Genomic DNA, 57,671 nt, shown 5'->3' with positions numbered 1-57,671 from the left:
GGGAACACCGTCCTGCGCGATGCCGCGCACGAATTGCGGCCCGACGCCGTAGCCGATGGCAAACAGGAACATCAGGAAGAAAAACGGCTTGAGCGGGCCTGTAATCGTGATCCCGATCTGGCCGATGATGACAGCGGCAATCAGCGTCGCGGTGACAGCTCCAAGTCCCAGACCCTTGTAGGTGAAGGAGCCAAAATAGTAGCCCAGCGCCAGGGACAGGAAGATCGCGATTTCCGGATAGGTCTTGAGCGTCTGAAAGAACCAGTCGATCATGATGTCACCCCGTTCATGCCGTCGGCGTGCGCCCGCTTCGCTCCCGCTCCGCTTCGAGAATCGAAGACCCGACGACGAGAGCTGAAGCAATATCGACCAACATGAGGCGACGGTCCGGACAGGACATGTTGATTTATGTCAAGCGCAACGGCCGAGCTGCGGGGCATCCGAGGCATCACCGACGACATCGTCTTGGTGCGTTGCGGCATGGCGGAGATTCGGAGCGTCATTGCCGCCTATGCCTTGAGGTAGATCAAGAGACGCCAGCGGGCGCCGATCATCCTCGGCGCGATCTTCGCGGGCGCCAGAGCCTGGTCCACCTCGTGCTCGTTCCAACAGATCGCACAGTCCGGGAGTGTCACATGGCCGACATCTTGACCCTGAAAAAATTCGAGGCGCTGAGCCCGTTCGAGATCAAGGACGAGCTGATCAATCTCGCCAAGGCGACGTCGAAACGGACGCAATCCGCGTTCCTGAACGCCGGCCGCGGCAACCCGAACTGGGTGGCCACCACGCCGCGCGAAGGTTTCTTCCTGCTGGGACAGTTCGCGATCACCGAAAGCAAGCGGGTCATGGAGCACCCGGCGGGGATTGGCGGCATGCCCCAGGCGAAGGGCATTGCCGCGCGGTTTGAGGCTTGGCTCGCCAAGCACTCCGAGATGCCGGGTGCGAGCTTCCTTTCGGAGATGCTGCCCTTTGCGGTCAAGAAATTCGGCTTCGACGCGGATGCCTTCGTCCACGAACTCGTCGATTCCATCATCGGGGACAATTATCCGGTGCCGGACCGCATGCTGGTGCACAACGAAAAGGTCGTGCACGAATATCTGATGTGGGCCGTTTGCGGTGATCCGCGGCCGGCCGGCAAGTTCGACATCTATGCGGTCGAGGGCGGCACGGCGGCGATGTGCTACCTCTTCAAGTCGCTGAAGGCCAACCGCCTATTGCTTCCCGGCGACACCATCGCGCTGGGAACGCCGATCTTCACACCCTACATCGAGATGACGCATCTGGAAGATTACGACCTCAAGGTCGTCCAGATCAGGGCACCGCAGGAGAACAAATTCCAGTTTACCGACGAGGAAATCAAGAAGCTGGAGGATCCGAAGATCAAGGCGTTCTTCATCGTCAATCCCGCCAATCCCTCCGGGATGGGCGTGAGCCCGGAGACGATCGCCAAGCTGGGCAAGCTGGTCAAGACCAAGCGCCCCGACCTCATGCTGCTCACCGACGACGTCTACGGTACCTTCGTCCACGGCTTCCGCTCGCTGCTGGGTGAGCTCCCGCACAACACCATCGGCGTCTATTCCTATTCCAAATATTTCGGCTGCACGGGATGGCGGCTCGGTGCCATCGCCATTCATGAAGACAACATCTTCGACAAGATGATCGCGAAGCTGCCCGACGACGCTGTGAAGGCGCTCGACAAGCGTTACGGACCGCTGACGCTGGAGCCGCGCAAGCTGAAGTTCATCGATCGGATCGTTGCCGACAGTCGCGACGTCGCGCTCAATCACACCGCGGGCCTGTCGCTGCCGCAGCAGGTGATGATGAGCCTTTTCTCGCTCGCGGAGATGATGGATGCGAAGAAGGCCTATCAGGCCGCCTGCATGGAAATCGTCAACAAGCGGCTGTGGGCACTGCTCGATGGCCTGGGACTTGCCGACAAGCTGTCGCCCAATCCCAACTACGACGCCTATTACGCCCTGATCGATTTCGAGTTCTGGGCCCGGAAGAACATCGGGGACGAAGCCGTCGACTATCTGAAGAAGCACATTCATCCGCTCGATCTTGCATTCCGCTTGGCGGAAGCCCACGGGATCGTGCTGCTGAATGGTGGCGGCTTCGATGCCCCCGAATGGTCGCTGCGTGTCTCCCTGGCGAACCTGCCGGACGATGTCTACGACGATATCGGACGGGGCGTTCGAACGATTGCCAGAGGATACCGGGACACGTACGAGGCGGCTAAGCGAGGCTAAAGGAGCGCGGCTACGGCAACGCCCGGACTGGGCGTTGCCCAAGCGATACTTTTGGATCGAGGATCTCCGACCACAGCGATCATAGGAGGGCAATCATGCCAATCCAGCTCGTGATGGACCGCAGCGGCGATAGCCGTTATTCCTTCAACTCCGACGACGCAGAGGAGCTGGCCCGAGCGGAACGGCGGTTCTACGAACTGACCGGGGTTGGCTTCACCGCAGCGGTCAGGACCAGTCATGGTCAGGTATCGAAAATCCGATCGTTCGACCCCACGGCGGAAGAAACACTCTTTTTTCCCAGACTGATCGGCGGGTAGTCGCCTTCCTGTCATGTTTCGATTTCGACCATTGCCGTTGGGTACCCGCTCCCGCATGAGAGCGACGAGAGCCCTTTTCCTAAGGCGCGGCGCGGAGGCCACGCCTGAGGGGCGGTCGCTGCGGATGCTGCGAGATTGGCTGTCGCAGGCGCAGCGCGAGCAGTTCGCAAGCAACGGCTACTTCGATGTGGTCGGAGGCAACACCGGAAATCATTACAGGATCTTTACCGGCACCTCGGTCAACGTATGCGAGATTGACAAAAGAGGCCGCCTCCGCGATGGGCTGTGTTTCACGACGATTGGTGATCTGCCAATCGGCGACGTGATGCTCGCCCAGAAGATCGCACTGGAAACATGCGAAGACGAGGTGCGCGCCCTGGCCAGGTGGTTCACTCCCCAAAGCCATCATTTTCGGCAAACCCAACTTCTCGGCTGACGGGAGAGATCGTCGTTGTCTCCCGCCGGTGTCGACGTCCATTGATGTCATCTCAGATCGCGCGTGGTGTCGTCACAGGGCAGCAGCACCAACAATATGGCTGCCGACGCGGCAGTGCTTTGGAGTCATCCACACCAGCCGCAAGGCCGCGTCGCGGAGCGCTACGCCGGCTTGTACGCCGAAAGGCGATATCTTCACACCGTTGTGTCTATTCGTCGTCCTCGTCGGTCTCGCGACTGTGCTCGATCACATCGCGCATCCCGCGCATGACGACATATGACACGAAGGACATCCTCTTCTTCTGATCCTCGCTCAGCGTCTTGTAGAGCGGCTCCCAAGCATCGGCGAGCTTCTTGAGGTCGCCACCGCGCTGAATGAGCCGGTCCGCTCTGCGCTGCATAAGCTCGACTGGATTACTCTGGTGGAGGGCGTCCGTTTCACCATCGTGTAATTCGGCTATCCGTTCCAAGCGCGCCTGCCGGTTCTTCGCCCTGGCGCGGATGGCCTCCTCGACGGCCGGCCAGTATTTTTCCTGATCGGGTGTCAGCTGCAAGGCGGCCTTGACTATGCCGACACGCATATCCGTCAGGCTTTTCAGGTCGGCTGCGCCGGGCTGTCCCACTCCGACGGTGGATGATGTCTCTGCTGCGTACGTGAGAGACGAGGTCGTCGTCAAAAGCGCAATCGCTGCGACGGCTGCTTTCATCATTGCAAACTCCTGAGGCTCGTATCGTATGCCCCCGAACAGAACGAGCCTGCCGATTAGCGGCGAGTTGATCTAAGTCAAAGGGCCCGGACTGAGAAATACGGACGTGCTTCTGACTGTTCTCAAACTCCCGTGCGTCTCCCGAATGTAGACAAGGCCAACGAAAGTCGATGGCTATTCGTGCTCGACAATTGTCGATCTACACTCTGCGGTCCCACGATTTTCGACGTTACTTCGGAAGGCATTCTACCTTGTAGGCAACGATGATCTGCGCTGGGTCGGCCTTACCCAGGCTCCTCAAGTCCTCTAATCCACTTCTCAGTGTGGCTCCCGCCTCCTTCAAGCTGCCTTCAAGCGCCGTCTTGGCCGCGTTGCATCGCTCTTCGTTCGAGAACTCCTGAAACACCACATTCGGGTAGAGCCGCCATTCCGCCCTGTCGTTTGTGGCGGCAGGATTGACCGAGTAGGAGAAGACGTACATCAGGACCCACATCCGTATGCTCCACTTGTGATGCGATGTGGTGTGATGAAGCTTCCGGCCCCACCGGCGAGCCATGACCTAAATCAAGCGTTCGCCTTGGAGGCCGGGGACGTGGCCGTTCAGCGCGGCGGCAGGCCTCCGGAGATGACCCAATCGTCATACGACCGGAACTTGAGACCGAGCCGTTCGTAATGGACCCGCAGATAGCCGTCGCTGCCGCGTGTGACTGCGTCGGGTCGTACAGTCTGCACCTCCTGCGCGATCACCCCGACATAGAGCTTGTCGCTGCCGTTGTAGGCGAAGCGATAGTAACCAAGACCGTTGTCGAGCCGGCCGAGGAGCACGACATCGTGCTTGAGGTTGATGTCCGAGCGGCGTCCACCGCCACGACCGCCGCCGCCTCGAAACCCTCCACCGCCGCCGCCCCGAAAACCGCCACCGCCGCCGCGAAATCCTCCACCACCACGGAAGCCTCCGCCGCCCCGGAATGCTGCGGCTCGATGTCCTCCGCCTGCGAACCGCGCTCCGCCCCCGCGACCCGCCGCAGGCCTGAAATGCGCAGCTCTGGAAGCTCCGCGGTGCGCCGCGCGACCACCTGACCTTGCAGACCTTGCGTTCCTGGCCGCCGCCGAGCGGTCACGCACTTGGCGATTGCCGGCCGTTCGACCAGCGCCTGCCTGCCTGTTTGTCGCTCGGCCGCGGTCGGCGCGTTGCGTCCGGTCGCCCGCGTTCGGACGATTGGCGCCGGCCCCTAATCCTTGCCGGTTCCCACCTGGCCGTTGATTGGCATTGCCAAATCGCTGTTGCAGGTTCGCATTGTTGTAGCGTGCACCCTGTCGATGCCTTGCGTCGTGCTGCCAGTGTTCAACGCGAGCACCGCGATTGATGTCGATAGCGCCGCCACCCCAATTGACCCGGCTGCCACCCCACCATCCGCCGCCGCCCCAGTAGCCGCCGCTGGCCCATCGCCCCAGTGCGTAGGCCGCGCCGAAGGCCACGCCGGTCGCGATGATGCCGGCGCCGACGTAGCCGGGATAGCCCCAGTAGTAGGGATAGGCAGGATAATCGGAGTACGGCCAATCGCCGAAAACCACCTGCGGTTCGTAGTAGGGGACGTAGATGCTGTCCGCCGATGCGGGTTCAATGTAGATGAACTGTCGGTTCTGCTCCTGCCTTACCGTCACCTTCTGCTCTTGCGTCGTGACCAGCTTGTTCCTGCCATAGGCCTTTGAACGCAACCGCTGCACAGCGTCCATCACGTCTTGCTGCTGCACCAAAAACGCCTCGCCGAGCTTTTGCGTCCATTCGAGGTGCTCGTGCAACATCTGGAGAACCGAGGGCGTCGCGACCAAAGCCTTGACGCTCGCGTCCCAGTCCTGTTTCTCCGCGGCGATCTTCAGGGCGTCTCCTTTGAGGTTCTTGTTCTGGTTCATCCAGCGATCTGCGCGTACCACCTCAAGCGGATAGGTCGATGCCATCAGCACGTTCGACAACAATGTATCCGGATACAACGCAATCGGCGCGACCAGTGCCTCGAGTTCGGCCGGCTTGAGCGGCTGCTGCTCCGGAACCGGCGAGGGCGTAGGGCTCGGCGTTTGAGTTGTCTGATCGCTTGTCTGGGCTCGTGAAGGAAGGCTGGTACACAGCAATCCGAGCAACGCGCATATCCAGCATATCGTTCTAAGGATCCGCATGTCGCTCGTCCTCCAAGCTTGCGCGGCACCAACCCCAATCGGAATTGAGTGGGAGAGGGCCGATTTGACATAGGTCAATAGAACGAAGCCCTTCGCCGTTACCGGACTGGGATTGGGCATCGACGCGACAAGCGGCGCCGCTCCTGTCCGGCTGCAAGCCATTGGCCCGGCGCGCTTTTGACTTGGATCAACCGCCGCGCCCCGTAGCCAGTGTCTAAGTCATTGCTCGACGCACCTTCGGCTGAAGAGGTGTGACCAATCGTGAAGCTGCTGTTGGTTGGGACGGGTGGCCGATTGGAGAAAAAGCGATGCGTTCTATTTTGGCCTTAGCCCTTTTGGTCACCCTGTGTGGCTCTGCGAACGCAGCTACGGCGCATCCCGCACACCGGCGGCACGCTATTGTTCGTCCCAATCAGGGCATGATCTACGCGCCATCTGGGCCGCCGATCCAATACCGGGCCGCACCGTACAATAATTTCAATGAGCCGTATTACGGAGCTTCCCAAGGTTACGCGCCTGGCGAGAAAGAACGATTTCTCGAAAGTGTGAGACGAAACCTTTAGAGCATGATCCGGAAAACTGTGAGGCGGTCTTCCCTCGCGACAAACGCGGAACGCGTTTGTCGCGAGGGAACATGCTCAAGCAACGACCTGAAGCGCGATGACGATTCATCCTGATCTCATCGCGCTGCAGAGGATAAGCGCGATTCCGCCCCTGAGCACCGTGACTTCCACCCTCAGTCGCCGCCGAGAGTGACCGGTCCCTCCACGGGGATCTCGGCCCTGAGGACGGCTGCCAGCGACGTCGCGGTCTTGCTGGGCCGCTCGAGCGCGAAGCGGCGAATGGTGGCATTGCTGCTGGACGACAACGGGCTGACCAGGAGGTCTGCCCCGTCCGTCGTGCTCGTCGTGGCAACGCTCACGCCGCGGGCGCTTTCGCCGAAGGGGACGAAGGAGGCCATCTCGGTAAAGCCGGCATGAGGATGCGCAGCGGCGCTGTGAAGATACATCGAAGGCCCGCCATCGAGCGCCGAGCCGCTGGAGAAGATCTTGACCACCCCACCGTCACGCTGGCCGACGACGATGCGTTCGGCGCCGCCGAGCGTGCCGGCGAGCCAGCCGGTGGCGAGCGAGACGCCACCCCGATAGGCGCCGCCGAAAGGTGAGAATTCCGTCGTCGCCACCGGCTGCCCGGTGCCGGCGGAGCCATGGTGATGATCGCCGGACGCGTGACCGATCGGCTCGAGCAGCGGAAACACGAAGACCTTCACGGTGGAAGGAGCGCCTGGTCCGGGCGCCGTGACGATGCTCTGGCGGCCAGTGGTGAAATCGACGAATCCCGCGCCGAGGACCACACCGGATTGATCCCCCGGATAGGGGCTGAAGGACGAGAACACGCTCGGCGCGGTGCCGAGGACCGGCAGCGCGGAGCTGAAGACCCTGACCTCGCTCTTGTCGCCGGGCCCGGAGCCGACGATGATGTTGTCGCCGGTGGTGATGCCGTCGATCTTCGCGACCGCCACACTCACGCCGTTGCGTGCGTTGGCGCCAAACGCGTTGAAGCGCGCAAGCTGTGTTGCGAAGGGGGCAGCGCCATTCTTCGCTGCGCCGGAGAACACGGCGATCTCCGACGCGTGGCCGGCACCGGCCCCGACGACCAGATCGTAGATGCCGTCGTCGTCGACGTCGCCCATCGCCACGCTCAGAGTGCCTTCGAATGCGGGAAACGGCGTGACTGTCGCGAGCAGTCTGTCGCCGTCCAGAATCCTGACCGTGGCCGGACGACCGTGGCTGCCCGGAATCGCCACCGCATAGGACGATACGGCCGGGATGACATTGACCAGCGCCATGAGACCGTTGTCCTCGTGATTGAGGCGATGACAGTGCATGACGAAGAGGCCGGCATAGTCCTTGAAGCGGGTCCTGATCGACAGCGTGCCGGGCTGGATCACGGACTCCTCCGGCCCGAGATTGGGGACCGGCACATTGGCATTGTCGATGCCCTGCTTCACGGATCCGACCTTCAGCCCCGTGGTGGGGTCGGAGATGCCAGTGATCTGGAAATCGTTCACATGCACGTGGATGGGATGCTCGTCATTGTTCTCGTTGCGAAACACCCATTCTTCCATCGAATTCAGGCGGGGCTGGATCAGGGGGACGTTTGGAAACGCGCCGCTGTCGAAAGCATAGATGAAGGTCTTGGGATCATGCGTGCTCGCGAGGTCGTTGAGAAAACCGCCATTGATCAGAATATGGCGCGTTAAGTCGGGCGTGACCGTGGAGAGATCTTCGAATGGCGTGAAGGCGCCGAGTGGCTGGCCTTCGGTGAAGGCCGTGGTCTCTCCTTTGTCCCCTTCGGTCATGGCCCGCGCCAGGACCTGTGTCGGGAACAGAAAGAACCCGTCATAATAGCTCACCGCAGACGGCAGCACGCTGAGTGTGCCGAGCACCGCAGGCGGATTTTCGGTGCCGTTGCTGGTGTAGAGGATGCCCGGCGCATTTTCTGCTCGCGCACCGGCACCCCGCTCCGGCATTTCCAGAATCAGGTCACCGCGATCCGGCATCGTGACCGCAATCGCGAAGCGCGATGCCGGCGGTATGACGAGGCGGGTTCCGTTCTCTTCGACGGGATAGCGGACTGCAGGGCTGGGATTGCCATCTTGCCCCACGATGGCGATCTTCGGATGGTGCCCGGTCGCCGTCTCTGTGAGGCGCACGCTCATATAGGCCATGTCGCTCACATTCGCGAGAACCCAGATCTCGGTCTGTCCCGGCTTGCTCCGCAGCGTTGGCTGGAATTGGCCGTTCACCGTGAACTGGACATCGCGGAGATGGTCGGGAAGCGACGGATCGGCCGGCACGTCATCCGCCCGCCCGCTGCTGGCCGTAAATGTCTGGAGATTGTTCGGGATGAACTGGAAGCGCCCGCGCATATTCTGGATCGAGAGCGGGCCTGCATACCATACGGTGGCGAAGCGGGAGCCGGGCGCCGCTGCGGTGAAATTCACCGGCGCGAGAATCGGGCGATAGGTCCCGTTCGCCAGCGCTCCCGGCGCGGGGGGGGTGAGGGTGCTGACGAATTGCGGCCAGTTGGGATTGTTGAGCTGCGGCTTCGGCCCCCGGCGATCAAACACGAAGTTGTATTGAAGCATCATGTTGCGGACCGGGATCCCCTTCTGCGTCACGATCGGAAGATTGCCGTCGGTCCGTCCGATCGCAAGCAGGCCGGCAAGCCCCGCGTAGACGTGCGCCGTCGTTAGCGTGTGGAGATGCGGATGGTACCAATAGGCTCCTTGCGGCTGGTTGGTGGGGATGTCGTACACATAGGTACTCGACGTGCCGACCGGCATGTGGATGAGGACGTTGTCGGCATTCCCCTTCGGGCTGACGTGCAGCCCATGGGTGTGGAGATTGATCGGCGAGACCTCGAGCTGCTCGGGATAGGTCGGTACTTCGCCGCCGGCCAGCGTGTATCGCGGGTCGTAGAAGTCGCGGATCGTGAGTCCAGACAGCGCGTTCTCGAGATGGATGACGAGGCGCTCGCCGGGGAAGACCTGCAGCGTCGGTGCCGGATAGAGGCCCTTTGCAGCGGTGACGCCGTTTGACGCCTTGCCGCGGACCAGGCGATAGCCGAACAGGAGAGCGTCCCTGACCGGGGCCGCTGCGGTGTCGAGCGCGATCTCGCCCTGCTGCGCGGTGAGCGTGACTTCGAGCACGCCGTTCTCGCTGGATAGGGTGACGGGTTCCTTGTAGGCAGGTGACGAATAGCTGGCGGTTTGCGAGAGCGCCGTGCCGACGCCGAAAGCCATGATCGAGATAGTGGCCAGGATCGCCCGAGCGACCCTGCGAAAGGCACAATGCATCCGATTCCCCTGATATTCCCCTGCCCGTAGCGAGGTACCATAGATTCGTTGGTTTCGTCGTACCGATGTTGACGATGTCGGTGGGCGCCCGATACGGCAGACCGGGTTGGCCTTTGTTGATGGGATTCTCTTTTGGGGGCGCGATGGGCCGATGCGCGTCACGCGCGTCTAGCTCAAAAGGCCAGGCAACGGACGAAGCGCATTACGGTGACGGTGCTCGACTCAATGCCCGTCAGAACTGACAGCCCCGTGGAACGGGTGCAACAACGCTAGCTCGAAAAAATCAGGCAGGTCGTCGTGCCATGCGCGAGCAATCGGCCCTTGGTATCGGTTACACGGCCCTCTGCCGTCCCGACACGACGGCCGCAATTCAGGACACTGCCCTCGGCCCTGATCTGGCCGGTCTCCAGCGTGATGGCTCGGACAAGCGAGATCTTGAACTCGAGCGTCGTGCTGCCAACGCCTCGTTCGAGCATCGACTGGATGGCGAGGCCCATGCAGCTATCGAGGAGCGTCGCCGTGAGACCACCATGCACCGTCCCCCATGGATTGAGGTGCGCGGCCGTTGGATCGAGCGTGATAGCGACCCGACCGCTCTCGGCCTCCACCACGTCGTAGCCCAAGGTCTGCGCGATCGTGTTCAGCGGGAGCGCCCCGCTGGCAAGGCCCTTGACGAACTCCAGCCCGTTCATCTCCTTTTGTCGCTCGGGACAGACCGTCCCGTAGGTCCTGGCGGCCATGTTTACCTTCGGTTCTCTCGGCAATGACTCTGCCATCCAACCGCAAGGTGCCAGCGAGCGCCACCCGAAACCTGACATCCTGGCCGCGCCGGCTTTTTCGGCTCCAGATGTGGCCCTTGCCCACTCGCGCTTGTGAAGGACGTGTTGAAGCCACGCACACCATCCTCATGCTATTGCTGCTCCCCGCACCCCAGCGGAGACGCCCCCATGCTCCCCATTCCCGCCGACATCTTCACCGAGCCCGATGATGTTTCTCCCGATGCACTCGCCAATCTTGGCCCGCTTCGCCGCCTCGCCGGTGTCTGGCAGGCCAACAAGGGTGTCGATATCAACCCGAAGGCCGAGGGACCGGAGCGGCGGGTTTTCATCGAGCATATCCGGATGGACCCGATCGATCCGCAGGCCAACGGACCGCAGCTGTTTTATGGGCTGCGCTATCACATCCACATCAACACGCCCGAGGAGGACATCACCTTCCATGACCAGGTTGGCTACTGGTTGTGGGAGCCGGCGACCGGGCTGATCATGCAGACGCTGGCGATTCCGCGCGGCCAGGTGCTGCTCGCGTCGGGCAAGGCCGGGCCGGACGACAAGAAGATCTCTGTCACGGCCAAGCGCGGCGAGACGACGTACGGGATCTGCTCGACCGACTTCTTGGAACAAGCCTTCCGCACCGACAGTTACCGCTGCGACATCACCTTCAACGACGATGGAAGCTGGACCTATCTGATCCAGACCGAGCTTTTCGTGCGAGGTGCGCCGTTCAATCATCACGACGCCAACACACTCAAGCTGGTCGCGCCGCCAAGGCTCAATCCGCTGGCGGTGATCCTGAATGATCGCGCCAAGGATGGCGCCAAGGATGGTGCCAGGGATCGTGCCAAGGATCGCCTCGAGGGTGGCGGACCGGCGGCCTGAGAAGAAAGCAGGGAGAATTGCATGAAGCCCTACGTCATCTGCCTGATGGCCTCGAGCGTCGATGGCCGCACCCATCACAGCCGCTGGCGTCCGAAGGGCGCAGGCGCGGACTGGTTCGAGAAGATACATGACGAGCTCGGCGGCGATGCCTGGTTGATCGGCCGCGTCACCGGCTCGGAGTTCGCCAAGGGCAAGCCCTATCCCACGACGAGCGCGACATTCCCGCGTGAAAACTGGTTTGCGCGGCGCGACGCGAAAGCTTACGGCGTGGTGCTCGATGCGCACGGCAAGATCGGCTGGGGCCGCTCGGACATTGGCGGCGATCCGATCGTCGTGGTGCTGACCGAGCGCGTATCGGATGCGCATCTGGCCGGTCTCCGCGGCGAGGGCGTGTCCTACGTCTTCGCCGGCAAGTCGGAGATCGATCTTTCGCTCACGCTCGAAGTTCTCAATCGCGAGCTTGGCGTGAAGCGGCTGCTGCTGGAGGGCGGCGGCGCGGCCAACGGCGCATTCTTGCGCGCGGGGCTGATCGATGAGCTGAACCTGATCCTCTGTCCGGCCGTGGACGGTGCCAGTGGTGCGCCGATCGTGTTCGACTCGGGCGAAGCCGAGAGCGAGCAGCGTGCGCCCGTCACCGCGATGACACTCGAGAGCACGCGGCCGCTCGGCGGCGGCGTGCTGCTGCTGCGTTATCTCCTCCAGAACGATCCGAAAGCCGCGGGCCAGTAAAGCAGGGCATGTCGGACAAGTCGGAGCAGATCGTGATCGTCGGTGCCGGTGCGGCCGGTCTGATGGCGGCGCGCGAGATCGCCCGTGCCGGCCGGCGCGTGACGATCCTGGAAGCGCGCGCGAGGTGTGGCGGGCGGATCCATCCGCTTCCTGCCGCGGAGTTTGGATACGACGCGGCCGGCGGCGCCGAGTTCGTCCATGGCGAAGGGCCGGTCACGCGGGCTTTGCTTGCCGAGGCGGGGCTTTCGCTCGAGGCGATCGAAGGGACGCAATGGAGCTTTGAAGGCGGAAAATTCTCGCGCGAAGCGCGCCACGATCCGCACGAGGCCGAGCTTCACCAGGTGGTCAGGGAATTGAAGGACGACCTGACCGTCTCCGAATTTCTGCGTCGCTATTTTGCCGATGCCCAATACGAGTCGTTGCGGCAGTCCGTCGAGCGGATGGTCGAAGGTTACGACGCCGCCGATCCCGCGCGTGCCAGCACGCTGGCGCTGCGCGACGAATGGATGGATGGCGGGCGGCATATGCAGGCGCGTCCCGTCGGCGGCTATGGCCCTCTTATCGATTTTCTCGAGGCCGAGTGCCGCACCCATGGCGTCGCCATCCACTTTGACTCCGCCGTGTCAGCAATCGAGGAGTGCGATGGCGGCGTGGTCGTTCGTTGCGGCAGCGGCGAGGTACATCATGGCGATGTTGCGGTCCTTACCGTGCCGTTGCCTCTGCTCAGGGAGATCGCGCTGCCGAGCGCTACCCGAGAGAGAGTTGCGGCGGCCGCGGATATCGGCTTCGGCAACGTCATCAAAATCCTGCTGCGATTCGAGCGGCGCTGGTGGCTCGAGCGGCAGGCCGATCTTGCTGACCTGACCTTCCTGCTCTCGAATGAGAAAATCCCGGTATGGTGGACGCAGCATCCGGCCGAGCATCCCGTGCTCACCGGCTGGTTCGGAGGTCCGCAGACGAAAGGCCTTGCGGGGCTCGCCGAGCCGGAGCTGATCCAGGCTGGTCTTGCGTCGCTTGCCGGCATCTTCGGCCTGTCACCGGGCGATCTCGCGAAAGAGCTCGTCGCGGCGCGGGCGATCAACTGGGCGCACGATCCCTTCGCGCGCGGCGCCTATTCCTGGGCCACGCCGCAAACGCGCGTGGCGCAATCGATCCTCTCAAGCGCGGATGGCACGCCCGTCTATTTTTCCGGTGAAGCCCTCTACCGCGGCCGTGACATGGGCACGGTCGAGGCGGCGCTGGCGAGCGGACGGGAGACGGCCGGGGTTATCCTGCGGGGCGTGTCAGGTAAGACCAAAGCGATGAGATGAAGTGCAGGCGCCGCAGCTTGGTTAACTCTCCCCGCAGGGGGCTGTCCGCGGTTGCCGTTCAAGCTAGGCTGTGCGCACCGATTCCAGGAAATTACCGACCTCGAGCTTCAGACGGCTGGAGTCGCGGGCCAGTAGCTGGGCGGCTGACAGCACCTGCGATGAAGCCGAGTCGGTCTGGCTCGCGCCGTCGCGCACGTCGGCGATATTTGTGGATACCTGCTCGGTGCCGAGCGCCGCCTGCTGGACGTTGCGAGCAATTTCCTGCGTAGCCGCGCCTTGCTCTTCGACGGCGGCGGCGATCGCCGAGGAGATTTCCGACAATTGCGCGATGGTGTCGCTGATCTCCCCAATGGCGCCGACCGACTCCTTCGTCGCCGTCTGGACGCCCAGGATCTGCTGGTGGATTTCCTCGGTCGCTTTCGCGGTTTGCTGCGCCAGCGCCTTCACCTCCGCCGCGACCACCGCGAAGCCGCGGCCGGCTTCGCCAGCGCGCGCGGCTTCAATGGTCGCGTTCAGCGCCAGGAGATTGGTCTGGCTCGCGATCGAGTTGATCAACTCGACCACATCGCCGATCCGGTTTGCCGCAAGCAACAACTCTCCGACGCGCTTGTTGGTGTTGTGTGCCTGCTCGACCGCTTCACTCGCCCTGCGCGCGGATTCCTGAACCTGGCGGCTTATCTCGGTGACCGACGAGGTGAGCTCTTCGGTGGCGGTGGCCACCGAGTTCACGTTGACGGAAGCTTCATCGGAGGCCGCCGCGACCGCAGTGGTGAGCTTCTGCGAGCGGTTGGCCGTCGCCGTCAGCGTGCCGGCGGAAGCCTCGAGCTCGGTCGCCGCGGACGACACCGTGCTGACGATCTCACCGATCACGGCCTCGAAATCGCGGGTGATGGCGTCGGCCCGCCGGCCGCGCTCGATCTGCGCCTCGGCCTCGCGTGCAGCCGCTTCATCCGCGAGTTTCTTCGCGATCAGCGCGTCCTTGAAGATCTGCAGCGCGTTGGCCATGGTGCCGATCTCGTCCTTGCGATGTCCGTCCGGGATTTCGACGCTGAGCTCCCGGTCGGCAAGCCGCAGCGTCGCCCCGGTCAGCCGCGCCAGTGGCCGGATCACGTGGCGCATCGCTACGAAAACCACGGCGATCGAGGCGGCGAGCACGACGAACAGTGCCGCGAGAGCCCAGCTCAGCCGCATCTGCGCCTGAGCGATCGCAGCGTCATTGGCCTTGTGCGCAAAGTCCAAGGCGGCATCGCGCAGGCCCAGCACGCTGTTCAGGGTGCCGGCGATCCAGCCGGGCCACTCGGCTTCACTGGCCGGAGAGGGGCGGCCATCGCGCGCGGCCGCGGCGACCTCGCGAAACCGTGGCTCGCCTTCGGTCATGAGCTTGGCGCGCACCTGGTCGATCGAGCGAACGAGCTCCGGCGCGCTGCCGGCATTGCTGACGCCCTGCTCGATCTGCCGCCAGAGCAGCGCGACCTGACCGGTCAATTCGGTGACGTCGACGTTCTGGGCGGCAGACAAGGGCTGATTGCGGACGAAGAGGCCGAGGATCGCCGTGCGCGCACCATTGGTGGTGCGCATGGCCTGTGCGCTTTGCGCGAGCTGCGCCGACGGCAACAGGTTTTCTATGTCGCTGCCTGTGCGCGACAGGTTGATCAGGACTTCGCCGGTCGCGGCGGTGAGGGAGTCGACGGCGCGCGCAAGCCCATCCACGATCGCCGTCTGGCCGTTGGGTGGACGCTGCGCCTTGGCCGTGACCGCCGTCTGGCGCCCAGCACTGCGGGTCTGTTGCAAGGCAAGCTCGGCTGCCTCAATCGATGCGACCGGAAGATCCGCCGCGCCAACGGCCTTCTTGGCGGCGCTGATGGCAGCGTCGGTGCCGGCAACAACTTTGTCCAAGGCTGACAATTTTTCGGACGTCGCCGCCTCGGCCGTCGGGCCTGTAACCGCAAACCAAGCGGTACGCTCGGCCGGAATCAGGCTGTTGGCCTTCATCACCAGTTCGAATGCGGTAAGCGTACGCGCGGCCGCTTCTCGCTTGCGCAGATCGCGCCATCCATCCCAGGCGACCGAAACGGCGAAGGCCACGGCGAGGAGGCCCGTCATCAGGTTGCCAGCCAGGATTTTCCATCGCAGGCTGACCCCGTGCTTCGAGCGATTTGCGGATGAGTGCTCAGACGGCGAAGGAAGCTCTGACATCGGTCGGACCAAACTCATCGGCGCATTTCCACGATAGGCTCGGCCAGCGGCCGACTCTCGTCATTAGTCTACGTAAGTAATTGCAACTAAGACGTTAAGTGTGTCTGCGGCCGGAGTGTTCGGCTTGGTCAAACCGTGCGTCGAATGGCTGCTGCCAGAATCTGACACGGCTGCTGCTAAAAGGTGGACCTCTGTCGGAGGACCTTACATGAAACACTGGATCGCCGTCGCCTCGGCCCAGCACGTCCGGATCGGGCGTGCGCACGGCTTCATGCAGGTCTGCCACGGCAAGGGCGGACCCCTGCGGCGGATCTCGCCGGGCGATCACATCGCCTATTATTCGCCGACCGTAACCTTTGGCGGCAAGGATCGGCTCCAGGCCTTCACCGCGATCGGCGTGGTCAAGCCGGGCGTGCCCTACCAGGCTGATATGGGCGGTGGCTTCCATCCGTTCCGCCGCGACGTCACGTGGGGTGACGCCGCCGAGGTGCCGATCCGGCCGCTGCTTGAAAGCCTCGCCTTTGCGCGCGACAATCCGAACTGGGGCTACAAGCTGCGTCTCGGCCTGTTCGAGATTTCGGACGAGGACATGGAGTTGATCCGCCACGTGGCGACGTCAAGCCGGCCGCTGCTGCTGGTCTGAAAGCATCGATGCAGACTCCCCAACAAAAAAGCCCGCATCGCTGCGGGCTTTTCTTCTCACCAGCGATGGCCGCCATAATAGCCGTGGGGCCGGCCGTGGTAGCCATGCGGCCGCGGAGAATAGCCGTAGCTGCGATAATGCGGGCGATAGTAGCCGTGAGGCCGCCAATGATGATGGCGCGGGCCGTGCCAGTGACGATGCCGGCCCTGCGCGCTGATGTCGGTCGGTTGGCCGGCCTGCACATGCGCGGTTTTGGCCGTGCCCTTGCCGGCGGCGTTTGCCGCGGATGAGGTTGCGAGCGCCGCAGCAGCAACAGCTATCGCCACAAAGAAACTCTTCATTCCGTCATTCACTCCGATTGATGTGTGCGGAGATAACGGGATGGCTCGCTCGCGCGTTCCGGCGACAAAGTGCCGCCTTGCCCGACCTTGATCTGTGCTTTGCCGGCGCAGAATCGCCGCAAAGCTTGAAGTGCTGCGTCACACCATCTTCGACGTCGTTGCGAACTTGTGTCACGCGCGTACCACACTCTTGGTGTCATCGCCCGGCTTGACCGGGCGATCCAGTATTCCAGAAGCGGCGCAGGGATACGGATAAGGCGCGGCGTACTGGATGCCCCGCCTTCGCGGGGCATGACACTGGTTGTTGGTGAGTAGGTCACGCACCAGTCGATTCTTTCGCGGTTAACGCCTGAACGTGTTGGCCGCCCGGCGCGACAGATGCACAAGATTCACGTCAAGAGTTTTATCATGGAGCGCGCCGCCATCCTCTGCATTGCCTCGCTGTTCATCCTGCATGCGGGTGCGGCGGCTGCGAAGTCGATCACCTGTTCCTACCCGCAGGACCAGGAGCTGACGTTTGAGGTGCCGAAAAAGCAGGGCGGCCTGCCGCCGATCGACTTCGACTACCCGTCGAAAGTCACGCTGTTCAGCTTCCGCGACGACAATCTCCTGGTCGTCGCCATGGACGAGTCGGACAAGAGCCGGGTGCGGGTGGTGATCTCGGCGCAGCGCGACAAGGCCAGGGGCATCTATGCCGGGCAGATCGTGACCGACCTCGGCGGCAACCAGCTCATGCTCGACAACGGCCCCGTCACCTGCAAGGTGCAGGGGTAAACGCCGGCATTGCCGAGGATCAAGGTCGCGCCGACTGGCCGGGATCGCTGTCGATCTCTACATTGGCGACGGCACTGCGGGATGATTCTATGGCAGACCTCACCGTTCACACTCAAGATCGCCCGCGCGCGCTGGCGGAGGTGATGACGTTGCCGCAGCTGTTGCGCTGGCGCGTTGCGCTGACGCCGGGCCGCGAAGCCTATCGGCAGTACGATGTGACGGCCGGACGCTGGGCGAGCTATTCCTGGCAGCAGATCGATGCCGAGATCGAGCGTTGGCGCCGGGCCCTCGCCGCCGAAGGATTTGCCGCCGGCGAGCGGGTTGCGATCCTGGTGCCCAACGGCATCGCGCATATCGCAATGGACCAGGCCGCGTTGTCGCGTGGTCTCGCGCCGGTGCCGATGCATGCCGTCGACAACCCCGACAGTATCGCCTACATCCTCGCCGATTCCGGCGCGCGCCTGCTGTTCGTGGATACGCTGGAGCGCTGGCAGGCGATCGTCTCGACCGGGCAGCCGGTTCCGGATCTCGGGCGCGTGGTTTGCGCGAGTATCTCGGAGGCAGCGCCGACTGACGCCCGCGTCGTCGCGCTTGATCGCTGGCTCTCTTCGAACGCTGGCGGTCCCGCGATTGTCGACGTGGTCGTCCAAGCGGACGATCTCGCCGCCATTGTCTACACCTCGGGTACCACCGGACGGCCGAAGGGGGTGATGCTGTCGCACGACAACGTCGTTGCGAATGTGAAGGCGATCGCGCAGCGCATCGCCGCCGAGCCGGACGATGTCTTTCTCTCTTTCCTGCCGCTCTCGCACACGTTCGAGCGCACCGGCGGTTACTACTATCCGATCGCGGCGGGCGCCTGCGTCGCCTATGCGCGTTCGGTGCCGCAGCTCTCGCAGGACTTGAAGCATGTGCAGCCCACGGTGCTGATCTCGGTGCCGCGAATCTATGAGCGCATTTTTGCGCTGATCATGCAGCATCGCGAAGCGGCCGGCCGCGTCGAGCGTGCGCTGCTCGATCTCGCGCTCGCCGTCGGCGGCCGGTGCTTTGACGCGCGGCAGAGCAGGCGCGCGCTTTCGCTGTTTGACCGCCTGTCCTGGCCGATCCTGAAGCGCCTGGTCGCCGACAAGGTATTGGCGCAGTTCGGCGGCCGTCTGCGCGTCGCCGTCTCGGGCGGCGCGCCGATCGCGGAACCGGTCATCCGTCTCTTCCTCTCTCTTGGGCTCGACGTCCTGCAAGGTTATGGCATGACCGAGACCTCGCCGGTCGTCTCCGTCAACACCGCCGACGACAACGACCCGCGCTCGGTCGGCCATGTCCTCGACGGCATCGAGGTCAAGCTCGGCGAGAAGGACGAATTGCTCGTCCGCGGCCCGAGCGTGATGCTGGGCTATTGGCACAGGGAGGAGGAGACGCGCCGCGTCAAGGAGGCCGACGGCTGGCTGCACACCGGCGACCAGGCGCGCATCGAGCACGGCCGCATCACCATCACCGGGCGCATCAAGGACATTCTCGTCACCTCCACCGGAGAGAAGATCGCGCCGGTCGATCTCGAAACCGCGATCCTCGCCGATCCGCTGTTCGAGCAGGCCTTCGTGGTTGGCGAGCAGCGGCCGTTCCTCACTGCGCTGGTGGTGCTCAACGCCAAGGCGTGGGAGCAGGAGCAACGGAGGCTCGCTGGGCTCGGCAAGCAGGGCGAGGGCGGGGAGCGCGCTGCTCTGCTCGCACGGATCGCCACGGCCGTGAAGGACTATCCGGCCTATGCGACGCCGCGTGCGGTGTCGTGGTCGCTGGAGCCGTGGACGATCGCAGCGGGGTTGCTGACGCCGACGCTGAAGAACAAGCGCCCCGCGCTGGAGCATCGCTTCGCCGCGGAGATCGAGCAGATCTATGCAAAGAGGCCGTCGGCGGCGCCGCGGCCGAAATGATCTTCACCTGCCGGCAAGCCCGAAGAGGTGAACCGGGCGGCCGGCGCGCTTACTTGAACGGATCCTGGATCGACGGTGCGGATTGCCGGACGCGGCGCACGCTCACCGGCGTGCCGTCGGAGACGAACAGCAGCTCATACCTGCGGCCCTCATTGTCCGTCGCGGTACAGGTGATGTTCGAGACCTGCTTTGCCGCGAAATTGCCGGTCTGGCGGCAGACGCCGGTGGAGGTCTGCTCGGCCGGCACCGGCAGGCCGTCGACCCTGGGCCGATCCTTGGAATTGAGCAGCATGCGGTCGATCGGCAGCTCGTAGGAATTGTCGTCGGCGCGCTTGCCGTTCTCGCCCGAGAATGAGACGACGTGGTTTTCGTCGGCGGGGTCGTCGACCGCGACAGCGAAATTGACCCGGCCCTTGTCACCATGGGCGTAGGCCACCGTCTTGCAGGCGAACTCGCGACCCGCGATGCGCAAGGTCTTGCACTGTCCCGACATCAGCGCCAATAGGTCGATGAAGGAGTTTTGCGGCTCGGCCCGGTTGTCGACCCTGATGGGAACGGAAGACCCGGCAAAACAAGGAGTTGCGAGAGCGATCAGGCTCGCGGCCAGAACCGGTCGGAAGCAGCGCATCATGGGACTCGCATGGCGCGTGGTGGAAACGGAAAAGTTCCGTGCATCAAACATCGAACCACCAATTGGTTGCGATCCCGTTTGTTGTGCAATGCACATGCCCGTCTGCAATACCACCGTGCCACCCGCCGGCGATTTGCGAAAACCGCCTCAACCCCGTCCCCCGTGCGCACTTGCCGTCAGGGTCATGTTTTTTTCGTGGCAAGCTTGTCGCCGTCACCGCCCTCCGGCAGTCTTTCCGGAAATCTACGGGGAGGCTTCGCATGGCCAAGGTCATCCCGAGCCGGGTCGCCGGCCGGATCGAAGGCGATTTCGTCGTGTTTCTGATCGGCATGCGTGTCAACAAGCCGTGGGCGCTCCACAAATGGCTGCCGGTCGCGCTCGCCATGCCCAGGATGATCAAGGAGCTGGAGAAGGCCTCAAAGGAGGTCGGCTTCCTCGGCCATACCGAGCTCGGCCTTCTCAATATGGTGCAGTATTGGCGGAGCTTTGATCATCTGGAGCGCTACGCCAGGGCGCACGACGCGCAACACTGGCCGGCCTGGGTCGATTTCAACCGGCGCCTGAAGGACAGCCGCGGCGACGTCGGCATCTGGCACGAGACCTACAGGGTCCACGCCGGCGACTATGAGGCAATTTACAGCGGCATGCCTCCGTTCGGCCTCGGCAAGGCCGGCGCCTCCGGTGCCATCACCGACGCCACCGACAGCGCACGGCAGCGGCTCGGCGCCGCCTGATCGGGGCATCTCACTGAAGTGCCGCCTGCCAGCGCGCATCGCGCAACGAGGGACGGCGGTGCAGCCGGGCATCGAGCATGGCGCGGGCGCGCCCGAGCTCGCCGCTGCGCATCAAGGCGACGACAAAAGTGTCCTCGATCAGCTCGCGCTGGGCATGGCTGCCGCCGATCCGCACGACCTGATTGAGAACCGGCGTGAGCTCGCGCACGCACCCCGCAAAATCCTCGTCGGCGAAGGCCGTCATCGCGCGGCAGATCGCGGGCACTACGGGGCCCGCAGGCAGCTTGCCGTCGGCCAACCGCTGCTCGATGACGGCAAGCCGCGTGGCGAGTGCTTCGCGATCCTGCGTGGCGGCCGCGAGCAGCGCCATGTGGACGTCGGCAAAGGGGATGCTCGATTTCGGAAACAGTTTTTGCGCGGTGGCGTCAGCCTCGGCCCAGAGCTCTTTGGGCACGGCGTGGCCATAGGCCGACAGGCGCCACAACAGCGAGGCGCCGTCGGTGATCACGTTGAGCGGCGGCGCCTGCGTCATCGACGGTTGCAGCACGTCGGCATAGATCGCGAGCGCGCGCGCCGCATGGCCGTGCTCGAGCGCGCCAAGCGCCTGGTGCCAGCGGATATGGCCGTGCAGGATTCCGGAACGGTCATAGCCGCTGATCCATTCGTCGACGAGACGGTCCGCCTCGTCGATCGAGCCGTCCTCGAACATCGCATGCAGCACGGCGTGGGCGCCGTGCGCGTTCTCGCGCTTCAGACTAAAGCCCCGCTCGGTGATGGTGCGGCCGCGCACGACGTCGCCGTTCTCGGTGATCGCCCAGCCGTAGAGCGTGAGGAACCACCAGTCCTCGCCATAGTGATGCGCGACGCTTGCGCAGAGATCCTGCCGCGCGCGGTCATGGTCGGCCATTCCGGAAAAGGCGAACAGGCCGAATGCGCCGAGCGGCAGCGCCAGCACCACCGCATCGCGCGGCCAGGCCTCGACATGCTTCAAGGTCGCGGCCAGCGCTTCGGGCATCCGCCCTTCGGCCGCGAGCGCCAGCGCCTCGACATGCGAGCGTTCGCGCGCCGTGCCGCGCTTTGCCACCAGCTCCCGCGCGAGGCCCGCTTTTGTCCGGGCGAGCTCGCCCTGCTGATAGAAGGAATGCACGCGGGCGCGCGCGATGTACGCGAGCGCGAAATCAGGATCAGATACGATCGCGCGCTCCAGCGCCTCCGCAGTGCCGGTCCAGCCCGCGAGCATGAGGTCGACGCCCTCGCGATAGGCGCTCGCCGCCGCATCGGATGAGGTGGAGATCGGAAGCCCGTAGCGGTCCTGGTGCGCCATGGTTACTCCCGTCACGCTGTCCGCGCACGGCGGCCTTCGATCGGGTAGGCCGGGTCGTTATAGCCCGGGGTCGAGGGATGGCCCGACGTCACCAGAGCGTCGATCAACGCTTCGTCCTCCGCGGTGAAGCGATAGTCGAGCGCGCGGATGTAGTCGTCCCACTGCGCCTCGGTGCGGGGGCCGGCGATGACAGAGGTGACGAAGGCGGAGTTGAGCACCCAGGCGACCGCGAACTGGCCCGCGGTGATGCCCTTCTTCTCCGCATGTTGCTTGATCTCCTGAGCGAGCTTGAGCGACTCGGGGCGCCACTCGGTCTGCATCATGCGGGTGTCGTTGCGGCCCGCGCGCGTCTCCTTGTCGGGCGACGCATCCGGGCTGTACTTGCCGGTGAGCACGCCGCGCGCCAGCGGGCTGTAGGGCACGATGCCGAGGCCGTAATGGCCGCAGGCCGGGAAGTGCTCGACCTCCGGCATGCGGTTCATCGCGTTATAGTAGGGCTGGCTCACCACGGGCCGGTCGATGCCGAGCCGGTCGCAGATGTTGCAGATCTCGGCGACGCGCCAGGCGCGATAGTTCGAGACGCCGAAATAGCGCACCTTGCCGACGCGGATCAGGTCGCCGATGGCGCGCACCGTCTCCTCCAGCGGCGTCGCGTGGTCTTCCTTGTGCAGATAGTAGATGTCGATGAAATCGGTGCCGAGGCGCTTCAGGCTTTCATCGGCCGCCTGCAACACCCAGCGCCGCGACAGCCCGCTGCGATTGGGATCATCGCCCATGGGATTGGCAAGCTTTGTGGCGAGCACCCAGGCGTGACGGTTGTTGGCGATTGCGCGACCGACCACCTCTTCCGAGCCGCCCTTGGAATACGCGTCCGCCGTGTCGATGAAGTTGATGCCGGCCTCGCGCGCCTTCGCGATGATTTTTGCAGAATCCGCTTCATTCGTGGGACCGCCGAACATCATCGTGCCGAGGCAGATCGGCGAAACCTTCAGGCCACTGCGGCCGAGCTGGCGGTATTGCATGGGTTCTTCCTCAACGCTTGTGTGGGCACCAGCATAACGATCTCGCTCCGTCATTGCGAGCGCAGCGAAGCAATCCAGATATTCGCTCGCGGAAAGACTCTGGATTGCTTCGCTGAGCTTGCAGTGACGAGCTTGGGGTACGCGTTTGCCATCCTCGCAGGTGTCATCGCCCGCCTTGTGCGCAACTGCGCACTGGAGCGGGCGATCCAGCATTCCAGAGCCGGCGGAGGGATGCGGAGAGGCCGCGGCGTACTGGATTCCCCGCTTTCGCGGGGAATGAAAGCGGAGTGCTTGGCACCTACTCCGGCCCCTTCAGGATCTTGAACACGCCATTCGCCATCACGATGCAGCGGTCGTCGACGGTGACGTCGGTGTTCATGAAAATCAGGCTGCGGGTCGAGCGCACCACGCGCGGGCGCGAGATCAGGATGTCGCCGATCTTGCCGGCCTCGACGAAATGGGTGTCGAGCTGCACCGTCGCCATGTACTGCCTCCCGGTGACGTAGCGCGCGGTCATGCCGCAGGTGCGGTCGGCGAAGGTCATCGTCACGCCCCCCTGCACCATGCCGCGGCGGTTGTGATGCTTGTCCTGCGTGATCAGCGCGTATTCATGTTGGCCGTCGAGCTGGCGCTCCCACAGGGGACCGATGAGGTGCATGAAACCGGTGGTTTCGACAACGGTCCAGCCGTCGTGCTTGAGTCTGGCGGCGGCCTTGTCGATCATGTTCGGGTCCGTCTGTCAAAGCAGAGCATCTGCATCTCATTTCATCAAGCGCGCTCCTGGTGTAGTCAAGCATCATGAGACCATTCGACGATGCCACACGGCGCAATATCGCTGGCGCTTGCGCGAGGTTTGCGCGTCTGCCCGACAATGGCGACCCGCTGGGGTTGAAGCGCGCCGCGGTTGCCATTGCGCTTGCCGCGGCAGGCGAGGGGCGCGACACGGCGCTGCTGCTGACCTTGCGTGCATCGAACCTGCGCGCTCATCGCGGGCAATGGGCCTTGCCCGGCGGGCGTTGCGATGCCGGTGAAACACCGGTCGAGGCGGCGCTGCGCGAGCTCGACGAGGAGCTCGGATTGAGGCTCGCGGCGGATACGGTGCTCGGCCTCCTGGACGACTACCCGACCCGCTCCGGCTATCTGATCACGCCTGTGGTGGTGTGGGCCGCCGGCAGCGGGAGACTCGTGCCGAACCCGCAGGAGGTCGCCTCCGTACATCGCATCGCCCTTGACACGATCGAGCGCGAGGACGCCTTCGACTTCGTCGCCATCCCCGAAAGCACGCGGCGCGTGATCCGCTTCCACCACGAAGACAGCCTGATCCACGCTCCGACTGCAGCCCTGATCTATCAGTTCCGCGAGGTGCTGGCGGGGCGCGTAACCCGCGTTGCCGAGCTGGAACAGCCGGTGTTCGCCTGGAAATGACCTTAGAAGTAAACGGCGTTTTAACCTGACAGTCACGCGGTGGTTGCTACAAGGGCACCATGCATCACCGACCGATTCGACGCGCCCTGACGCTTGCACCGTTCGCGCTCGCCCTGCTCGCACCGCCCGCGCCCGCGCGCGACTCCTCCGCGCTGCCGCCGGCCGTCAGCAATGCGATGGCGCAGGCGTCGCCCCAGGCCATCCTCGAATATCGTCGTCGCCTCCAGGAATACCAGGAGGCGCGCGCCGCTTTCGACGCAGAGGCCGGCGCCTATTGGGGCGCGATCTCCGAAAAACGTCGCACCCGCAACGCCAAGCGGCGTGGCGGTCAGCAGATCACGCTCGACGATTACGTGCTGGAGCAGCCCCCGCTCTATACCGGGCCGAAGCGGCCGGTGAATCCTGAACCCACCGAGGAGCCGGAGCCGCGCCCGCGCAAGCCGATCCCCGTCGTCGCGGATCTGTTGCGGGCCGCGCAGGATCTCTACCAGTTTACGCCGCAGCGGCCGACGACCGAGGTCGAGTTCAAGCGCGCCTACGCCCGCTATGCGCTCGCGTTCGGATTGACGCGCGAGCAGGCGGTGCGGGTCTATTCGTTCGAGACCGGCGGCACCGGCAATCACGACGTGCAAGCGGGAATTGAACATGGCGGCAAGCGGGCGATCTCGACCGCGATCGGCTACAATCAGCTCTTGACCACCAACAGCGTCGAGCTGCTCGCCGAACAGGGCCATGAGTTGGTCCGCGCGCTCTCCGAGAAGACGGCGCAGGCCGCGGGACCCGCGCGCAAGGCGCTGGAGCACAAGCTCGCTGTGTTGAAGAAGATGGTGGCGCAGGCGAAGTCGGTGCCGGACACCTGGTCGGAGCATGAGAAGATCGGCGACACCGCGCAGGGCTGGGCGATGCACGCGATGGTGCTGGATATCGACGTCGGGCCGATGCTCCAGACCCACAAGCTGCTCACCTCCGTGCTGTTCGCGCGCGCCAAGGGCTATACCCGCTCGCTCACCGCCGCCGAGCTCGAGATGATGAATCTCACCGGCGACGGCACAGGTCTCGACATGGTGACGATGCCGCAGGCCATGCGCGAGCAGGTGCCGACCTCGAACTTCTTCCAGCGTGGCGGCTACGAGCGCAACCCGGTCGCGATCCGGCACAACACGGTGGCGAAGCTGTTGGCGGTGACGGACGCGCGGATGGATTCGAACAGCAACAATACCGGTGCGAGGGAGCTGGCGGGGGCGTTTTAGAAGGTGGCTGCTGGTCAGGAGCTCAAAACGATCGTGCTCGAGAGCAGCCTGGCCCGATCAGACCGACAGAACGCCTCTCAATCCACCAGGATCACCCGGATGTCGTTCACGTTCGTCAGTGTCGGCCCGGGCAGCAGCAGGTCGCCGGTCGCGGCAAAGAATGCCGTCGCGTCGTTGTTGTCGAGATAGGCCTGCGGCTCCAGCGCCAGCGTCTTCATCTTCGCAAACGTCGCCGCGTCGATCAATGCGCCGGCGGGGTCGGTGGGGTTGCCGGCGCCGCCATCGGCTCCGTCAGTGTCGCCGGCGAGCGCGGCGATGTGGGGCGTGTCCTTCAGGAGGCCGGCGAGCGCCAGCGCATATTCCTGGTTGGGGCCGCCGCGGCCATTGCCGCGCACGGTCACCGTAAGCTCGCCGCCGGAGAGAATGGCGGTGCGTTTGCCGGCGGCGCGCGCGCTCAGGACAAGCTTGGCGTGTTCGGCGGCAACCTCGCGCGCCTCGCCTTCGAGATCGGCGCCGAGATCGATCACCTCATAGCCCGCGTCCTTCGCGAGCTTGACGGCGGCGTCGAGCGATTGCTTGGGCCGCGCGATCAGTTCGAAATGCGCGCGCGCAAACGCGGCATCGCCGGGCTTGCGGCTCTCATTGCCGGGATCATCGAGCGCGCGGCGCACGGCCTCGTCGAGCTCGAGCTTGTATTTTGCGACGATCGCGCGCGCATCGGCCAGCGTGGTCGGATCGGGCACCGTGGGGCCGGAGGCGATCGCGGAGGGATCGTCATGCGGCACGTCGGAGATCGCGAGCGTGACGATCTCAGCGGCATTCTTGCCAGCGCGCGCCAGCCGCCCGCCCTTGATGCGCGACAGATGTTTGCGCACGACATTCATTTCGCCGATCGGCGCGCCCGAGCGGAGCAGCGCCTTGTTGACCGCCTGCTTTTGCGCAAAGCTGATGCCGTCCACCGGCGCGATCCAGTTCGCCGAGCCGCCACCGGTGAGCAGCACCAGCAGCAGATCATCGGGGCCGGCCTCGCCTGCGAGCGCGAGCGAGTCGGCGGCGCCCTTCAGGCCGGCTTCGTCCGGCACGGGATGGCCGGCCTCGACCACGCGGATGCGCCGCGTCGGCACGCCGTAGCCGTGGCGGGTGGTGGCGATGCCGACCAGTCGCTCCGGATCGAGCTTGAGCCTGTCGAGATAGTGCCGCTCGGCGGCCGCGGCCATGGCGCCGGCGCCCTTGCCGGCGGCGAGGCAGATCACGCGGCCCTTCGGCGCGGGGCGCAGATGCGGCGCCAGCACCACGTCGGGGTGGGCGGCGGCGACGGCGGCGTCATAGAGGGCGCGGAGCAGGGGGCGTCGGTCGGTCATGGCGATGCTTTCGTCAAGGAGAGGCGGTTGCCGGCGACCTCGCCAGAGTTCGCCGCCTCTTGCCTAGCGCATCGCCGCGCGAAGCGTAAGCGGGCTTGCTCATCATTCGATTATGCAATTGCGTGATGATAGTCGAAAGGCAATGAAAAGCCCCCCGCGACGGCCTCGCGAGGGGCGTTCTCATACCTCGAACCTGCCGGACGGCTAGCCGCCGACGTCGGCGCTGATCACGTCGCCGAACAGCTCCCACTTCTCGCCCTTGAACTTCTCGAGCTGGAGCTGGCTGATCGGCGCGAAGTCGGTCGCCGAGGTGTTGATCTGGATCCCGGGCAGCAGCACCTCGGTCCGGAAGTCTTTCAGGCTCGCCGCCTGCTTCATGATGTTCTCGCGCGTGAGATCGTCGCCGCACTGCTTCAGCGCCTGCACCAGGGTCTGCGCCACGCCGTAGCCGGTGATGGTGCCGTGATCGAGCTTGTCGCCTTCCGGGAAATACTTCGTCATGAAGGCGAGGAATTCCTTCATGCCGGCGTCGTTGGCCCACGTCGGATCGGACACGTCCTTCAGATAGTCGGCGGAGATGATGTCCTGCGCGTTCTCGAAGCCGGCGGGCTTGAGCACGCTGCCGACGGAGGCGGAGACGTTGTTGAGGAAGTGCAGCGGCTTCCAGCCGATCTCGGCATTCTTCTTGATCGCTTGCGCGGCGAATTTCGGCGTCGTGATGTTCATGAAGACGTCGGCGCCGGTCGCCTTCAGCTTCACGATGTGGTTGTCGATCGTCGGCTCGGAGGTCTCATAGCTTTCCTCGGCAACGATCATGCTCGCCGCCTTCGCGCCGAGGCCGTCCTTCAGGCCCTTGAGATAGTCCTTGCCGTAGTCGTCGTTCTGGAACAGCACGGCGATCTTGGCGTCCGGCTTGTTCTTGAGCAGCCACTTCGCATAGATCTGCGTCTCGCTCTGGTAGTTGGGTTGCCAGCCCATGGTCCAGGGGAAGTCTTTCGGATCATTCCACTTGGTGGCGCCGGTGGCGACAAAGAGCTGCGGTACCTTCTTGGAGTTCATGTATTTCTGGATCGCCGAGTTCGGCGGCGTGCCCAGCGAGTTGAAGATGAAGAGCACCTCGTCGCTCTCGACCAGCTTGCGCGCCTGCTCCACCGTCTTCGGCGGCGAATAGGCGTCGTCATAGGAGATGAAGTTGATCTTGCGGCCGTTGATGCCGCCCTCATCGTTGATCTTCTTGAAATAGGCCGCCTCGGTACGGCCGATGATGCCGTAGGCGGACGCCGGGCCGCTGTAGGGCATGATGTTGCCGATCTTGATTTCGGTGTCGGTCGCGCCGGTATCGTATTTCTTCTGGGCTGATACAGTGGAGGTCGAGGCCGCGAACAGCGCAAGCGCGACTGACGCGGCAGCAAGTTTGCCAGTGACAGCGGGCATTCCAGTCTCCCTGATTTTTTTGGTGTGTGTGCGCCCTTTTTCTCTCGCGTTTTTTGGCGGCGCCGGGAACTGATTGAATACGATTTGCGATGCAGCATCAAGAAAAAGCCCCTGCAATGAGGTTGCAGGGGCTGCTTCTTTAGTAGTCATCAGTCGGCCGCCGGCCGGACCTTTAGCCGCCGACGTCGCTGCTGAGGACATTGCCGAGCAGTTCCCAGCTTTCGCCCTTGAAGCGCATGAGTTGCACTTGGGACAGCGGAGCAAAGTCGGTGGGGCTGGTGTTAACCTTGATGCCCGGCAGCAGGCGGCTCCGCGATCGCCTAATGGCTCAACTCGCTGGAGATCACGTCTCCGAACAGCTCCCACGACTTGCCTTTGAAGCGCATCATCTGGAGCTGCGCGATCGGCGCGAAATTGTCCGGCGAGGTGTTGATCGTGATCCCGGGAAGCAGCGTGTCCGGCGCGAAATCCTTCAAGCTCGCCGCCTGCCTCATGACGTTCTCGCGCGTGAGATCGTCGCCGCACATCTGAAGAACCTTCACCATCGTCTGCGCCGCGCCATAGCCGAACGCGACGGCGGCATCCAGCCTGTTCGCCTTCGGATCAAACTGCGCGAGGAAATCGTAGAACCTCTTCATCCCGTCGTCGGCGTTCCACTGCGGGTCGGAGCCGTCCTTGACATAGGTCGCCGAGAGGACGCCCTGCGACACCTCCAGGCCGGCTGGCTCGATCACACCGCCGACCGATGCCGAAACGTTGGAGATGATGTGCATCGGATGCCAGTTGATCTCGGCCGCCTTCTTGATCGCCTGGGCCGCGAATTTCGGCGTGGTGATGCTGATGAAGACGTCGGCGCCCGAGGCCTTCAGCTTCACGACGCGCTCGTCGATCGCGGGCTCGGAGGTGTCGTAGCCGTCCTCGATCACGATCATCGAGGCCTTCGGCCCGAGGCCGTCTTTCAAGCCCCTCAGATAGTCCTTGCCGAAATCGTCGTTCTGGTAGAGCACGGCGATCTTGGCTTCCGGCTTCTCCTTGATGATGTATTTGGCGTAGATGCGCGCTTCGCTGGCGTAGCTCGGCTGCCAGCCCATGGTCCATGGGTAGTTCTTCGGATCGTTCCATTTGGAGGCGCCGCTGGCCACGAACAATTGCGGCACGTTCTTCTCGTTCATGTATTTGCGGATGGCGCTGTTGGTGGAGGTGCCGAGCGATCCGAAGATCAAGAATACTTCGTCGCTTTCGACAAGCTTGCGGGCCTGCTCGAGCGTCTTCGGCGGCGAGTAGGCGTCGTCGTAGGAGATGAACTTGATCTTGCGGCCGTTGATGCCGCCTTCCGCATTGATCTTGTCGAAATAGGCCGCTTCGGTCTTGCCGATCACGCCATAGGCGGAAGCCGGACCGCTGTAGGGCATGATGTTGCCGATCTTGATCTCGGTGTCGGAGGCGCCGGTGTCGAATTTCTTTTGCGCCAGAGCGGTGCCGTTCGTTGCAGTGCACAAGACGAATACGGCCGACAAGGCCGCGAACTGAAGACGGACGGCAGTCATTTCTTCCCCACCCGGTTGGATCGGCGATGCATTGAACAAGATTGGCGTCGGCCGTCAACAAAAAGCCCCCGCGATTGCTCGCGGGGGCTCTTAGCCGATGGTTGCAGATCAAGTCTTTAGCGTCCGCGTATCATTCGGAAGGGACGTCGCCGCTGATGATCTCGCCGAAGAGTTCCCATTTCTCGCCCTTGAACCGCTGCATCTGCAACTGGCTGATCGGGGCGAAGTCGGCCGCGCTAGTGTTGATTTTCACGCCGGGCAGCAAGGTGTCAGGAACGAAGTCCTTCAGGCTTGCCGCCTGCTTCATGACGTTCGCGCGGGTTAGATCGTCGCCGCACATTTCCAGCACCTTTGCGAGCGTCTGCGCCGCGCCATAGCCATAGACGACGAAGCTGTCGTTCTTGTCGGTGCCCGGCATGTACTTGTCGACGAACTCCGACCACTTCTTCATGCCGGGGTCGTTGTTCCACTGCGGGTCGCCGGCGTCCTTGCCGTAAGTGGCAGACAGGATGTCTTGCGAGTTTTCAAGGCCGGCCGGCTTCATCACACCACCGACCGAGCTCGACACGTTGGTGACGATCTGGAGGGGTTTCCAGGAAAGCTCGGCCACCTTCTTGATGGCCTGGGCGGCGAATTTCGGCGTCGCGTAGATCACGAGCACGTCCGGATTGGCGGCCTTGATCTTGACGATATGGCCGTCGATCGACGGCTCGGACACCTCATAGCTCTCCTCCATGATGATGTTCGAGGCCTTGCCGCCGAACCCGTCCTTGGTGCCCTTGAGATAGTCCTTGCCGAAATCGTCGTTCTGATAGAGCACCGCGACCTTGGCGTCGGGTTTCTCCTTCAAGAGCCACTTCGCGTAGATCTGCGCTTCGCTCTGGTAGGAGGGCTGCCAGCCCATGGTCCAGGGGAAATTCCTCGGATCGTTCCACTTGGTGGCGCCGGTCGCGACGAACAGCTGCGGAATCTTCTTGGCGTTGAGATATTTCTGGATCGCGGTGTTGGAGGGCGTGCCGAGCGGGTTGAACACGGCCAGCACCTCGTCGCTCTCGACGAGCTTGCGGACCTGCTCGACCGCCTTCGGCGGCGAGTACGCGTCGTCATAGGTGACGAAGTTGACCTTGCGACCGTTGATGCCGCCCTTCTCGTTGATCATCTTGAAATAGGCTTCTTCGGTCTTGCCGATGACGCCGTAGGCGGAGGCCGGACCACTATACGGCATGATGTTGCCGATCTTGATCTCGGTGTCGGTCGCGCCGGTATCGTATTTCTTTTGGGCGAGTGCTGCGCCGGAGGTGATCGTTGCGACCGCCGTTACGACCACGGCGATTCCAAGTATTCTTCTAGACAGCAATTCAGTCTCCTTTTTAGCGTTTCAGTTCTTCTTGAGTTTGCCAATCAACTGTTGGCTGACGATCGCGACCTGCCTTGCGCCATGTGGCACGAGGTAGATGACGAGGAACAGCAGCACGCCGAACACTGCGCCCGAGAGTCCCTTGGAGATGCCCTCCGCTATGTTCGGCACGAAAATGATGAAAGCCGCGCCGACGAACGAGCCGGGCAGCCAGCCGACACCGCCGACGACCATGCCGAGGAACAGCGAGATCGCGAGCGTGATGTTGTAGCTGTCAGGCGCGACGAACTGCACCGCGATTGCGCTGAGGCCGCCGGCGACGCCGGTGATGCCGGCGGAGACACCGAAGGCCAGCGTCTTGTATAGCGCGACATTGACGCCCATCGACGAGGCTGCGATCTCGTTGTCGCGGATTGCCATGAAGGCGCGCCCCGAGCGGGAGCGCAACAGGTTCACCGAGAAGATGTAGATCGCGAGCGTGACCACGAGCGTGAAGTAGTACAGCCACATGTCCTGGCCCATCGGCAGGCCGAACGGGGCGTCCGGCTTGGTGACGACGAGGCCCTGGACGCCGCCGGTCCAGTGCTCGAGGAAGTTCAGCTTCAGGAGCTGCGGCATGGCGGTCGCGAGCGCGAAGGTCGCAAGCGCGAGATAGACGCCGGAGAGTCGCAGCGCCGGCTGGCCGAACAGGAAGCCGAAGCCGAAGCAGACCACGCCGGCGACCGGCAGCGTCAGCGCATAGTTGACGTTGAACTGCTCCATCAGCACCGCCGTGACGTAGGCCCCGACGGCATAGAACGCGCTCTGGCCGAGCGAAAACTGACCCGAGCCACCCGTCAGGATGTTCAGCGCCAGCACCGCGAGCCCGTAGATCAGGAGCATCGTCAACTGGAAGATGATGAAGTTCTTGGCGAACAGCGGAACGATCAGGAGCGCTGCCAGCACCACCAGCGAGGTGGTCGTGCTCAGCGTCATGGCCCGCTTCGGAACGGCCTCGACCGCCTCGTGGCCTTCGCCAACGACTTCTTCTGCTGCGCTCATGATCAAACTCGCTTGACGATGTGCCGGCCGAACAGGCCAGCGGGTTTGACGACCAGGACGGAAATGATCAGTGCAAGCGCGATCGGGAGCTTCAGCTCATTGCCGACGCCGGGGATATAGGTGCCCGCGAGGTTCTCGAAGATTCCGACCAGGAAGCCGCCGACCACCGCGCCGAACGGGCTCGACAGGCCGCCGAGCACGGCCGCGGCAAAGCCGTAGATCAGGACGCCGCCCATCATGTTGGGCTCGAGGAACACCACCGGTGCGATCAGCATGCCGGCGATCGCGCCGATCGCCGATGCCATGCCCCAGCCGAGCGCGATCATCCAGCTCGTATTGATACCGACGAGCCGCGCCGATTCAGGCAGCGAGGCCGCCGCCCGCATGGCGAGGCCGATCCGCGTGTACTGGAAGAAGAAGAACAGAGCGATCAGCAGCAGCAGGGTCACGCCGATCATGCCGGCCTGGTGGGTCGAGATGAGCTGGCTGCCGAGGAACGGCGAGGAGCCGAATGGGGTCGGGTATTGCTTGATGGTGAAGTCCCAGATCAGGCCGGCCGAGGAGTTGATGATGGCAAACAGTGCGATGAAACCGGCGACGTTGGTCAGGATCGGCGCTTTCGCCAGCGGCTTGAACAGGATGCGCTCGATCGCGATGCCGCCGACAAAGGCGAACGCCAGCGTGATCACGAAGGCGGCCCAATAGGGCACGCCCCATTGCATCAGCTGCCAGGAGATGAAGGTCGCAAACATCGCCATCTCGCCTTGCGCGAAGTTGAGATGGTCGATCGCCTGGTAGATCATGACCACCGCGAGCGCCATGCAGGCATAGATCGCGCCGGTCGCAATCCCGGCCAGGACCTGGTTGGTGAACAGCTCCATCGTCCCGGCTCCCTCAGTAACCCAGATAGGATTTGCGGATGTCTTCGTTGTTCGCGATGTCCTTGGCATGGCCCGACATCACGATACGGCCGGTCTCGATCACATAGGCCTGGTCGGCGAGCTCGAGCGCGAGCTGGGCGTTCTGCTCGACCACCAGGATCGTGACCTTGTCCTCGCGGTTGATCTTGCCGAGGATCTTGAAGAGGTCGCGCACGACGAGCGGCGCAAGTCCAAAGGACGGCTCGTCCAGCAGCATCAGGCGGGGCCGCAGCATCAGCGCACGGGCAACCGCGAGCATCTGCTGTTCGCCGCCCGAGAGCGTGCCAGCCTGCTGGGTATGCCGCTGCTTCAGGACCGGGAAATGCGCATACATGCGCTCGATGTCGGAGACGATGCCGGCATTGTCCTTGCGGGTGATGGCCCCGAGCTGAAGATTTTCCTCCACCGTCATGTTGGTGAAGGTGCCGCGGCCCTGCGGCACATGCGCGATGCCGAAGCGCACGATGTTCTCGGTCGAGCGGCTGCCGAGCGGCTTGCCGTCGAACTCGATCGCGCCGGTGGAGCGCACCATGTTGCAGATCGCGCGGAGCGTGGTGGTCTTGCCGGCGCCGTTGGCCCCTAGGAGCGTGGTCAGCGAGCCCTCGTTGAGCGAAAAGGACAGGCCGTGAAGGGCCTGCACCTGGCCGTAATAGGCGCGCAGGTCCTTGACGTTGAGCAGCATCGTCATTGGTCCTTGCTCCCGAGATAGGCCTTGATGACGTCGGGATCCGCCTGCACCTGGGCGGGCGTGCCTTCCGCGAGCTTCTTGCCGAAATTCAGCGCCACGACGTGGTCGGCGATCGACATCACGAGGCCCATGTGGTGCTCGACCAGCAGCACGGTCATGTGACGGTCGTCGCGGATGCGGCGGATGAGGTCGCCGAGCACATAGACCTCTTCATGGTTGAGACCGCCGGCCGGCTCGTCGAGCAGCAGGATTTTGGGATCCGCCGCCAGCGCCCGCGCCAGCTCGACGCGCTTCTGCGTGCCGAAGGGCAGGCCGGAGACGGTGGTGTGGGCGACGTCCTCGAGGTCGAGATAAGCGAGGATCTCGTGCACCTTCTTGTTGACGCTCGACTCGCTGCGGCGAACCCAGGCGAGGCGAAGCGAGTCGCTGACGATGTCGCTGGAGGTGCGCGCATGCGTGCCTACGCGCACATTGTCCATCACCGACAGGTTGGGGAACAGTGCCACGTTCTGGAAGGTACGGCCGATGCCGATCTCGGCGATCCGGTGCGGCGGGCGCGTCAGGATGCTCGCGCCTTCCATCAGGATGTCGCCGGACGAGGGCTGGTAGAGCCGGGAAAGGCAATTGAACAGCGTGGTCTTGCCGGCACCGTTGGGGCCGATCAATCCGAGGATCTGGCCCTTGTGCATGTCAAAGGACACGCCGTTGAGCGCGACGATGCCGCCGAACACGACGCTGACGTCGCGAACCGCGAGCAGAGGAGAATTCCCCTGCGCGAGCTGTGCCTGCGTCATCTCGTCTCGCCCACACCGTTGAGTGGGCCGAAGGGCGACACGAAGCGCCCTCTGCAACGACGATGGCTATCTGATCCCCTCGGCCACACGTGCAACTTTTCCTCCTGATTTCAGCTTCTTGCCGGCTTCTTTTTTGAATTGCGGCGTCATTCCCCCGAGCGCCGCTTCGATGTTCCTTACCATCGCCAAGAGACGTGGTCCAATGTCGGTGATCAGGCGCTCTTCCGTGAAGCGGAATGCGGGAGCGCCGCAGTTGAAAGCGTAGGGCCCGGTTCCGTCGTTCAGCCTGAGCGCAACGCCAGCGGCGCCGATGTCGTCGTGCCAGTCGCCGACCGAAATCGCGAAGCCGTATTTCGCGACGGTCTCGCCGGACCGCTCTAACCCGTCGCGCAATTTCGGCCAGCGGCTGCCGTAATGTTCGCGCAGATCGCGCAGGAGGGAAGCGCGTTCCTCTTCGTCCAGCGCCCAGAAATAGGCGCGCCCCATCGCACTGGTTGCAATCGGCACGCGGGAGCCGACGTCAAGTTGAACGCCAACCGTCTCGCTGCCCCGGCTCTGCCCGAAATAGATCATGCTCTGGCGATCGCGCCCGCCGACAGCGACTGCGCCGCCCGTGGCGCGCATCACTTCCTCGCGAAACGGCTCGGACAGATGTCGAATGCCGAGATTGGCCAGCGCCGCATAACCGAGCGCCAGAGCGGCGGGCGCGAGCTGGTACTTTTCGAAGCGGGGAACCGGTGTAAGATAACCGAGCTTCGTCAACGTATAGGTCAGCCGCGACACGGTTGGCTTGGGCAAGTTCGTGCGGGCCGCGATCTCCTGATTGCCAAGAAGCCCGTCGTTGGGTTGGAACGCGCGCAATACATCGAGCCCGCGGGAAAGCGCGACGACGAAGTTCCGATCGGTCGCTGGTTTCTTTCCTGTACGCTTCATCCCTGATCTGCTTCTTGCGCGGAGTCGTTGACAAGCCACGTGCTTCAAAATAACCCTGCCGTCAAGATGCGGAATTAAATTCCGCACTGCGAAATTGAAACAAAAGTAAATCCTTAACCGGAGGGTATGCCGTGAGCGAAGTGGTCAAGCTTGAGCGTCATGACGAGATCGGGGTCGTCACGGTCAACAGCCCTCCGGTGAACGCGCTCAGTGCGGCCGTGCGCGGCGGGATCCTGGAATGCGTCAAGCAGGCTGTCGCCGATCCCGCCATCAAAGGCATCGTGCTGACTTGCGCGGGCCGCACCTTCATCGCCGGCGCAGACATCACCGAGTTCGGCAAGCCGCCGAAGCCGCCCGCGCTCAATGACGTCCTCGCCGAGATCGAGAATTCGCCCAAGCCCGTCGTCGCCGCGATCCATGGCACCGCGCTTGGCGGCGGCCTCGAGGTTGCGCTGGCCTGTCACTTCCGTGTCGCGACCAAGGAGGCCAAGCTCGGCCTGCCCGAGGTGAAGCTTGGCCTGCTGCCTGGCGCTGGCGGTACCCAGCGCCTGCCGCGCGCGGTCGGCCCGGAGCTTGCGGTCAAGATGATCGTGGCCGGTGATCCGATCGGCGCGGCGGAGGCGCTGAAGAACGGGCTGATCGAGGAGATCGTCGAAGGTCCGGCGGCCGGCGGTGAAGCCTTCACCCGCAAGCTGCTCGCCGAGAAGCGTCCGCTCCGCAAGTTGCGTGATGACGACAGCAAGATTGCGGCCGCCAAGGCCGACCGCTCGATCTTCACCAATGCGGTTGCCGCCATGACCAAGAAGTCGCGCGGCCTGGAAGCGCCGTTCGCCGCAGCCGATGCCGTCGGCTACGCCATCGATCTGCCGTTCGATGAGGGCCTGAAGAAGGAGCGCGAAACCTTCCTGAAGCTCGTCACCAGCGACCAGTCCAAGGCGCAGCGCTACGCCTTCTTCGCCGAGCGTGAGGCCAACAAGATCGCGGGCGTGCCCGAGGGCACGAAGTCGCGTCCCGTGGAGCGGGTCGCCATCCTCGGTGCCGGCACGATGGGCGGCGGCATCGCGATGTCCTTTGCCAATGCCGGCATCCCCGTCACCCTGATCGAGACCGGCGAGGAGCAGCTCAAGCGCGGCATGGGCATCATGCAGAAGAACTGGGAAGCGACCGCGGCCCGCGGCGGCATCCCGGCGGACGCGCCCGCCAAGCGCATGGCGCTGATCAATGGCGTCGTCGGCATCGAGAATGTCGGCAATGCCGACCTCGTCATCGAAGCCGTGTTCGAGACCATGGCGGTGAAGAAAGAGGTGTTCGGCAAGCTCGATCAATACGTCAAGCCGGGCGCCGTGCTCGCCTCAAACACCTCGTATCTCAACATCGACGAGATTGCCAAGTCGACCAAGCGTCCGCAGGACGTGCTCGGCATGCACTTCTTCTCGCCGGCCAACGTCATGAAGCTGTGCGAGATCGTGCGCGCCGACAAGACCGCGCCGGATGCGCTGGTGACCGCCGTCACCATCGCGCGCAAGATCGCGAAGGTGCCGGCCGTGGTCGGGGTCTGCGACGGGTTTGTCGGCAACCGCATGCTGGCGCAGCGCGGCAAGCAAGCGGAGAAGCTGCTGTTCGAAGGCGCGCTGCCGCAGCAGGTCGATGCCGTCGTGACGAAGTTCGGCATGCCTATGGGTCCGTTCGCGATGGGCGATCTCGCCGGTCTCGATATCGGCTGGCGCTCGCGGAAGGATCGCGGCATCAAGTCGGAAATCGCCGACGCGCTGTGCGAAGCTGGCCGCTTCGGCCAGAAGACCGGCAAGGGCTACTACAGGTATGAAGCCGGCTCCCGCGCGCCGCTGCCCGATCCAGAGGTCGAGAAGCTGATCGACGAGACGCTGCTGCGCTTGGGGCGCAAGAAGCGCGTCGTCAGCGACGAGGAGATCCTCGAGCGCATGATGTACCCGATGATCAACGAAGGCGCGAAGATCCTCGAAGAAGGCATCGCCGCGCGTCCGTCGGATATCGATGTGGTCTGGCTCTATGGCTATGGCTGGCCGATCTATCGCGGCGGCCCGATGTACTGGGCCGACACGGTTGGCCTCAAGCACATCGCCGACCGCCTGTCGGTCTATGCCAAGGAGACCAACGACCCGAGCCTCGAGCCCGCGCCGTTGCTGAAGAGGCTGGCGGCCGAAGGCAAGACCTTCGCCTCGCTCGCAGCAGAGTCGAAAGCGGCGTGATGGGGTTTGCCACGAGTCGTCTGTCGTTCCGGCGGCGCTCTCTCCGTTCTCTCCCCCCTTGCGGGGGAGGGGCAGGGAGGAGGATAGCCCCGGGAGAGTTCAGCACTTGTGGCTACCCCCTTCCCCAACCCTTCCCCGCAAGGGGGAAGGGAGCCCAGCCTGCGTGCTCACCTCACGGTAATTCGATTCAATGACCCATCCCGGCGAACAGTTTTATCCCGAAGGCGTGCATTGGGACGACGCGATTTCCCAGGGTACGTTGCCTGATCTCCTCTCAAAAGCGGCCGCCGACTTCGGCGCGCGCGCCGCGCTCGAATTCCGCGATCGCCCGATCAGCTACAGCGAGCTCGAAGCGATGGCGGAAACGGCCGCCGCTGCCTTCCTGCGCGCCGGATGCGGCAAGGGCTCTTCCGTTGCGCTGTTCCTCGGCAACACGCCCGACCATCCCGTCAATTTCTTCGGCGCGCTGAAGGCAGGCAGCCGCGTCGCGCACCTGTCGCCGCTCGACGGCGAGATCGCCCTGACGCACAAGGTCTCCGACTCCGGTTCGCGCGTGCTGGTGACTTCCAACCTCGCGGCGCTGCTGCCGACGGCACTGAAATTCCTGGAGAAGGGCCTGATCGACCGCTTGGTCGTCTGTGAGGATGATCATTGGGGCAAGGTCGGCACGCCGCAAGCCGCGATCCCCGCCGATCCCAGGATCGTTACCTTCAAGACCTTCATCGAGGGCGCGACCAGGCCGGCGCAATGGCCTGCCGTCACGGCCGACGATGTCGCGTTGCTGCAATATACCGGTGGCACCACCGGCCTGCCGAAAGGCGCGATGCTCACGCACGGCAATCTCACCTCGGCCGTGTCGATCTACGACGTCTGGGGCAAACCGGCCCGCGCCGCGCGCGGCAATGTCATCGAGCGCGTGATCTGTGTGCTGCCGCTGTTCCATATCTACGCGCTCACCGTCGTTCTGTTGTCCTCGCTTCGCCGCGGCAATCTGATCTCGCTGCACCAGCGGTTCGACGTCGAGGCTGTCATGCGCGACATCGAGGTCAAGCGCGCGACCTACTTTCCGGGTGTGCCGACGATGTGGATCGCGATCGCGGCGCTCCCTGATCTGGACAAACGCGATTTCTCCTCGCTCAACGCCATCGGCTCCGGCGGTGCGCCGCTGCCCGTGGAGGTCGCGAACTTCTTCGAGCGCAAGGTCGGCAAGAAGCTCAAGAGCGGCTGGGGCATGACCGAGACCTGCTCGCCCGGCACCGGCCATCCGCCCGCCGGCCCGGAAAAGCCGGGCTCGATCGGGTTGATGCTGCCCGGCATCGAACTCGACGTGGTCTCGCTCGACGATCCCACGAACGTGCTGCCGCCGGGTGAAGTCGGCGAGATCCGCATCAAGGGCCCGAACGTCACCAAGGGTTACTGGAACAAGCCGAAGGAGAGCGCGGAGTCCTTTGCCGACGGCCGCTTCCTCACCGGCGACATCGGTTATCGGGATACGGACGGCTATTTCTTCCTGGTCGACCGCAAGAAGGACATGATCATCTCCGGCGGCTTCAACGTCTATCCGCAGATGATCGAGCAGGCGATCTATACGCACCCGGGCGTGCACGAGGTCATCGTCATCGGCATTTCCGATCAGTATCGCGGCGAGGCGGCAAAGGCTTTCATCAAGCTCAAGCCGGACGCAAAGCCGTTCTCCATCGACGATCTTCGCAGCTTCCTCACTGGCAAGGTCGGCAAGCATGAATTGCCGGCGGCGGTCGAGTTCGTCGACGAGCTGCCGCGCACGCCGGTCGGCAAGCTGTCGCGCCACGAATTGCGCCAGCAGCAGAAACCATCTCAATCCACCCAACAAAGCACTACAGGAGTCCGCTCGTGACCGACGCCGTCATCGTTTCCACCGCCCGCACGCCAATCGGCAAGGCCTATCGCGGCGCGCTCAACAACACCGAGGGCGCGACGCTGCTCGGCCACGCCATCGGCGAGGCGGTCGCGCGCGCGAAGGTCGATCCGAAGGAGATCGAGGACGTCGTGATGGGCGCTGCCCTCCAGCAGGGCTCGACCGGCGGCAACATCGCGCGCAAGGCGCTGCTGCGTGCCGGCCTTCCCGTCACCGTCGCCGGCACCACGATCGATCGGCAGTGCGCCTCCGGTCTCCAGGCGATCGCGCTTGCCGCGCGCTCGGTGATTTTTGATGGCGTCGAGATCGCGGTCGGCGGCGGCGGCGAGTCGATCTCGCTGGTGCAGAACGACAAGATGAACGCCTTTCACGCCCAGGATCCGGCGCTGCTCAAGATCAAGGGCGAGGTCTATATGCCGATGATCGACACGGCTGAGGTCGTGGCGAAGCGCTATGGCATCTCGCGCGAACGCCAAGACGAATATTCGCTCGAGAGCCAGCGCCGCACTGCGGCTGCGCAGCAGGGGGGCAAGTTCAAGGACGAGCTCGCGCCGATCACGACCAAGATGGCCGTGACCGACAAGGCGACCGGTGAGGTCTCCTTCAAGGATGTCACGCTGTCGCAGGACGAAGGTCCGCGCCCCGAAACCACCGCCGAAGGCCTCGCCGGCCTGAAGCCGGTGCGCGGCGAAGGCTTTACCGTCACCGCCGGCAATGCCAGCCAGCTCTCCGACGGTGCCAGTGCGTCGGTGATCATGAGCGACAAGGAAGCGGCCAAGCGCGGCCTGAAGCCGCTCGGCATCTTCCGCGGCTTCGTCTCGGCCGGCTGCGAGCCGGACGAGATGAGCATCGGCCCGGTCTTCGCCGTGCCGCGGCTGCTCAAGCGTCACGGACTCACCGTCGACGACATCGGTCTCTGGGAATTGAACGAGGCGTTCGCCGTGCAGGTGCTCTATTGCCGAGACAAGCTCGGCATCGATCCCGACAAGATCAACGTCGATGGCGGCGCGATCTCGGTCGGCCATCCCTACGGCATGTCGGGCGCGCGGCTGACCGGCCACGCCTTGATCGAAGGCCGCCGCCGCAAGGCCAAATACGCGGTCGTCACCATGTGCGTCGGCGGCGGCATGGGCGCGGCCGGGTTGTTTGAGGTGTTGCAGTAGTTCACCGTCGTGCCTGGACATTCGCGACAAGCGAATGAACCCGGAACCTCGCTTCACAACTTCTGGATTCCGGGCTCGCTTCGCGCGCCCCGGAATGACGAATAGAGAATAAGGCTCACAGGAGGATCCGATGGATCTCGCATTCACGAAGGAAGAGCAGGCGTTTCGCGAGGAAGTGCGGCAGTTCTTCCGCGACAACGTGCCGCCGGATACGCGGCGCAAGCTGGTCGAGGGCCGCCACCTCTCGAAGGACGAGATGGTGACGTGGTGGCGCATCCTCAACAAGAAGGGTTGGGGCGTCAGCCACTGGCCGAAGCAATATGGTGGCACTGGCTGGACCAGCGTGCAGCACTACATCTTCAACGAGGAGCTGCAGTCCTATCCGGCGCCGCAGCCGCTCGCCTTCGGCGTCAGCATGGTGGGCCCGGTCATCTATACCTTTGGCAATGAGGAGCAGAAGAAGCAGTATCTGCCGCGCATTGCCAATGTCGACGACTGGTGGTGCCAGGGCTTCTCCGAGCCCGGCTCCGGTTCGGACCTCGCTTCGCTGAAGACCAAGGCCGAGCGCAAGGGCGACAAGTGGATCGTCAACGGCCAGAAGACCTGGACCACGCTCGCCCAGCACGCCGACATGATCTTCTGCCTATGCCGCACCGATCCGTCGGCCAAGAAGCAGATGGGCATTTCGTTCATCGTCTTCAGCATGAAGTCGAAGGGCGTGACCGTGCGCCCGATCCAGACGATCGACGGCGGCGTCGAGGTCAACGAAGTCTTCTTCGACGACGTCGAGGTACCCTACGAGAACCTGATCGGCGAGGAGAACAAGGGCTGGGACTACGCAAAATTCCTGCTCGGCAACGAGCGTACCGGGATTGCGCGCGTGGGCGTCTCCAAGGAGCGCATCCGTCGCATCAAGGAGCTGGCCTCCAAGGTCGAGTCCGGCGGCAAGCCGATCATCCAGGATGCTGCCTTCCGCGAGAAGCTCGCGGCCTGCGAGATCGAGCTGAAGGCGCTGGAGCTCACGCAGCTTCGTGTCGTCGCCGATGAGGGCAAGCACGGCAAGGGCAAGCCCAATCCGGCGTCCTCGGTGCTGAAGATCAAGGGCTCCGAGATCCAGCAGACCACGACCGAGCTGCTCATGGAGGTCATCGGCCCGTTCGCCGCGCCCTACGACATCCATGGCGACGACGGTTCGAACGAAGCCATGGACTGGACCGCCCAGATCGCGCCGAGCTACTTCAACAATCGCAAGGTCTCGATCTACGGCGGCTCCAACGAGATCCAGCGCAACATCATCGCCAAGGCGGTGCTGGGGCTTTGAGGGACTGAGGGACGCACAAGCGGTGTCGTCCCCCGCGAAAGCGGGGGACCCAGTACGCCGTGCCGCTCGTGATTACGGCAGGCGGTTGCGTTTACTGGATCCCCGCCTTCGCGGGGATGACGTCTAAGGGTAAGGCGACGGCAGGCGGACAGAACCCTGCGTCGATTTTTGGAGAGACAGATGGATTTTGATTTGACCGAGGAGCAGCGGCTTCTCAAGGACAGTGTCGACGGCCTCTTGACCGACTCCTACGATTTCGAGAGTCGCAAGAAATACATGGCCGAGAAGGGCGGCTGGAGCAAAGCCATCTGGGGCAAGCTCGCCGAGCAGGGCCTCTTGGGCCTGCCGTTCGCGGAGGCCGATGGCGGCTTCGGTGGCGGAGGCGTCGAGACCATGATCGTGATGGAAGCGCTCGGCAAGGCGCTCGTGCTCGAGCCGTATCTCGCAACCGTCGTGATCGGCGGCGGCTTCCTGCGCCATGGCGGCTCGGACGCGCAGAAGGCCGCGCACCTGCCCGGCATCATCGAGGGCAGCCAGACGCTCGCGTTTGCGCAGCTCGAGAAGAACTCGCGCTACGATCTCTTCGATGTCGGGACCACGGCGAAGAAGAAGGGCAGCGGCTGGGTCATCGACGGCGAAAAATTCGTCGTGCTGAACGGCGAGAACGCCGACACGCTTGTCGTCACCGCCCGCACCAACGGCGACCGCCGCGACAAAAGCGGCATCGGCGTGTTCCTCGTGCCGGCGAACGCCAAGGGTGTTGCCAAGAAGTCATACCCGACGCAGGACGGTCTGCACGCTGCCGACATCACCCTCACCGGTGTCGAGGTCGGCGCCGATGCTGCGATCGGTGACCCCGAGGATTCCCTTGCGCTGATCGAGCGCGTCGTCGATGAAGCCCGCATCGCGCTCTGCGCCGAAGCGGTCGGCCTGATGGATGAGTCGCTCAAGACCACCGTCGAGTACATCAAGACGCGAAAGCAGTTCGGTGTGGCGATCGGCTCGTTCCAGAGCCTCCAGCACCGCGCCTCCGACATGTTCGTGGCCGCCGAACAGGCGCGCTCGATGTCGATGTTCGCGGCCATGGCTGGTGATTTCGAGGACGCCAAGGAGCGCTCCAACGCGATCGCGGCGGCCAAGGTGCAGATCGGCAAGTCGCTGAAGTTCGTCGGCCAGCAGTCGATCCAGCTCCACGGCGGCATCGGCATGACCATGGAGGCGAAGATCGGCCACTACTTCAAGCGCCTGACCATGATCGAGAACACGTTCGGCGACACCGAATATCACCAGCGCCGCGTGGCGGATGCTGGCGGGCTGATCTAGTCACACGATGACTGTCATGCCCCGGCTTGACCGGGGCATCCAGTACCCCGCAGCGGCAGTTCATTCACGCAACTTCTGCCGCCGAGTACTGGATCGCCCGGTCAAGCCGGGCGATGACGACTGAGTGAGAGGAAACAGCGGAGCTGCTGCCCCATACAGGGGAGGGTAGGGGAGAGCTACCTTGACCTTCCCCGTCCAATCCCCTTTCTTGGGCGCGACACAAGAACCTCCCTTAATCGGGGAAAGCCCAAGGTAGCCTCCATGTCTTTCGTCCTCGCCATCGATCAGGGCACCACCTCCTCGCGCGCCATCGTGTTTCGCAGCGACATTTCCATCGCGGCGAAGGCGCAAGCCGAGTTTCCGCAGCATTTCCCGGCCTCGGGCTGGGTCGAGCATGAGCCGGAGGACATCTGGACCTCGACCGTGATGGTCTGTCGCGACGCGCTCCAGAGCGCCGGCGTCACCGCCAAGGACGTTGCCGCCATCGGCATCACCAACCAGCGCGAGACCACCGTGGTGTGGGATCGCGCCACCGGCCAGGCCGTGCACCGCGCCATCGTCTGGCAGGACCGCCGCACCGCCGATATCTGCTCGAAGCTCAAGGCCGAAGGCCACGAGCCGCGGATCTCAGAGAAGACCGGCCTGATTATCGATCCCTATTTCTCCGGCACCAAGGTCGCCTGGATTCTCGACAACGTCCCCGGCGCCCGTGCGCGGGCCGCGCGCGGCGAACTGATGTTCGGCACGGTCGATTGCTACCTGCTCTGGCGGCTGACCGGCGGCAAGGTGCATGCGACGGATGCTACCAACGCCTCGCGCACGCTGCTGTTCAACATCCATACCGGCGAATGGGACGACGAGCTCTTGGAGCTGATCGGCGTGCCGCGCTCGATGCTCCCTGAGGTGAAAGACTCCTCCTTCCGCTTCGGCGAGACCACCCCGGACCTGTTCGGCGGCGCTATACCGATCTGCGGCATCGCCGGCGACCAGCAGGCCGCGACCATCGGCCAGGCCTGCTTCCGTCCGGGCATGATGAAGTCGACCTACGGCACCGGCTGCTTCGCCCTGCTCAACACCGGCACCACGCCGGTGGCCTCGAAGAACAAGCTCCTCACCACCATCGCCTATCAGCTCGACGGAAAACGCACCTACGCCCTCGAAGGCTCGATCTTCGTTGCCGGCAGCGCGGTGCAATGGCTGCGCGACGGCCTCGGCATCATCAAGCACGCGGCCGAAACCGGCCCGCTCGCGGACCAGTCCGATTCCATGCAAAGCGTCTATCTCGTGCCGGCCTTCGTCGGCATGGGCGCACCGTACTGGAATCCGCGCGTGCGCGGCGCGCTGTTCGGCCTGACCCGCAACACCGGCCCGGCTGAGCTCGCCCATGCCGCGCTGGAGAGCGTCTGTTACCAGACCTTCGATCTCTGGGCTGCGATGCGCGCGGACTGGCCGAGCTCGGAGACGGCGAGCGTGGTCTTGCGCGTCGACGGTGGCATGACGGCGTCGGACTGGACCATGCAGCGTCTCGCCGATCTCTTGGATGCACCGGTCGACCGCCCCGTGATCCAGGAGACCACGGCACTGGGCGCGGCCTATCTCGCCGGCCTCAATGCCGGCGTCTATCCCGAGCCGACGCAATTCGCCGACAACTGGCGCCTCGAGCACCGCTTCAAGCCGAGCATGAGCCAGGCGACGCGCGAGCGGAAGCTCGCCGGCTGGGCCCGCGCGGTGAAGGGCGTGCTCGCGAGCGACGAGGGAGAGTGAGCGGCGAATGATCCTCCCCGACGGCTATTCGGACGTGCCGAGCGGGAAGATCGCCACGGTCGTCACCCATCTGGAGATGACCGCGCGGCCCATGCACCGGGATGATCCTTCCCGTACGTGGACCCTGCGCAAAGTCGACGCTCCAGCGCTCTACTGGTACCGCGATCTCTACCGCCGCGTCGGCGAAGAATGGCTGTGGTTCTCGCGGGGACGCATGAACGAGGCGGAGCTTGCCGCGGTCATCCACGCGCCGGGAATAGAAATCCATGCGCTGGTCGTGGACGGTCGCGACGAAGGTCTGCTGGAGCTGGATTTCCGCGAGGCCGGCCAGTGCGAGCTGGTCTATTTCGGCGTCACTGCAGGATTGATCGGAACTGGCGCTGCGCGTTTCCTGATGAACCGCGCGATGGAGCTCGCGTGGTCTCGCGACTTGCGCCGCGTCTGGGTGCACACTTGCACCTTCGATCATCCCTCAGCGCTCGCCTTCTACCAGCGCTCAGGCTTCCGCGCCTTCCGTTATCAGATCGAGATCGCCGACGACCCGCGCCTCGACGGCACGGTGCCGCGCACGGCTGCAAGGCATGTGCCGATCATCGAGTGATGGTTTGGACCTGTAGCCCGGATGGAGCGCAGCGTAATCCGGGGTGACGTTTCCCCGCACTCGGTTTCGCTGCATGCAGGCTACGCGTTCAAGACACCTCCCGTTTCGCATGAGAACGAAAGCTCGATCCCCATCATGCAAACTCCCAACTAGCTGTCGAAGTTCACCGCCGCGGTGTTGGCGCCGCAGATCAGCACCGCGACCCGTTCGCCAGGTGAGGGACGATAGCGGCCGGAGAGTAGCGCGGCGAACGCGGCCGCGCCGCCGGGCTCGGCCACCACGCGCAAGCTTGACCAAAGGTACGCCTGCGCCTGCCGGATCGCGTCATCGCTGACCAGAACGACCCGCTCGACATAGGCCTGCGCGATCGGAAACATCAATTGCCCGACGCGGCGCGGCGCAAGGCTGTCGGCGGCAATGCCGCCGGCCGGCGCATCGACCGGTCCTCTCGCCGCGAACGCGGCATGCAAGGTCGGTGATTGCTCCGGCTCGATCGCGACGACACGTGTCTTGCCGGCGTACCATGCCGCAATGCCGCCGATCAGCCCTCCGCCGCCGACGGCGACCAGAAGCGTATCGATGTCGGGAGCGTCCGCTTCGAGCTCCAGTCCGACGCTGCCCTGGCCGAGCAGCGTCTCGGCCTGATCGTAGGCGTGAACCGCCATCGCGCCCGTGCGCTCGACATGCGCTTCGCTCGCCGCAAGCGCATCTGCATAACGGCTGCCCGCGATCACGAGCTGCGCGCCATAGCCCCTGATCCGCTCCACCTTCGCAGGCGACGTGATCTCCGGCACGAAGATCTTAGCTGGCACGCCAAGCCGTTGCGCAGCATAGGCCACCGCGGCGCCGTGATTGCCGCCGGACGCCGCAACGACGCCGGCTTTCGGCACCTGCCGCAGCAACAGGTTCGCAAAGGCACCCCGCGCCTTGAACGATCCGGAATGCTGCAACATCTCAAGCTTGAAGGTGACGGGCTGATCGGGCTGGCCAAAATCAGCCAGATTGGCCTTCAGGAGCGGTGTGCGCCGGACATGCGGGCGGATCACGGCCTCGGTCGCCGCAATCCGCTCGCGTGTAATGCCTGTTGCTGCTGTCATGATGGCTACCTTGATAGCGCGTCGCGGGGTTGACATCAATTAGGTAATTAGCAAAATGACTAAATGAAAATCGCGATCGTGTTGCGGGCGCTGGCCAATGAGCGGCGCCTGCAGATCCTGGAATGGCTCCGCGAGCCACGAAAACATTTTCGAGAGCAGGTTGACGGAGACCTGGTCGAGGATGGCGTCTGCGGTCTCCTGATCGCGGAGAAACTCGGCGTGAGTGCGCCGACCGTGAGCGAGCACATGCGGGTGCTGGCGGCTGCGAAGCTCGTGCGCGCCAAGCGCGTCAAGCAGTGGACGATGTACCGTCGCAACGAGGCGGCGATCGTAGCGGTGAAACGTGCTATCGAGGAAAACGTGTAGAGGTGCAAGCCATGTTCCTGATCGGCCAGTATGATTCTCCCTTCGTCCGCCGTGTCGCGATTGCGCTGAAGCTTTATGGCATCGCCTTCGAGCACAAGCCGTGGTCGACCTTCGGCGATGCCGACAAGATTGCGCCGTACAATCCGCTGCGCCGCGTGCCGACGCTGGTGCTCGACGATGGCGAGGGACTGATCGAGAGCACGATCATCCTCGACTATCTCGACGAACTCGTCGGGCCGGAGAAAGCGATGCTGCCGCGCAGCGGCGTCGAGCGCCGACGGCATTTGCGCATCTGCGCGTTGGCGGGCGGTCTCGGCGACAAGGCGGTCAGCCTGCTCTACGAGCGCGTGCTGCGGAAAGAACAGCTCGCGCTGTGGGTTGAACGTTGCCAGGCACAGATCGCAGACGTGTTGAAGGTGCTGGAAGCCGAGCGCGCCAAGGTGACGACGCCGTACTGGCTGGGTGACCGCATCGGCCACGCCGACGTCGTGGTCGCCTGCGTCGTCCGCTTCACCCGCGAAGCGCACCCGCCGCTGTTCGATCTCGCGCGCTATCCGGCGCTGTCAGCGCATGCCGACCGCTGCGAGGCGCTGGCGCCGTTCAAGGAGATCGTCCAGCCGCTCGCGCCGCCCAAGGGGTGAGCGAGCGCAGGTTCGTAGGGTGGGTTAGCGAAGCGTAACCCACCACTTCTCTCAATGCGCGGAAAACAAAGAGGCGGGTTACGCCGAGCGGACTGCGCTTCGCGCAGCCGCAGGGCTAACCTAACCCAGCCTATGCGCCTGGCGAATCCCTCCCGCGCCCCCTCACCGGCCATAGAGACCGGTCAGGGTAGCCTTTCCGAGCGTGTGGAAGTGCAGATCGAAACCGACCAGTGCCGCGGATGCTGAATGGTCCTTGGCATTCGGAAGCTTATCGACGTCAACGGCGAATACCGTGATCTGATAGCGGTGCGGCTTGTCGCCAGGCGGCGGACATGGTCCGCCATAGCCATCGCTGCCGAAGTCGGTGCGGCTCTGGATCGCCCCCCTGGGTATCAGCTTCTTCTTTGGATCGCCGGCCCCCTTGGGAAGCGCAGTGACGGATGGCGGAAGATTGAAGACGACCCAATGCCACCAGCCGCTGCCGGTTGGCGCATCAGGATCATGTATCATCACGGCGAAGCTCTTGGTACCCGCCGGAGCACCGCTCCAGCTCAAGGCCGGTGAGGCGTTGTTGCCGGTACAGCCAAAGCCTTTGAATACGTGTTCGCCGGCAATCGTGGCGCCTTCGCTGATGTCCGGGCTGCTCAGCGTGAGGCCCTGCGCACCAGCTCCGCCCGCAAGAAGCAGGAGCACACAGACTGCTGCGAATGAGAATGCAAACCTTGTCATCGGAAGCACCTCTTCAACAATGAGCTCAGAGACCGGAAAGTAGCGCCCGAGGAACTTGGTTTCAATCAGTCCTGCGCCATTGCTCTCGAGGCTGCGGCGCAAATAGGCCATCCGGGCAGCTCGCGATGGTTACATATTGCCGGTGATTTGCCCGACGCGTCAAGTAATTTCGGGAAATGCGTAGTCGGTCGGCCCCGCAATTTTCTACTGTGCATGGGGTTGTTTTTCACATTTTGAGTTGAGGGGTGACGGGCGTCCAATCTCCAGCGTCGTCCTGGCGAACGCCCATGGACTTTCGCCACGACGACAGTGAAGATGTGGTGCGACTACCCCGCCCCCGCGCGCTTCTTCTGCCAGATGAGATGCACCGCGCACGTGCAGCCCGGCGGATGCGAGGCGAGGTCCTTTGAGGTCTCGTCGTTCGCCGGCGTTGCCGCGAACGCGGCATCGGCAGCCTTGCGACCCTCAGCGGGTGCAGCCGGCTGCGCCGGGATGTAGTTCAGGATCGGCGCCAGCCAGCGCTCGACTTCGGCAACGCTCATCTCCTTGCGAGCCGCATAGTCCTCGACCTGGTCGCGCTCGATCTTGCCGACGCCGAAATAGAAGCTTTCGGGATGGCTGAAATAGAGCCCGGACACGCTACTGCCCGGCCACATCGCAAAGCTCTCGGTCAGCTTCACGCCGGCGGTGTTCTCCGCGTCGAGCAGGGCGAACAGCGTCTTCTTCTCGGTGTGATCGGGCTGCGCGGGGTAGCCGGGCGCGGGACGGATGCCCTGGTACTTTTCGAGGATCAGCTCCTCGTTGGAGAGCTTCTCATCCGGCGCATAGGCCCAGAACTCGCGGCGGACGCGGGCGTGCATGCGCTCGGCGAAGGCTTCGGCGAGGCGGTCGGCCAGCGCCTTGCAGAGGATCGAGGAGTAGTCGTCATTGGCCTTCTTGAAGCGGTCGGCGACCGCATCCTCGCCAATGCCGGCGGTGACCACGAAGCCGCCGATATAGTCCGGCACGCCCGTACCCGTGGACGCAATGAAGTCGGACAGCGCTGCGTTGAATCGACCCTCGCGCTTCTCGAGCTGCTGACGCAGCGTGTGCAGTGTCGCGATTGTCTTGGTCCGGCTCTCGTCGGCGTAGAGCACGACGTCGTCGCCTTGCGCGTTCGCGGGCCAGAAGCCGATCGTGGCGCGCGCCCGGAACCATTTTTCCTTGACGATGAGGTCGAGCATCTTGCGCGCGTCGTCATAGAGCGAGCGCGCGACCTCGCCGACCTTGGGATCGTCGAGGATCGCGGGGAAGCGGCCGGCGAGCTCCCAGGTCTGGAAGAACGGCGTCCAGTCGATGCAGTCGACGAGTTCGGCGAGATCGTAGTCGTCGAACGTCTTCGTGCCGAGGAAGGTCGGCTTCACCGGCTTTGTCGCGGCAAAGTCAACCGGCACGCGGTTGGCGCGGGCATCACTCAGCTTCAGCCGCTTCTTGTCGGCCTGCGCGCGCAGATGCGCTTCCGAGATCTTTGCGTATTCGGCGCGCACCTCCGCGGCATAGGCATGGCGCTTCTCGGGCGACAGCAGCGAGGAGGCGACGCCGACGGCGCGGCTCGCGTCGTTGACATGCACGACGGGGCCTGCCTTGTAGTTCGGGTCGATCTTGACGGCCGTGTGCACACGGCTCGTGGTCGCGCCGCCGATCAGGAGCGGCAGCTTCAAGCCCTCGCGCTGCAATTCGCCGGCGAAGAATGCCATCTCGTCGAGCGAGGGCGTGATCAGGCCGGACAGGCCGACGAGGTCGGCCTTCTCCGCCTTCACGGTCTCGACGATCTTGGCGGCCGGCACCATCACGCCGAGGTCGATGACCTCGAAATTGTTGCACTGGAGCACGATGCCGACGATGTTCTTGCCGATGTCGTGGACGTCGCCCTTCACGGTCGCGAGCACGATCTTGCCGGCGGATGAGTTGGCAGCGCCACCGATGCCGCTCGCGAGGTTGCGTGCCTTCTCCTCTTCCATGAACGGCATCAGCCAGGCGACCGCCTGCTTCATCACGCGCGCGGATTTCACGACCTGCGGCAGGAACATCTTGCCGTCACCGAAGAGATCGCCGACCACGTTCATGCCGGCCATCAGCGGGCCTTCGATGACGTCGAGCGGGCGCGAGGATGCCTTGCGGGCTTCTTCGGTATCCTGCTCGATGAACTCGGTGATGCCATGCACCAGTGCGTGCGAGAGCCGCTTTTCGACCGGCCATTCGCGCCAGGCGAGATCGGCTTCCTTGCTCTCGGTCTTCTTGCCGCGGAATTTTTCGGCAAGCGCGAGCAGCCGCTCGGAGGCGCTCGCGTCGCGGTTGAGGACCACGTCCTCGCAAGTTTGCCGCAGCTCGGGATCGATGTCGTCATAGACGATCATCTGCCCGGCATTGACGATACCCATGTCCATGCCGGCCTTGATGGCATGATACAGGAACACCGAGTGCATGGCCTCGCGCACCGGCTCGTTGCCGCGGAACGAGAAAGACAGGTTGGAGACGCCGCCCGAGATGTGCGCGCCGGGCAGATTCTGGCGGATCCAGCGCGTCGCCTCGATGAAGTCGACGCCGTAATTGTTGTGCTCCTCAATGCCCGTCGCGATCGCAAAGATGTTGGGATCGAAGATGATGTCTTCCGGCGGGAAGCCGACGCGGTTCACCAGGATATCGTAGGCGCGCTTGCAGATCTCTGTCTTGCGCGCGAACGTATCGGCCTGGCCGACTTCGTCGAAAGCCATCACCACGACGGCAGCGCCGTGGCGCCGCGCGATTTTGGCTTCAAAGATGAACTTCTCCTCGCCTTCCTTCATCGAGATCGAGTTGACGACGGGTTTGCCCTGCACGCATTTCAGGCCGGCCTCGATCACGGAGAATTTCGAGGAGTCCACCATCACGGGGACGCGGGCGATGTCGGGTTCGGCGGCGACGAGGTTGAGGAAGGTCCGCATCGCGGCTTCCGAGTCCAGAAGGCCCTCATCCATGTTGACGTCGATGATTTGCGCGCCGTTCTCGACCTGGTCGCGCGCGACCTGGAGCGCAGCCGTGAAGTCGCCGGCCGTGATCAATTTACGGAAGCGGGCCGAGCCCGTGACGTTGGTGCGCTCGCCGACGTTGACGAAGGGGATCGCATCGGTGAGCACGAACGGCTCGAGGCCGGAGAGCCTCAAGCGAGGCTCGATCGCGGGCACGACGCGCGGCTTGTGCGGCGCCACCGCAGCGGCAATCGCCGCGATGTGCTCGGGCGTGGTGCCACAGCAGCCACCGACGATGTTGACCAAACCATCACGCGCGAACTCGCCGACCAGACGGGCCATGTACTCTGGCGTCTCATCATACTGGCCGAATTCGTTGGGCAACCCGGCATTGGGATAGGCGCAGACCAGCGCGTCGGCGACGCGGCCAATGTCCGCGATATGCGCGCGCAGATCTTCCGCGCCGAGCGCGCAGTTGAAGCCGATGGTGATGGGCTTTGCGTGCCGCACCGAATTCCAGAACGCCTCCGGCATCTGTCCGGACAGCAGACGGCCGGACTTGTCGGTTATGGTGCCTGAGACCATCACGGGCACGTCGATGCCGCGTTCTTCAGTGATCTCGGCGATCGCATAGAGCGCTGCTTTGGCGTTCAGCGTGTCGAAGATGGTCTCGACCAGCAAGAGGTCGACGCCGCCGTCGAGCAGGCCCCGGATCTGCTCGCCATAGGACTCGCGCAGGTCGTCGAAAGTGACGGCGCGGTAGCCGGGATTTGCGACATCAGGCGAGATCGAGGCGGTGCGGTTGGTGGGGCCGATGGCACCGGCGACGAAGCGCGGCTTGCCGTCCTCGGCCTCAACGCGTTTGGCGGCGTTGCCTGCGAGGCGGGCGCCTTCGCGCGCCATGTCATAGACGATGTCGGCGAGGTCGTAGTCGGCCTGCGCGATCGAGGTCGTCGAGAAGGTGTTGGTCGCGACGATGTCGGCGCCAGCACGCAGGTACGCGGCGTGGATATCCTCGATCGCCTGCGGCTGGGTCAGGATCAAGAGGTCGTTGTTGCCGCGCAGGTCGCGGTGAAAATTCTTGAAGCGCTCGCCGCAGAAGGCGGCCTCGTCGAACTGCAGGCCCTGGATCATCGTACCCATGGCGCCGTCGAGCACCAGGATGCGCTCGCGCGCGGCGGCGAGCAGGGCGGTTCGCTTGGGAGACACGGTCACGGTCATCGGTTACGCCGCCTTCTGCGCGCTCTTGGCGCGAATGCCGAGCAAATGGCTGATCGCGAATACGAGATCGGCGCGGTTCATGGTGTAGAAATGGAAGGTGTCGACGCCGTGCTTGGCGAGCTTGTGTACCTGGCCGGCGGCTACCGTCGCTGCGACGAGCTTGCGCGTCTCCGGATCGTTGTCGAGCCCATCGAACTTCTCCGCGAGCCAGTTCGGAACGCTGGTGCCGGCGCGGGTGACGAAATTGCGGGCTTGCTTGAAATTGTGCATGGGCATGATGCCAGGCACGATGGGGATATTGATGCCGCGCGTGCGGACGCGGTCGAGATAGCGGAAGTAGAGGTCGTTATCGAAGAACACCTGGGTGATCGCGCGCGTCGCGCCGGCGTCGACCTTGGCCTTCAGCGTGTCGATGTCGGCGTCGAAGTCGCGCGCCTCGGGGTGCTTCTCCGGATAGGCCGATACCGAAACCTCGATGTCGGCGTGCCGCTTCTTGATGCCGGCGACGAGCTCGGCTGAACTCTGGTAGCCGTCGGGATGGGTGGAGTAGGGCGTGCCGATGCCGCCGGGCGGATCACCGCGCAGGCCCACGATGTGGCGGACGCCGACCTCGTGGTAGCGGTCGACGATCTCGTCGATCTCACCGCGCGAAGCGCCGACGCAGGTGAGATGCGCGGCCGGCAGCAGCGAAGTCTCCTTCAGGATGCGGGCGATGGTGGCGTGGGTGCGCTCACGGGTCGAGCCGCCGGCGCCATAGGTCACCGAAACGAATTTCGGGTCGAGCGGGGCGAGGCGGTTGATGGTCTCCCACAGGTTCTTCTCCATCTCCTCGGTCTTGGGTGGAAAGAACTCGAAGGAGATCGCCGGACGCTTGGCGAGGTGCCCGTCTTGCCCATTATCTTGCCCGTTATATTGGGCGGGCGTCGCCGGCTCGGTCATGGCACCATTCGCTCCAGATTCTCTTCGCAACTGCGTCATTTAGCTTCGGAAGCGCTAAGATAGGCCAAACGGGGTATTCTCGACAGCCCATCGTCGATGGGAAGTGGCCCACTATGGCCAAGGAGATCGGTATTTTTGTGCCACACATGATGCCGGTGGGAAATCGATGAAATCTAGAAGTGTAAGTTATTTCAGGATATTATGTAGCATTTGAGTTTACTGAGCTGCGGTCAATCGGGTGGGCAGAATGAAAACTAGATGATCAAGGCTTGCGGAATCCCAACGGACTTCAGCAAATGCCAGGTCTCTCGAGGCCAACACAGGCCAGCTCTGCTTCATCCGGCCATTGCCGCTCCGGGGTGGCGCACTACGTTGAACCGGCCATGATCCAGCTCTCCGTTCTCGACCTCTCCGTCGTCACGTCAGGCACAAGGCCCGCCGCGGCGTTGCGCAACAGCATCGACCTGGCGCGCCATGTCGATCAACTCGGCTATGTCCGCTATTGGCTCGCCGAGCACCACAACCTCGCCTCCGTCGCGAGTCCGGCGCCTGACGTCATGATCGGGCAGATCGCGGCCGTGACGAAGCACATCCGTGTCGGCTCCGGCGGCGTGATGCTGCCCAATCACGCCCCTTTAGTGGTGGCCGAGCGCTTCAAGATGCTGGAGGCGCTTTTTCCCGGCCGTATCGATCTCGGTCTCGGCCGCGCGCCCGGCACCGACGGAGCCACGGCGTACGCGCTCAGGAGCCGTCTCGATCGCCGCGAGGGCGACGATTTCCTCGAGCGGCTGCACGAACTGATCCTGTGGGAGACGCGCGAATTCCCGTCGGGCCATCCCTACAACAACGTAGTCGCGATGCCCGACGATACGCCCTTGCCGCCGATCTGGCTGCTCGGCTCCAGCGACTATTCGTCGGAATTGGCAGCCCAGGTCGGCATGGGTTTCGCGTTCGCGCATCATTTTGCGAGCCATGATGCGATCGACGCGATGGTGCATTATCGCAACCGTTTCCAGCCGTCCGCCTGGCGCGCGACGCCGCACGCAATTCTCGCAGTGGCGGTCGTCACAGCGGATACCGATGAGGAAGCCGAAAAGCTCGCCTCGTCCTTCGACCTCAATCGGCTGCGCCGCGACCGCGGCCAATATCTGCCGCTACCGAGCGTGGAAGAGGCGCTCGCCTACCCCTACACGGACGCTGAGCGCGCCTCGATCGCCCGCAACCGTTCGCGCCTGTTCGCCGGTAGCCCAGCGACCGTGCAGCAGAAGCTGAAGCCGCTGCTCGACGCGAGCAAGCCGGACGAATTGATGGTGATCACGGCGGTCTATGACCATGAGGCGCGGAAGAAGTCGTATTCGCTGCTGGCCGATGCATTCGGGCTGGTGAAGAAAGAGGCGGCGTAGAAGCTATCGTGCCCCTGGATCCCGGCTCGCGCGTCCGGGACACGGGAAGCTAATCCAGCTTCTCGCTGAACGTCGCGCGGAACGGATGGCCCGGATACACGCCGACGATGCGGAATTCCCGGGAGAAGAATTTCAGCTCCTCGAGCGCGAAGGCGAGCCCCTTGTCGTTGGGATGGCCGTCGACATCGGCGTAAAACTGCGTCGCGAAAAAATTGCCGTCGACCATGTAGCTTTCGAGCTTGGTCATGTTGACGCCGTTGGTGGCAAAGCCGCCCAGCGCCTTGTAGAGCGCAGCGGGCAGGTTGCGCACCCGGAATACAAAAGAGGTGACCAGCGGGCCCGAATCCTGCTCGGCCCATTTCGCCTCGCGGGCGAGCACGACGAAGCGCGTGGTGTTATGGGCCTCGTCCTCGATGTCCTCGGCCAGAATGTCGAGGCCGTAGATCTTTGCGGCAAGCCGCGAGGCAATTGCGGCGACGCTCTTGTCCTTGCGTTCGGAAATATCGCGCGCGCTACCGGCGGTGTCGGCGGCCACGATCGGTTTGACGCCGAGCTTGCGGATGATGCGCCGGCACTGGCCGAGCGCATGCACATGGCTCTCCACGCTCTTGATGTCTTCGAGCCTGGTGCCCTTCACCGCCATCAATTGATGCCGGATCGGCAGGAACCACTCGCCGATGATGAAGAGGCCTGAGGCCGGCAGCAGATGGTGGATATCGGCGACGCGTCCCGCGACCGAATTCTCGATCGGGATCATGCCGAGATCGGCCTCGCCGGACGAGATCGCTGACAGCGCGTCCTCGAAGGTCGCGCACGGCATCGGCTCGGCGTCGGGATAGGCCTCGTCGATGGCGATGTGGGAATTGGCCCCAGGCTCGCCCTGGAATGCGATTTTCATCTTGCTCATGTCGGGCCTTGTAACAGCGGCTCAGGATTTGGAAAGGATGCTGCGGGCGGTCTCTAAGTCTGCCGCGGTGTCGACGCCGCGGGGCACGGTGTCGACGATGGTGAAGTCGATACGCATGCCAGCCTCCAGCGCCCGGAGCTGCTCCAGCTTCTCCTGCAATTCCAGCGGCGAGGGCGGCAGCGATACGAACCGCTCCAGCGCGGCGCGGCGGTAGGCGTAGAGGCCGATATGGTGGTAACGCGGTCCGTCTCCGGTAGGGGCGGTGGCGCGGGTAAAGTACAGCGCGCGCATCCGCTTACCCCCGAGCGAGGTTCCCACAGCTTTCACAACGCTGGGGGCGAGGTCCTCCTCCTCGGTATGGATTTGCGAGGCCAGCGTCGCGATGTCGACGGAAGGGTCGGCGAGCGGGGGCAGCACGTCGCGGATGTTGGCAGTCGAGATCGTCGGGAAATCGCCCTGGAGATTGACCACGATCTCGGCCTTGCCGTCCGGATCGAGCTTCTGCATGGCCTCGTGGATGCGGTCCGACCCCGACGGATGCTCGGGGCGGGTCATTACGGCGACGCCGCCATGCGCGGTGACGACATCCGCGATCTCCTGCGTGTCGGTAGCGACTGCAACCCGGCCGATCGCGGCGGCTTCCGCCCGGCGCATCACATGCACGATCATCGGCAGCCCGGCGATGTCCTTGAGCGGCTTGCCGGGCAGGCGGGTGGCCGCCATGCGAGCCGGGATCAGCACTAGAATGCGGGGATCGGTCATCGGATCAAGGGCCTGGAAACGGTCGTTTTCCGCACCGGGAAATCGGGTGGGGATGGGAGGAAAGCGGGGCCGTTTATACGGGTTGCCAGACCACGGGCAAACCGATATCTCAATGGCAAAACTCGGGGGAACGATAAGGAACATTTGATTCTCCCGAGGCACGTCCTGGCGGCCGCTTGGGGCCGCTTTATCCTTCTTGCGGTGTGGGGCCTGGCCGGAAATGGACTCTTTCGAACTCAACAAGATCCTCGGTGCCATCCTCGGCACCTGCCTCATTCTCCTGGTGACAAGCTTCACCGCCCAGGCCTTGTTCGCTGCGAAACCGCCGGAGAAGCCCGGCTTCGAGATCGCCGTGAAGGAAGAGGCTGGCCATGGCGCCGAGGGCGGCGCGGCGGCGGCGTCGTCGGAGCCGATCGAAAAACTGCTCCAGACCGCCTCCGTGGAAAAGGGCGCTTCTGCCGCCAAGAAGTGCGGCGCCTGCCACACCTTCGAGAAGGGCGGCCCGAATCGCGTTGGTCCGAACCTCTACGGCGTCGT

General features: G+C 64.0%; 50 protein-coding genes (1 of these 50 running past the window's edge). 23 read left to right on the top strand and 27 right to left on the bottom strand.

Translation table 11 applies throughout. From position 1 onward, the window contains the following. Positions 1-273, bottom strand: partial view of an aspartate-alanine antiporter gene (aspT, locus tag SO180_RS24300; protein WP_449381363.1) — the start only. 1,419 nt of this gene lie to the left of the window's left edge; the window shows 273 of its 1,692 coding nt (coding positions 1-273); its start codon is at positions 271-273; its stop codon lies off the left edge, out of view. A 362-nt stretch (positions 274-635) separates the two neighbouring features. Between aspT and aspD the strand changes: the two genes are divergently transcribed. The 3 genes from aspD to SO180_RS24285 all read left to right on the top strand — a co-directional run bounded on the left by aspD (position 636) and on the right by SO180_RS24285 (position 3,002). Then, the gene (gene aspD / locus SO180_RS24295) at positions 636-2,249 is read left to right on the top strand and encodes an aspartate 4-decarboxylase (protein ID WP_449381362.1); all 1,614 of its coding nucleotides are present in this window, start codon (positions 636-638) and stop codon (positions 2,247-2,249) included. Between the two features lie 95 nt (positions 2,250-2,344). Continuing rightward, a complete protein-coding gene (locus tag SO180_RS24290; RefSeq protein WP_449381361.1) occupies positions 2,345-2,566 on the top strand; it encodes a hypothetical protein in 222 nt (73 codons plus the stop codon). A 124-nt stretch (positions 2,567-2,690) separates the two neighbouring features. Then, entirely contained in the window at positions 2,691-3,002 is a 312-nt protein-coding gene (locus SO180_RS24285) for a hypothetical protein (RefSeq protein ID WP_449381360.1), read from the top strand. Between the two features lie 208 nt (positions 3,003-3,210). Here SO180_RS24285 and SO180_RS24280 read toward each other — a convergent pair whose 3' ends face one another. The 5 genes from SO180_RS24280 to SO180_RS24260 form a co-directional block, all read right to left on the bottom strand. Beyond that, positions 3,211-3,711 (bottom strand): Spy/CpxP family protein refolding chaperone, encoded by a 501-nt coding sequence (locus SO180_RS24280; RefSeq protein WP_449381359.1) that lies wholly within the window; start codon positions 3,709-3,711, stop codon positions 3,211-3,213. A gap of 226 nt (positions 3,712-3,937) precedes the next feature. After that, positions 3,938-4,201, bottom strand: coding sequence for a hypothetical protein (locus SO180_RS24275; RefSeq protein ID WP_449381358.1), 264 nt, complete (start codon positions 4,199-4,201; stop codon positions 3,938-3,940). 107 nt (positions 4,202-4,308) lie between these two features. Then, positions 4,309-5,883 (bottom strand): DUF3300 domain-containing protein, encoded by a 1,575-nt coding sequence (locus SO180_RS24270; protein WP_449381357.1) that lies wholly within the window; start codon positions 5,881-5,883, stop codon positions 4,309-4,311. A 736-nt stretch (positions 5,884-6,619) separates the two neighbouring features. Next, positions 6,620-9,745, bottom strand: a complete 3,126-nt coding sequence (locus SO180_RS24265; protein ID WP_449381356.1) for a multicopper oxidase family protein — start codon at positions 9,743-9,745, stop codon at positions 6,620-6,622. A 269-nt stretch (positions 9,746-10,014) separates the two neighbouring features. Then, on the bottom strand, positions 10,015-10,485 hold the full coding sequence (locus SO180_RS24260; RefSeq protein ID WP_449381355.1) for a PaaI family thioesterase: 471 nt from the start codon (positions 10,483-10,485) through the stop codon (positions 10,015-10,017). A 207-nt stretch (positions 10,486-10,692) separates the two neighbouring features. On the opposite strand from SO180_RS24260, the gene SO180_RS24255 reads away from it, so the two are divergent. Genes SO180_RS24255 through SO180_RS24245 form a run of 3 tightly spaced genes read left to right on the top strand, consistent with a single transcriptional unit; the run spans position 10,693 to position 13,442 of the window. Beyond that, positions 10,693-11,403, top strand: coding sequence for an FABP family protein (locus SO180_RS24255; RefSeq protein WP_449381354.1), 711 nt, complete (start codon positions 10,693-10,695; stop codon positions 11,401-11,403). A gap of 21 nt (positions 11,404-11,424) precedes the next feature. Further along, entirely contained in the window at positions 11,425-12,132 is a 708-nt protein-coding gene (locus SO180_RS24250; protein WP_449381353.1) for a RibD family protein, read from the top strand. 8 nt (positions 12,133-12,140) lie between these two features. Next, the gene (locus SO180_RS24245) at positions 12,141-13,442 is read left to right on the top strand and encodes a flavin monoamine oxidase family protein (RefSeq protein ID WP_449381352.1); all 1,302 of its coding nucleotides are present in this window, start codon (positions 12,141-12,143) and stop codon (positions 13,440-13,442) included. A gap of 63 nt (positions 13,443-13,505) precedes the next feature. Here SO180_RS24245 and SO180_RS24240 read toward each other — a convergent pair whose 3' ends face one another. Beyond that, positions 13,506-15,545 carry a methyl-accepting chemotaxis protein gene (locus SO180_RS24240; RefSeq protein WP_449381351.1) on the bottom strand — a complete coding sequence of 680 codons (2,040 nt, stop codon included), beginning with the start codon at positions 15,543-15,545 and terminating at the stop codon, positions 13,506-13,508. A 301-nt stretch (positions 15,546-15,846) separates the two neighbouring features. Between SO180_RS24240 and SO180_RS24235 the strand changes: the two genes are divergently transcribed. Further along, positions 15,847-16,281, top strand: a complete 435-nt coding sequence (locus tag SO180_RS24235) for an EVE domain-containing protein (protein ID WP_449381350.1) — start codon at positions 15,847-15,849, stop codon at positions 16,279-16,281. A gap of 56 nt (positions 16,282-16,337) precedes the next feature. Here the strand turns inward: SO180_RS24235 and SO180_RS24230 are convergent, their stop codons facing one another. After that, positions 16,338-16,622, bottom strand: a complete 285-nt coding sequence (locus SO180_RS24230; RefSeq protein WP_449381349.1) for a hypothetical protein — start codon at positions 16,620-16,622, stop codon at positions 16,338-16,340. Between the two features lie 378 nt (positions 16,623-17,000). Here SO180_RS24230 and SO180_RS24225 point away from each other — a divergent pair, with 378 nt between their 5' ends. Further along, entirely contained in the window at positions 17,001-17,396 is a 396-nt protein-coding gene (locus SO180_RS24225) for a hypothetical protein (RefSeq protein ID WP_449381348.1), read from the top strand. An 89-nt stretch (positions 17,397-17,485) separates the two neighbouring features. Then, entirely contained in the window at positions 17,486-19,324 is a 1,839-nt protein-coding gene (locus tag SO180_RS24220; RefSeq protein ID WP_449381347.1) for an AMP-dependent synthetase/ligase, read from the top strand. 49 nt (positions 19,325-19,373) lie between these two features. Here SO180_RS24220 and SO180_RS24215 read toward each other — a convergent pair whose 3' ends face one another. Further along, on the bottom strand, positions 19,374-19,952 hold the full coding sequence (locus tag SO180_RS24215) for a hypothetical protein (protein WP_449381378.1): 579 nt from the start codon (positions 19,950-19,952) through the stop codon (positions 19,374-19,376). A gap of 263 nt (positions 19,953-20,215) precedes the next feature. Between SO180_RS24215 and SO180_RS24210 the strand changes: the two genes are divergently transcribed. Beyond that, positions 20,216-20,689, top strand: a complete 474-nt coding sequence (locus SO180_RS24210) for a DUF4188 domain-containing protein (RefSeq protein WP_449381346.1) — start codon at positions 20,216-20,218, stop codon at positions 20,687-20,689. A 10-nt stretch (positions 20,690-20,699) separates the two neighbouring features. Here the strand turns inward: SO180_RS24210 and SO180_RS24205 are convergent, their stop codons facing one another. From SO180_RS24205 to SO180_RS24195, 3 genes are all read right to left on the bottom strand, one after another. Next, entirely contained in the window at positions 20,700-22,013 is a 1,314-nt protein-coding gene (locus SO180_RS24205) for a tetratricopeptide repeat protein (protein WP_449381345.1), read from the bottom strand. Between the two features lie 11 nt (positions 22,014-22,024). Continuing rightward, complete coding sequence (locus tag SO180_RS24200) at positions 22,025-23,035, bottom strand: aldo/keto reductase (protein ID WP_449381344.1); 1,011 nt, start codon at positions 23,033-23,035, stop codon at positions 22,025-22,027. A gap of 298 nt (positions 23,036-23,333) precedes the next feature. Beyond that, positions 23,334-23,759: a PaaI family thioesterase gene (locus SO180_RS24195; RefSeq protein WP_449381343.1), complete on the bottom strand. Its 426-nt coding sequence runs from the start codon at positions 23,757-23,759 to the stop codon at positions 23,334-23,336. 74 nt (positions 23,760-23,833) lie between these two features. Here SO180_RS24195 and SO180_RS24190 point away from each other — a divergent pair, with 74 nt between their 5' ends. Both SO180_RS24190 and SO180_RS24185 read left to right on the top strand, forming a co-directional pair. Further along, the gene (locus tag SO180_RS24190; protein WP_449381342.1) at positions 23,834-24,460 is read left to right on the top strand and encodes an NUDIX hydrolase; all 627 of its coding nucleotides are present in this window, start codon (positions 23,834-23,836) and stop codon (positions 24,458-24,460) included. 59 nt (positions 24,461-24,519) lie between these two features. Then, positions 24,520-25,710, top strand: coding sequence for a hypothetical protein (locus SO180_RS24185; protein WP_449381341.1), 1,191 nt, complete (start codon positions 24,520-24,522; stop codon positions 25,708-25,710). A gap of 77 nt (positions 25,711-25,787) precedes the next feature. On the opposite strand, the gene SO180_RS24180 is transcribed toward SO180_RS24185, so the two are convergent. The 9 genes from SO180_RS24180 to SO180_RS24140 all read right to left on the bottom strand — a co-directional run bounded on the left by SO180_RS24180 (position 25,788) and on the right by SO180_RS24140 (position 35,785). Continuing rightward, entirely contained in the window at positions 25,788-27,071 is a 1,284-nt protein-coding gene (locus SO180_RS24180; protein ID WP_449381340.1) for a glycerate kinase type-2 family protein, read from the bottom strand. Positions 27,072-27,275: 204 nt separating this feature from the next. Then, positions 27,276-28,505: an ABC transporter substrate-binding protein gene (locus tag SO180_RS24175; RefSeq protein ID WP_449381339.1), complete on the bottom strand. Its 1,230-nt coding sequence runs from the start codon at positions 28,503-28,505 to the stop codon at positions 27,276-27,278. 320 nt (positions 28,506-28,825) lie between these two features. After that, positions 28,826-30,052, bottom strand: a complete 1,227-nt coding sequence (locus SO180_RS24170; RefSeq protein ID WP_449381338.1) for an ABC transporter substrate-binding protein — start codon at positions 30,050-30,052, stop codon at positions 28,826-28,828. A gap of 130 nt (positions 30,053-30,182) precedes the next feature. Beyond that, positions 30,183-31,409, bottom strand: a complete 1,227-nt coding sequence (locus SO180_RS24165) for an ABC transporter substrate-binding protein (RefSeq protein WP_449381337.1) — start codon at positions 31,407-31,409, stop codon at positions 30,183-30,185. A 21-nt stretch (positions 31,410-31,430) separates the two neighbouring features. Beyond that, positions 31,431-32,450, bottom strand: a complete 1,020-nt coding sequence (locus SO180_RS24160; RefSeq protein ID WP_449381336.1) for a branched-chain amino acid ABC transporter permease — start codon at positions 32,448-32,450, stop codon at positions 31,431-31,433. Between the two features lie 2 nt (positions 32,451-32,452). Then, positions 32,453-33,331, bottom strand: coding sequence for a branched-chain amino acid ABC transporter permease (locus SO180_RS24155; RefSeq protein ID WP_449381335.1), 879 nt, complete (start codon positions 33,329-33,331; stop codon positions 32,453-32,455). A 13-nt stretch (positions 33,332-33,344) separates the two neighbouring features. Next, entirely contained in the window at positions 33,345-34,058 is a 714-nt protein-coding gene (locus SO180_RS24150) for an ABC transporter ATP-binding protein (RefSeq protein ID WP_449381334.1), read from the bottom strand. Then, positions 34,055-34,852, bottom strand: a complete 798-nt coding sequence (locus tag SO180_RS24145) for an ABC transporter ATP-binding protein (RefSeq protein WP_449381333.1) — start codon at positions 34,850-34,852, stop codon at positions 34,055-34,057. The genes SO180_RS24150 and SO180_RS24145 overlap by 4 nt, the downstream gene beginning before the upstream one ends. A gap of 66 nt (positions 34,853-34,918) precedes the next feature. Beyond that, complete coding sequence (locus SO180_RS24140) at positions 34,919-35,785, bottom strand: IclR family transcriptional regulator (protein ID WP_449381377.1); 867 nt, start codon at positions 35,783-35,785, stop codon at positions 34,919-34,921. A gap of 131 nt (positions 35,786-35,916) precedes the next feature. On the opposite strand from SO180_RS24140, the gene SO180_RS24135 reads away from it, so the two are divergent. The 7 genes from SO180_RS24135 to SO180_RS24105 all read left to right on the top strand — a co-directional run bounded on the left by SO180_RS24135 (position 35,917) and on the right by SO180_RS24105 (position 46,082). Continuing rightward, positions 35,917-38,013: a 3-hydroxyacyl-CoA dehydrogenase NAD-binding domain-containing protein gene (locus SO180_RS24135; protein ID WP_449381332.1), complete on the top strand. Its 2,097-nt coding sequence runs from the start codon at positions 35,917-35,919 to the stop codon at positions 38,011-38,013. A gap of 190 nt (positions 38,014-38,203) precedes the next feature. Beyond that, positions 38,204-39,889: a dicarboxylate--CoA ligase PimA gene (pimA, locus tag SO180_RS24130; RefSeq protein WP_449381331.1), complete on the top strand. Its 1,686-nt coding sequence runs from the start codon at positions 38,204-38,206 to the stop codon at positions 39,887-39,889. Next, positions 39,886-41,073, top strand: a complete 1,188-nt coding sequence (locus SO180_RS24125; RefSeq protein WP_449381330.1) for an acetyl-CoA C-acyltransferase — start codon at positions 39,886-39,888, stop codon at positions 41,071-41,073. Before pimA ends, SO180_RS24125 begins: the two co-directional genes overlap by 4 nt. A 130-nt stretch (positions 41,074-41,203) precedes the next feature. Further along, positions 41,204-42,394: a pimeloyl-CoA dehydrogenase large subunit gene (gene pimC, locus SO180_RS24120; RefSeq protein ID WP_449381329.1), complete on the top strand. Its 1,191-nt coding sequence runs from the start codon at positions 41,204-41,206 to the stop codon at positions 42,392-42,394. A gap of 180 nt (positions 42,395-42,574) precedes the next feature. After that, positions 42,575-43,717, top strand: coding sequence for a pimeloyl-CoA dehydrogenase small subunit (gene pimD / locus SO180_RS24115; RefSeq protein WP_449381328.1), 1,143 nt, complete (start codon positions 42,575-42,577; stop codon positions 43,715-43,717). 261 nt (positions 43,718-43,978) lie between these two features. Continuing rightward, positions 43,979-45,481, top strand: a complete 1,503-nt coding sequence (glpK, locus tag SO180_RS24110) for a glycerol kinase GlpK (protein ID WP_449381327.1) — start codon at positions 43,979-43,981, stop codon at positions 45,479-45,481. Positions 45,482-45,488: 7 nt separating this feature from the next. After that, positions 45,489-46,082 carry a GNAT family N-acetyltransferase gene (locus SO180_RS24105; RefSeq protein ID WP_449381326.1) on the top strand — a complete coding sequence of 198 codons (594 nt, stop codon included), beginning with the start codon at positions 45,489-45,491 and terminating at the stop codon, positions 46,080-46,082. A 149-nt stretch (positions 46,083-46,231) separates the two neighbouring features. Here the strand turns inward: SO180_RS24105 and SO180_RS24100 are convergent, their stop codons facing one another. Continuing rightward, complete coding sequence (locus tag SO180_RS24100) at positions 46,232-47,179, bottom strand: threonine/serine dehydratase (protein WP_449381325.1); 948 nt, start codon at positions 47,177-47,179, stop codon at positions 46,232-46,234. A gap of 63 nt (positions 47,180-47,242) precedes the next feature. Here SO180_RS24100 and SO180_RS24095 point away from each other — a divergent pair, with 63 nt between their 5' ends. Both SO180_RS24095 and SO180_RS24090 read left to right on the top strand, forming a co-directional pair. After that, a complete protein-coding gene (locus SO180_RS24095) occupies positions 47,243-47,545 on the top strand; it encodes an ArsR/SmtB family transcription factor (protein WP_449381324.1) in 303 nt (100 codons plus the stop codon). 11 nt (positions 47,546-47,556) lie between these two features. Next, positions 47,557-48,186, top strand: a complete 630-nt coding sequence (locus SO180_RS24090) for a glutathione S-transferase family protein (RefSeq protein WP_449381376.1) — start codon at positions 47,557-47,559, stop codon at positions 48,184-48,186. Between the two features lie 162 nt (positions 48,187-48,348). On the opposite strand, the gene SO180_RS24085 is transcribed toward SO180_RS24090, so the two are convergent. The 3 genes from SO180_RS24085 to metF form a co-directional block, all read right to left on the bottom strand. After that, complete coding sequence (locus SO180_RS24085) at positions 48,349-48,915, bottom strand: YbhB/YbcL family Raf kinase inhibitor-like protein (protein ID WP_449381323.1); 567 nt, start codon at positions 48,913-48,915, stop codon at positions 48,349-48,351. A 326-nt stretch (positions 48,916-49,241) separates the two neighbouring features. Beyond that, positions 49,242-53,123 (bottom strand): methionine synthase, encoded by a 3,882-nt coding sequence (gene metH / locus SO180_RS24080; protein WP_449381322.1) that lies wholly within the window; start codon positions 53,121-53,123, stop codon positions 49,242-49,244. Between the two features lie 3 nt (positions 53,124-53,126). After that, on the bottom strand, positions 53,127-54,062 hold the full coding sequence (metF, locus tag SO180_RS24075; RefSeq protein WP_449381321.1) for a methylenetetrahydrofolate reductase [NAD(P)H]: 936 nt from the start codon (positions 54,060-54,062) through the stop codon (positions 53,127-53,129). Positions 54,063-54,445: 383 nt separating this feature from the next. Between metF and SO180_RS24070 the strand changes: the two genes are divergently transcribed. After that, positions 54,446-55,465: an LLM class flavin-dependent oxidoreductase gene (locus SO180_RS24070; RefSeq protein ID WP_449381320.1), complete on the top strand. Its 1,020-nt coding sequence runs from the start codon at positions 54,446-54,448 to the stop codon at positions 55,463-55,465. 49 nt (positions 55,466-55,514) lie between these two features. Here the strand turns inward: SO180_RS24070 and SO180_RS24065 are convergent, their stop codons facing one another. Together SO180_RS24065 and SO180_RS24060 are read right to left on the bottom strand one after the other, a co-directional pair. Then, the gene (locus SO180_RS24065; protein WP_449381319.1) at positions 55,515-56,372 is read right to left on the bottom strand and encodes a prephenate dehydratase; all 858 of its coding nucleotides are present in this window, start codon (positions 56,370-56,372) and stop codon (positions 55,515-55,517) included. 21 nt (positions 56,373-56,393) lie between these two features. Further along, on the bottom strand, positions 56,394-57,134 hold the full coding sequence (locus tag SO180_RS24060) for a 3-deoxy-manno-octulosonate cytidylyltransferase (protein ID WP_449381375.1): 741 nt from the start codon (positions 57,132-57,134) through the stop codon (positions 56,394-56,396). A gap of 220 nt (positions 57,135-57,354) precedes the next feature. Here SO180_RS24060 and SO180_RS24055 point away from each other — a divergent pair. Continuing rightward, the coding region (locus SO180_RS24055) for a c-type cytochrome (RefSeq protein ID WP_449381318.1) at positions 57,355-57,671 on the top strand (317 nt) is incomplete at its 3' end.

The sequence above is a fragment of the Bradyrhizobium sp. UFLA05-112 genome (assembly GCF_053572325.1).
This window is presented reverse-complemented; position numbering and strand designations above follow the sequence as displayed.

Coding starts and splice junctions, on each gene's coding strand:
- aspD (WP_449381362.1), top strand. CDS start 636: ATGGCCGACATCTTGACCCTGAAAAAATTCGAGGCGCTGAGCCCGTTC.
- SO180_RS24290 (WP_449381361.1), top strand. CDS start 2,345: ATGCCAATCCAGCTCGTGATGGACCGCAGCGGCGATAGCCGTTATTCC.
- SO180_RS24285 (WP_449381360.1), top strand. CDS start 2,691: ATGCTGCGAGATTGGCTGTCGCAGGCGCAGCGCGAGCAGTTCGCAAGC.
- SO180_RS24280 (WP_449381359.1), bottom strand. CDS start 3,711: ATGATGAAAGCAGCCGTCGCAGCGATTGCGCTTTTGACGACGACCTCG.
- SO180_RS24275 (WP_449381358.1), bottom strand. CDS start 4,201: ATGTGGGTCCTGATGTACGTCTTCTCCTACTCGGTCAATCCTGCCGCC.
- SO180_RS24270 (WP_449381357.1), bottom strand. CDS start 5,883: ATGCGGATCCTTAGAACGATATGCTGGATATGCGCGTTGCTCGGATTG.
- SO180_RS24265 (WP_449381356.1), bottom strand. CDS start 9,745: ATGCATTGTGCCTTTCGCAGGGTCGCTCGGGCGATCCTGGCCACTATC.
- SO180_RS24260 (WP_449381355.1), bottom strand. CDS start 10,485: ATGGCCGCCAGGACCTACGGGACGGTCTGTCCCGAGCGACAAAAGGAG.
- SO180_RS24255 (WP_449381354.1), top strand. CDS start 10,693: ATGCTCCCCATTCCCGCCGACATCTTCACCGAGCCCGATGATGTTTCT.
- SO180_RS24250 (WP_449381353.1), top strand. CDS start 11,425: ATGAAGCCCTACGTCATCTGCCTGATGGCCTCGAGCGTCGATGGCCGC.
- SO180_RS24245 (WP_449381352.1), top strand. CDS start 12,141: ATGTCGGACAAGTCGGAGCAGATCGTGATCGTCGGTGCCGGTGCGGCC.
- SO180_RS24240 (WP_449381351.1), bottom strand. CDS start 15,545: ATGACGGGCCTCCTCGCCGTGGCCTTCGCCGTTTCGGTCGCCTGGGAT.
- SO180_RS24235 (WP_449381350.1), top strand. CDS start 15,847: ATGAAACACTGGATCGCCGTCGCCTCGGCCCAGCACGTCCGGATCGGG.
- SO180_RS24230 (WP_449381349.1), bottom strand. CDS start 16,622: ATGAAGAGTTTCTTTGTGGCGATAGCTGTTGCTGCTGCGGCGCTCGCA.
- SO180_RS24225 (WP_449381348.1), top strand. CDS start 17,001: ATGCACAAGATTCACGTCAAGAGTTTTATCATGGAGCGCGCCGCCATC.
- SO180_RS24220 (WP_449381347.1), top strand. CDS start 17,486: ATGGCAGACCTCACCGTTCACACTCAAGATCGCCCGCGCGCGCTGGCG.
- SO180_RS24215 (WP_449381378.1), bottom strand. CDS start 19,952: ATGCGCTGCTTCCGACCGGTTCTGGCCGCGAGCCTGATCGCTCTCGCA.
- SO180_RS24210 (WP_449381346.1), top strand. CDS start 20,216: ATGGCCAAGGTCATCCCGAGCCGGGTCGCCGGCCGGATCGAAGGCGAT.
- SO180_RS24205 (WP_449381345.1), bottom strand. CDS start 22,013: ATGGCGCACCAGGACCGCTACGGGCTTCCGATCTCCACCTCATCCGAT.
- SO180_RS24200 (WP_449381344.1), bottom strand. CDS start 23,035: ATGCAATACCGCCAGCTCGGCCGCAGTGGCCTGAAGGTTTCGCCGATC.
- SO180_RS24195 (WP_449381343.1), bottom strand. CDS start 23,759: ATGATCGACAAGGCCGCCGCCAGACTCAAGCACGACGGCTGGACCGTT.
- SO180_RS24190 (WP_449381342.1), top strand. CDS start 23,834: ATGAGACCATTCGACGATGCCACACGGCGCAATATCGCTGGCGCTTGC.
- SO180_RS24185 (WP_449381341.1), top strand. CDS start 24,520: ATGCATCACCGACCGATTCGACGCGCCCTGACGCTTGCACCGTTCGCG.
- SO180_RS24180 (WP_449381340.1), bottom strand. CDS start 27,071: ATGACCGACCGACGCCCCCTGCTCCGCGCCCTCTATGACGCCGCCGTC.
- SO180_RS24175 (WP_449381339.1), bottom strand. CDS start 28,505: ATGCCCGCTGTCACTGGCAAACTTGCTGCCGCGTCAGTCGCGCTTGCG.
- SO180_RS24170 (WP_449381338.1), bottom strand. CDS start 30,052: ATGACTGCCGTCCGTCTTCAGTTCGCGGCCTTGTCGGCCGTATTCGTC.
- SO180_RS24160 (WP_449381336.1), bottom strand. CDS start 32,450: ATGAGCGCAGCAGAAGAAGTCGTTGGCGAAGGCCACGAGGCGGTCGAG.
- SO180_RS24155 (WP_449381335.1), bottom strand. CDS start 33,331: ATGGAGCTGTTCACCAACCAGGTCCTGGCCGGGATTGCGACCGGCGCG.
- SO180_RS24150 (WP_449381334.1), bottom strand. CDS start 34,058: ATGACGATGCTGCTCAACGTCAAGGACCTGCGCGCCTATTACGGCCAG.
- SO180_RS24145 (WP_449381333.1), bottom strand. CDS start 34,852: ATGACGCAGGCACAGCTCGCGCAGGGGAATTCTCCTCTGCTCGCGGTT.
- SO180_RS24140 (WP_449381377.1), bottom strand. CDS start 35,785: ATGAAGCGTACAGGAAAGAAACCAGCGACCGATCGGAACTTCGTCGTC.
- pimA (WP_449381331.1), top strand. CDS start 38,204: ATGACCCATCCCGGCGAACAGTTTTATCCCGAAGGCGTGCATTGGGAC.
- pimC (WP_449381329.1), top strand. CDS start 41,204: ATGGATCTCGCATTCACGAAGGAAGAGCAGGCGTTTCGCGAGGAAGTG.
- pimD (WP_449381328.1), top strand. CDS start 42,575: ATGGATTTTGATTTGACCGAGGAGCAGCGGCTTCTCAAGGACAGTGTC.
- glpK (WP_449381327.1), top strand. CDS start 43,979: ATGTCTTTCGTCCTCGCCATCGATCAGGGCACCACCTCCTCGCGCGCC.
- SO180_RS24105 (WP_449381326.1), top strand. CDS start 45,489: ATGATCCTCCCCGACGGCTATTCGGACGTGCCGAGCGGGAAGATCGCC.
- SO180_RS24100 (WP_449381325.1), bottom strand. CDS start 47,179: ATGACAGCAGCAACAGGCATTACACGCGAGCGGATTGCGGCGACCGAG.
- SO180_RS24095 (WP_449381324.1), top strand. CDS start 47,243: ATGAAAATCGCGATCGTGTTGCGGGCGCTGGCCAATGAGCGGCGCCTG.
- SO180_RS24090 (WP_449381376.1), top strand. CDS start 47,557: ATGTTCCTGATCGGCCAGTATGATTCTCCCTTCGTCCGCCGTGTCGCG.
- SO180_RS24085 (WP_449381323.1), bottom strand. CDS start 48,915: ATGACAAGGTTTGCATTCTCATTCGCAGCAGTCTGTGTGCTCCTGCTT.
- metH (WP_449381322.1), bottom strand. CDS start 53,123: ATGACCGTGACCGTGTCTCCCAAGCGAACCGCCCTGCTCGCCGCCGCG.
- metF (WP_449381321.1), bottom strand. CDS start 54,062: ATGACCGAGCCGGCGACGCCCGCCCAATATAACGGGCAAGATAATGGG.
- SO180_RS24070 (WP_449381320.1), top strand. CDS start 54,446: ATGATCCAGCTCTCCGTTCTCGACCTCTCCGTCGTCACGTCAGGCACA.
- SO180_RS24065 (WP_449381319.1), bottom strand. CDS start 56,372: ATGAGCAAGATGAAAATCGCATTCCAGGGCGAGCCTGGGGCCAATTCC.
- SO180_RS24060 (WP_449381375.1), bottom strand. CDS start 57,134: ATGACCGATCCCCGCATTCTAGTGCTGATCCCGGCTCGCATGGCGGCC.